At 66.2% G+C, this 55,687-nt stretch carries 55 protein-coding genes, 1 tRNA gene and 1 pseudogene (1 of these 57 cut by a window edge); 15 read left to right on the forward strand and 42 right to left on the reverse strand.

What is annotated here, in order from left to right:
* Nucleotides 1-187: hypothetical protein (locus CFB41_RS38430; protein ID WP_218828671.1), on the forward strand; the 187-nt coding region annotated here is incomplete at its 5' end.
* 309 nt (nucleotides 188-496) lie between these two features.
* On the opposite strand, the gene CFB41_RS00075 is transcribed toward CFB41_RS38430, so the two are convergent.
* Nucleotides 497-1,027 (reverse strand): cytochrome b, encoded by a 531-nt coding sequence (locus CFB41_RS00075; RefSeq protein ID WP_179249934.1) that lies wholly within the window; start codon nucleotides 1,025-1,027, stop codon nucleotides 497-499.
* Nucleotides 1,027-2,121: a catalase family peroxidase gene (locus tag CFB41_RS00080; protein WP_089455298.1), complete on the reverse strand. Its 1,095-nt coding sequence runs from the start codon at nucleotides 2,119-2,121 to the stop codon at nucleotides 1,027-1,029. Before CFB41_RS00080 ends, CFB41_RS00075 begins: the two co-directional genes overlap by 1 nt.
* Nucleotides 2,122-2,277: 156 nt before the next feature.
* On the opposite strand from CFB41_RS00080, the gene CFB41_RS00085 reads away from it, so the two are divergent.
* Both CFB41_RS00085 and CFB41_RS00090 read left to right on the forward strand, forming a co-directional pair.
* The gene (locus tag CFB41_RS00085) at nucleotides 2,278-2,799 is read left to right on the forward strand and encodes a sigma-70 family RNA polymerase sigma factor (protein ID WP_089455299.1); all 522 of its coding nucleotides are present in this window, start codon (nucleotides 2,278-2,280) and stop codon (nucleotides 2,797-2,799) included.
* Nucleotides 2,796-3,554, forward strand: coding sequence for an anti-sigma factor (locus CFB41_RS00090; protein WP_089455300.1), 759 nt, complete (start codon nucleotides 2,796-2,798; stop codon nucleotides 3,552-3,554). Before CFB41_RS00085 ends, CFB41_RS00090 begins: the two co-directional genes overlap by 4 nt.
* Nucleotides 3,555-3,786: 232 nt before the next feature.
* Here CFB41_RS00090 and CFB41_RS00095 read toward each other — a convergent pair whose 3' ends face one another.
* The 7 genes from CFB41_RS00095 to CFB41_RS00125 form a co-directional block, all read right to left on the reverse strand.
* Nucleotides 3,787-4,347 carry a hypothetical protein gene (locus CFB41_RS00095; protein ID WP_256940824.1) on the reverse strand — a complete coding sequence of 187 codons (561 nt, stop codon included), beginning with the start codon at nucleotides 4,345-4,347 and terminating at the stop codon, nucleotides 3,787-3,789.
* An 804-nt stretch (nucleotides 4,348-5,151) separates the two neighbouring features.
* Nucleotides 5,152-5,475, reverse strand: a complete 324-nt coding sequence (locus CFB41_RS00100; RefSeq protein WP_089455302.1) for a hypothetical protein — start codon at nucleotides 5,473-5,475, stop codon at nucleotides 5,152-5,154.
* Between the two features lie 325 nt (nucleotides 5,476-5,800).
* Nucleotides 5,801-6,166: a hypothetical protein gene (locus CFB41_RS00105; RefSeq protein ID WP_306426900.1), complete on the reverse strand. Its 366-nt coding sequence runs from the start codon at nucleotides 6,164-6,166 to the stop codon at nucleotides 5,801-5,803.
* A complete protein-coding gene (locus CFB41_RS00110) occupies nucleotides 6,163-10,908 on the reverse strand; it encodes an RHS repeat-associated core domain-containing protein (protein ID WP_089455303.1) in 4,746 nt (1,581 codons plus the stop codon). The genes CFB41_RS00105 and CFB41_RS00110 overlap by 4 nt, the downstream gene beginning before the upstream one ends.
* 50 nt (nucleotides 10,909-10,958) lie before the next feature.
* On the reverse strand, nucleotides 10,959-14,114 hold the full coding sequence (tssI, locus tag CFB41_RS00115) for a type VI secretion system Vgr family protein (protein ID WP_089455304.1): 3,156 nt from the start codon (nucleotides 14,112-14,114) through the stop codon (nucleotides 10,959-10,961).
* A gap of 186 nt (nucleotides 14,115-14,300) precedes the next feature.
* Nucleotides 14,301-14,627 (reverse strand): hypothetical protein, encoded by a 327-nt coding sequence (locus tag CFB41_RS00120; protein ID WP_105771353.1) that lies wholly within the window; start codon nucleotides 14,625-14,627, stop codon nucleotides 14,301-14,303.
* Nucleotides 14,628-14,639: 12 nt separating this feature from the next.
* Nucleotides 14,640-14,972, reverse strand: coding sequence for a hypothetical protein (locus tag CFB41_RS00125; RefSeq protein ID WP_089455306.1), 333 nt, complete (start codon nucleotides 14,970-14,972; stop codon nucleotides 14,640-14,642).
* 746 nt (nucleotides 14,973-15,718) lie between these two features.
* Here CFB41_RS00125 and CFB41_RS00130 point away from each other — a divergent pair.
* Both CFB41_RS00130 and CFB41_RS00135 read left to right on the forward strand, forming a co-directional pair.
* Nucleotides 15,719-15,795, forward strand: a tRNA-Val gene (locus CFB41_RS00130).
* Nucleotides 15,796-16,103: 308 nt separating this feature from the next.
* On the forward strand, nucleotides 16,104-16,607 hold the full coding sequence (locus CFB41_RS00135; RefSeq protein ID WP_089455307.1) for a DUF2628 domain-containing protein: 504 nt from the start codon (nucleotides 16,104-16,106) through the stop codon (nucleotides 16,605-16,607).
* Between the two features lie 108 nt (nucleotides 16,608-16,715).
* On the opposite strand, the gene CFB41_RS00140 is transcribed toward CFB41_RS00135, so the two are convergent.
* Both CFB41_RS00140 and CFB41_RS00145 read right to left on the reverse strand, forming a co-directional pair.
* A complete protein-coding gene (locus CFB41_RS00140; protein WP_089455308.1) occupies nucleotides 16,716-17,597 on the reverse strand; it encodes a sigma-70 family RNA polymerase sigma factor in 882 nt (293 codons plus the stop codon).
* Nucleotides 17,597-18,073: a carboxymuconolactone decarboxylase family protein gene (locus CFB41_RS00145; protein ID WP_089430381.1), complete on the reverse strand. Its 477-nt coding sequence runs from the start codon at nucleotides 18,071-18,073 to the stop codon at nucleotides 17,597-17,599. Before CFB41_RS00145 ends, CFB41_RS00140 begins: the two co-directional genes overlap by 1 nt.
* Nucleotides 18,074-18,207: 134 nt before the next feature.
* On the opposite strand from CFB41_RS00145, the gene CFB41_RS38015 reads away from it, so the two are divergent.
* From CFB41_RS38015 to CFB41_RS00165, 5 genes are all read left to right on the forward strand, one after another.
* Nucleotides 18,208-18,645, forward strand: coding sequence for a hypothetical protein (locus CFB41_RS38015; RefSeq protein WP_179249936.1), 438 nt, complete (start codon nucleotides 18,208-18,210; stop codon nucleotides 18,643-18,645).
* Complete coding sequence (egtB, locus tag CFB41_RS00150; RefSeq protein ID WP_089455309.1) at nucleotides 18,642-19,865, forward strand: ergothioneine biosynthesis protein EgtB; 1,224 nt, start codon at nucleotides 18,642-18,644, stop codon at nucleotides 19,863-19,865. Before CFB41_RS38015 ends, egtB begins: the two co-directional genes overlap by 4 nt.
* On the forward strand, nucleotides 19,849-20,862 hold the full coding sequence (gene egtD / locus CFB41_RS00155; protein WP_089455310.1) for an L-histidine N(alpha)-methyltransferase: 1,014 nt from the start codon (nucleotides 19,849-19,851) through the stop codon (nucleotides 20,860-20,862). Before egtB ends, egtD begins: the two co-directional genes overlap by 17 nt.
* A gap of 296 nt (nucleotides 20,863-21,158) precedes the next feature.
* Nucleotides 21,159-21,461: a hypothetical protein gene (locus tag CFB41_RS00160; protein WP_089438874.1), complete on the forward strand. Its 303-nt coding sequence runs from the start codon at nucleotides 21,159-21,161 to the stop codon at nucleotides 21,459-21,461.
* Between the two features lie 43 nt (nucleotides 21,462-21,504).
* On the forward strand, nucleotides 21,505-21,759 hold the full coding sequence (locus tag CFB41_RS00165) for a hypothetical protein (protein ID WP_089438875.1): 255 nt from the start codon (nucleotides 21,505-21,507) through the stop codon (nucleotides 21,757-21,759).
* 99 nt (nucleotides 21,760-21,858) lie between these two features.
* Here the strand turns inward: CFB41_RS00165 and CFB41_RS00170 are convergent, their stop codons facing one another.
* The 17 genes from CFB41_RS00170 to CFB41_RS00250 all read right to left on the reverse strand — a co-directional run bounded on the left by CFB41_RS00170 (nucleotide 21,859) and on the right by CFB41_RS00250 (nucleotide 39,744).
* Complete coding sequence (locus CFB41_RS00170; RefSeq protein WP_089455311.1) at nucleotides 21,859-24,885, reverse strand: type III restriction-modification system endonuclease; 3,027 nt, start codon at nucleotides 24,883-24,885, stop codon at nucleotides 21,859-21,861.
* Nucleotides 24,885-26,903 carry a site-specific DNA-methyltransferase gene (locus CFB41_RS00175; RefSeq protein ID WP_089438877.1) on the reverse strand — a complete coding sequence of 673 codons (2,019 nt, stop codon included), beginning with the start codon at nucleotides 26,901-26,903 and terminating at the stop codon, nucleotides 24,885-24,887. Before CFB41_RS00175 ends, CFB41_RS00170 begins: the two co-directional genes overlap by 1 nt.
* Nucleotides 26,904-27,240: 337 nt before the next feature.
* Nucleotides 27,241-28,371, reverse strand: coding sequence for a porin (locus tag CFB41_RS00180; protein ID WP_089455312.1), 1,131 nt, complete (start codon nucleotides 28,369-28,371; stop codon nucleotides 27,241-27,243).
* 281 nt (nucleotides 28,372-28,652) lie between these two features.
* Nucleotides 28,653-29,330, reverse strand: a complete 678-nt coding sequence (locus CFB41_RS00185) for a response regulator (protein WP_069246727.1) — start codon at nucleotides 29,328-29,330, stop codon at nucleotides 28,653-28,655.
* 13 nt (nucleotides 29,331-29,343) lie between these two features.
* Complete coding sequence (locus CFB41_RS00190) at nucleotides 29,344-30,711, reverse strand: sensor histidine kinase (RefSeq protein WP_089455313.1); 1,368 nt, start codon at nucleotides 30,709-30,711, stop codon at nucleotides 29,344-29,346.
* A gap of 88 nt (nucleotides 30,712-30,799) precedes the next feature.
* Entirely contained in the window at nucleotides 30,800-31,657 is an 858-nt protein-coding gene (locus CFB41_RS00195) for an ABC transporter permease (protein ID WP_089438879.1), read from the reverse strand.
* Nucleotides 31,658-31,694: 37 nt separating this feature from the next.
* A complete protein-coding gene (locus CFB41_RS00200; RefSeq protein WP_039351969.1) occupies nucleotides 31,695-32,492 on the reverse strand; it encodes an ABC transporter ATP-binding protein in 798 nt (265 codons plus the stop codon).
* A 120-nt stretch (nucleotides 32,493-32,612) separates the two neighbouring features.
* Nucleotides 32,613-33,617, reverse strand: a complete 1,005-nt coding sequence (locus CFB41_RS00205; RefSeq protein WP_089455435.1) for an ABC transporter substrate-binding protein — start codon at nucleotides 33,615-33,617, stop codon at nucleotides 32,613-32,615.
* 166 nt (nucleotides 33,618-33,783) lie between these two features.
* A complete protein-coding gene (gene fliR / locus CFB41_RS00210; RefSeq protein ID WP_089455314.1) occupies nucleotides 33,784-34,566 on the reverse strand; it encodes a flagellar biosynthetic protein FliR in 783 nt (260 codons plus the stop codon).
* Nucleotides 34,567-34,589: 23 nt separating this feature from the next.
* Nucleotides 34,590-34,862, reverse strand: coding sequence for a flagellar biosynthesis protein FliQ (gene fliQ, locus CFB41_RS00215; RefSeq protein WP_039351961.1), 273 nt, complete (start codon nucleotides 34,860-34,862; stop codon nucleotides 34,590-34,592).
* A gap of 20 nt (nucleotides 34,863-34,882) precedes the next feature.
* On the reverse strand, nucleotides 34,883-35,644 hold the full coding sequence (gene fliP / locus CFB41_RS00220) for a flagellar type III secretion system pore protein FliP (RefSeq protein ID WP_089455315.1): 762 nt from the start codon (nucleotides 35,642-35,644) through the stop codon (nucleotides 34,883-34,885).
* A gap of 36 nt (nucleotides 35,645-35,680) precedes the next feature.
* The gene (gene fliO, locus CFB41_RS00225; protein WP_089438882.1) at nucleotides 35,681-36,244 is read right to left on the reverse strand and encodes a flagellar biosynthetic protein FliO; all 564 of its coding nucleotides are present in this window, start codon (nucleotides 36,242-36,244) and stop codon (nucleotides 35,681-35,683) included.
* Nucleotides 36,241-36,732: a flagellar motor switch protein FliN gene (gene fliN / locus CFB41_RS00230; RefSeq protein ID WP_069246732.1), complete on the reverse strand. Its 492-nt coding sequence runs from the start codon at nucleotides 36,730-36,732 to the stop codon at nucleotides 36,241-36,243. The genes fliO and fliN overlap by 4 nt, the downstream gene beginning before the upstream one ends.
* Nucleotides 36,725-37,723: a flagellar motor switch protein FliM gene (fliM, locus tag CFB41_RS00235; protein WP_089438883.1), complete on the reverse strand. Its 999-nt coding sequence runs from the start codon at nucleotides 37,721-37,723 to the stop codon at nucleotides 36,725-36,727. Before fliM ends, fliN begins: the two co-directional genes overlap by 8 nt.
* Nucleotides 37,724-37,745: 22 nt before the next feature.
* Nucleotides 37,746-38,282 carry a flagellar basal body-associated protein FliL gene (gene fliL, locus CFB41_RS00240; RefSeq protein ID WP_089424119.1) on the reverse strand — a complete coding sequence of 179 codons (537 nt, stop codon included), beginning with the start codon at nucleotides 38,280-38,282 and terminating at the stop codon, nucleotides 37,746-37,748.
* A gap of 249 nt (nucleotides 38,283-38,531) precedes the next feature.
* Nucleotides 38,532-39,254: an LrgB family protein gene (locus CFB41_RS00245; RefSeq protein ID WP_039351943.1), complete on the reverse strand. Its 723-nt coding sequence runs from the start codon at nucleotides 39,252-39,254 to the stop codon at nucleotides 38,532-38,534.
* Between the two features lie 13 nt (nucleotides 39,255-39,267).
* On the reverse strand, nucleotides 39,268-39,744 hold the full coding sequence (locus CFB41_RS00250; RefSeq protein WP_089455316.1) for a CidA/LrgA family protein: 477 nt from the start codon (nucleotides 39,742-39,744) through the stop codon (nucleotides 39,268-39,270).
* Between the two features lie 140 nt (nucleotides 39,745-39,884).
* Between CFB41_RS00250 and CFB41_RS00255 the strand changes: the two genes are divergently transcribed.
* The gene (locus CFB41_RS00255; RefSeq protein WP_089455317.1) at nucleotides 39,885-40,811 is read left to right on the forward strand and encodes a LysR family transcriptional regulator; all 927 of its coding nucleotides are present in this window, start codon (nucleotides 39,885-39,887) and stop codon (nucleotides 40,809-40,811) included.
* 23 nt (nucleotides 40,812-40,834) lie between these two features.
* Here CFB41_RS00255 and CFB41_RS00260 read toward each other — a convergent pair.
* The 3 genes and pseudogenes from CFB41_RS00260 to CFB41_RS00270 form a co-directional block, all read right to left on the reverse strand.
* Nucleotides 40,835-41,035 (reverse strand): annotated as a pseudogene (locus tag CFB41_RS00260) (type II toxin-antitoxin system VapC family toxin); the annotation flags it as partial.
* Between the two features lie 109 nt (nucleotides 41,036-41,144).
* A complete protein-coding gene (locus CFB41_RS00265; RefSeq protein WP_089438886.1) occupies nucleotides 41,145-42,704 on the reverse strand; it encodes a DHA2 family efflux MFS transporter permease subunit in 1,560 nt (519 codons plus the stop codon).
* A 177-nt stretch (nucleotides 42,705-42,881) separates the two neighbouring features.
* Nucleotides 42,882-43,373: a MarR family winged helix-turn-helix transcriptional regulator gene (locus tag CFB41_RS00270; RefSeq protein ID WP_089455318.1), complete on the reverse strand. Its 492-nt coding sequence runs from the start codon at nucleotides 43,371-43,373 to the stop codon at nucleotides 42,882-42,884.
* A 173-nt stretch (nucleotides 43,374-43,546) separates the two neighbouring features.
* On the opposite strand from CFB41_RS00270, the gene CFB41_RS00275 reads away from it, so the two are divergent.
* The 3 genes from CFB41_RS00275 to CFB41_RS38020 all read left to right on the forward strand — a co-directional run bounded on the left by CFB41_RS00275 (nucleotide 43,547) and on the right by CFB41_RS38020 (nucleotide 46,052).
* Complete coding sequence (locus CFB41_RS00275; RefSeq protein ID WP_089439027.1) at nucleotides 43,547-43,831, forward strand: multidrug ABC transporter ATPase; 285 nt, start codon at nucleotides 43,547-43,549, stop codon at nucleotides 43,829-43,831.
* A 276-nt stretch (nucleotides 43,832-44,107) separates the two neighbouring features.
* Nucleotides 44,108-45,655 (forward strand): efflux transporter outer membrane subunit, encoded by a 1,548-nt coding sequence (locus CFB41_RS00280; protein ID WP_089455319.1) that lies wholly within the window; start codon nucleotides 44,108-44,110, stop codon nucleotides 45,653-45,655.
* A 238-nt stretch (nucleotides 45,656-45,893) separates the two neighbouring features.
* Entirely contained in the window at nucleotides 45,894-46,052 is a 159-nt protein-coding gene (locus CFB41_RS38020; RefSeq protein WP_179249932.1) for a hypothetical protein, read from the forward strand.
* 159 nt (nucleotides 46,053-46,211) lie between these two features.
* On the opposite strand, the gene CFB41_RS00285 is transcribed toward CFB41_RS38020, so the two are convergent.
* The 8 genes from CFB41_RS00285 to gspG are packed head-to-tail and all read right to left on the reverse strand — an operon-like array spanning nucleotide 46,212 to nucleotide 52,185.
* The gene (locus CFB41_RS00285; RefSeq protein ID WP_089438889.1) at nucleotides 46,212-47,000 is read right to left on the reverse strand and encodes a type II secretion system protein N; all 789 of its coding nucleotides are present in this window, start codon (nucleotides 46,998-47,000) and stop codon (nucleotides 46,212-46,214) included.
* 32 nt (nucleotides 47,001-47,032) lie between these two features.
* Entirely contained in the window at nucleotides 47,033-47,539 is a 507-nt protein-coding gene (gspM, locus tag CFB41_RS00290; RefSeq protein WP_089455436.1) for a type II secretion system protein GspM, read from the reverse strand.
* Nucleotides 47,536-48,897 (reverse strand): type II secretion system protein GspL, encoded by a 1,362-nt coding sequence (gspL, locus tag CFB41_RS00295; protein ID WP_089455320.1) that lies wholly within the window; start codon nucleotides 48,895-48,897, stop codon nucleotides 47,536-47,538. The genes gspM and gspL overlap by 4 nt, the downstream gene beginning before the upstream one ends.
* Before the next feature lie 26 nt (nucleotides 48,898-48,923).
* The gene (gene gspK, locus CFB41_RS00300) at nucleotides 48,924-50,051 is read right to left on the reverse strand and encodes a type II secretion system minor pseudopilin GspK (protein WP_089455437.1); all 1,128 of its coding nucleotides are present in this window, start codon (nucleotides 50,049-50,051) and stop codon (nucleotides 48,924-48,926) included.
* Between the two features lie 2 nt (nucleotides 50,052-50,053).
* A complete protein-coding gene (locus tag CFB41_RS00305) occupies nucleotides 50,054-50,713 on the reverse strand; it encodes a type II secretion system protein J (RefSeq protein WP_039351910.1) in 660 nt (219 codons plus the stop codon).
* Nucleotides 50,714-50,720: 7 nt separating this feature from the next.
* Entirely contained in the window at nucleotides 50,721-51,128 is a 408-nt protein-coding gene (gene gspI / locus CFB41_RS00310; RefSeq protein ID WP_373558606.1) for a type II secretion system minor pseudopilin GspI, read from the reverse strand.
* Nucleotides 51,125-51,694, reverse strand: a complete 570-nt coding sequence (locus CFB41_RS00315; RefSeq protein ID WP_089455321.1) for a GspH/FimT family pseudopilin — start codon at nucleotides 51,692-51,694, stop codon at nucleotides 51,125-51,127. Before CFB41_RS00315 ends, gspI begins: the two co-directional genes overlap by 4 nt.
* A 38-nt stretch (nucleotides 51,695-51,732) precedes the next feature.
* Nucleotides 51,733-52,185, reverse strand: coding sequence for a type II secretion system major pseudopilin GspG (gene gspG, locus CFB41_RS00320; RefSeq protein ID WP_011350483.1), 453 nt, complete (start codon nucleotides 52,183-52,185; stop codon nucleotides 51,733-51,735).
* Nucleotides 52,186-52,360: 175 nt separating this feature from the next.
* Between gspG and CFB41_RS00325 the strand changes: the two genes are divergently transcribed.
* Nucleotides 52,361-52,771: a general secretion pathway protein GspC gene (locus CFB41_RS00325; RefSeq protein WP_089455322.1), complete on the forward strand. Its 411-nt coding sequence runs from the start codon at nucleotides 52,361-52,363 to the stop codon at nucleotides 52,769-52,771.
* Between the two features lie 35 nt (nucleotides 52,772-52,806).
* On the opposite strand, the gene gspF is transcribed toward CFB41_RS00325, so the two are convergent.
* The 3 genes in view from gspF to gspD are tightly spaced (at most 4 nt apart) and all read right to left on the reverse strand, a layout consistent with a single transcriptional unit that may run on beyond the window.
* Nucleotides 52,807-54,024 carry a type II secretion system inner membrane protein GspF gene (gene gspF, locus CFB41_RS00330; RefSeq protein ID WP_069246748.1) on the reverse strand — a complete coding sequence of 406 codons (1,218 nt, stop codon included), beginning with the start codon at nucleotides 54,022-54,024 and terminating at the stop codon, nucleotides 52,807-52,809.
* Nucleotides 54,025-54,028: 4 nt separating this feature from the next.
* Nucleotides 54,029-55,528, reverse strand: a complete 1,500-nt coding sequence (gene gspE / locus CFB41_RS00335) for a type II secretion system ATPase GspE (protein WP_089438895.1) — start codon at nucleotides 55,526-55,528, stop codon at nucleotides 54,029-54,031.
* A protein-coding gene (gene gspD, locus CFB41_RS00340) for a type II secretion system secretin GspD (protein WP_089455323.1) crosses the window boundary here: on the reverse strand, nucleotides 55,525-55,687 show its final stretch. Its footprint extends 2,150 nt past the window's final position; 163 of the gene's 2,313 nt are visible here — the last part of the coding sequence; its start codon lies beyond the right edge, outside the window — the gene reads right to left on this strand; it ends in the stop codon at nucleotides 55,525-55,527. The genes gspE and gspD overlap by 4 nt, the downstream gene beginning before the upstream one ends.

Raw genomic sequence — 55,687 nt, forward strand, 5'->3', positions numbered from 1 at the left:
CCTGACTTACTTTAGTGTGAGACTCTTGATACTTTCGCTATCTGATCCGAGGATCAGCTCGCTTCCATCAAGCGCCCACACTTATCGGCTGTTAATTTTTAAAGAGCATTCTGCGAGGAACTTCGTGTTTCCCGGCAGCGCTGCGTTTTCAGCAGCAGAGAAGCGAGATTATCAACCGTTTTTTTAAATCCGTCAACAACTTTTTTAACTACTTCGTTGCGACGACTGCGGTTTAATTTCGTGTGCACTGGAATCGATAAAACCGACTTCAACAGCACCGCTTCCCTTCTTTCCCCGCGCTGCGTTTCCGTTAGCGCGAAAGAGGCGTGATTCTAAGCACCTGCCCCAGTCTCCGCAACCCCTTTTGTGAAATTATTTTGACATGTGGTAGCGGGGGTCGCTGAACCTGTTCTCCAGTCATATATATGCGACACGACGGGAACAGCCCCGGTTGCCCGTGAACCGCCCCGCCGCATCGAGCGCAATCCTCCGCCGCTCACCGCCCCACCATCGCCCTCACCACACCGTCCCGTCGAATCAGCCCGTGATACAGCGCCGCGGCAAAGTGCGCGAGGAATGTCGCGAAGAACAGATACGCCAGCACCCGGTGCGCGACCCGGAGCCACGCGAACGTCACCGGATCAGCCGACACCAGCGCCGGCAGCTGCACACCGCCACCCAGCGTCACCGGATACCCGCCCGCCGACAGCATCACCCACCCGATCAGCGGCATCGCGAGCATCAGCGCATACAGCACGAGATGCGACCCGTGCGCGGCAACCTTCTGCCACCACGGCAGATCCTCGGGCAGCGCCGGCGGCTTCGACAGAACCCGCACCACGATCCGCACGAACACGAGCACCAGCACGGCAATGCCCAGCGGCTTGTGAATCGCCACCAGAAGCGCATGCCGCTCGGAAACGGACGCCACCATCCCCACCCCGATGAACAGCATCGCGATGATCATCGCGGCCATCACCCAGTGCAGCACCCGCGCCGGCAAGCCAAACGTCGTCGAAGCCTTCATCACCGTCCCTCCCCACTCAATCGCGCCACGCCCGCTACCCCGGCCTCTTCACTCGTCCTGCGCAGATACGAATCCGCGTAAGCCGCCGACCGCGCCGCCAGCAACGGATCCCCCGAAACCTGAATCCCCTGCGGCAGCACCGTCGGGTCGTAATTCACATCGCGGCACGGCCCGCTGTCCTGCGCCTCCACGCGGTCGAGCACGAGCGTGCCCGCATCGATCGTCGTGCGCTGCGCAGGCCAGACCTTCGTCGCGTCGTCCACCGGGTCGCCAGGCTCCGCCAGCGTGACCAGCAGCTTCCATTTCTGCGGGCCGGCCGCGATGCGCTGCGTCACGTCCTGCTGCAGCACGTTCGGGTCGGCCGCCGTTGCGACGTCTCCGGCGCCGGCCGTCTGCTCCGGCACGACGCGCCACCGCACCGCCTGGCGCTTGCCCGCCGCGTCGACGAAGTAGAACGCGTTCAATCCGTAATAGCTTTCGGTGACGTAGCTCGCGCTCGGCTTCGCACCCTTCACCCATTCGCGGAACGCGGCCGTCTCCGGGTGTGCACCGAAAAACGCCTTCACCTTCGCCGGATCGGGCTTGCCCGTCTTCGGATCGGCTCGCGTCGCCACCAATTGCGCGTAGAACGCCTGCGGCGTCGCGACCGGAAACACGGGCATCGCGTTCATCCCGGTGCGCCATTGCTCACCATCGGGCGCGGTGAGCTTCAGCGCGAGGCTGCGGATCGGCACGCTGCTGTCGGGCGCATACGGATTCCCGCCCGGCAACGCGAACCGCCCGACCACCGGCGTGCGCACCGCCCGGAAGAACGGCGCGACCGAATACGCGCTCGCGGCACCGTTGCCTTCGAAGTAGCCGGTCACGCACACGCCCTTCGCGTGATTGCGCCGGAAACCCGGGTGAATGCCGCCGCCGGCCGTCTGCAATGCATCGACGATCCGGTGCGGGGTCAGACGCGCCGGTGCGAACCAGCCGCCGACGTATCCGAACGCCACGGCCACGCCGGCCACCGCGCCGCCGATCGCGGCCCAGCGCCACCACCCGCGCCCGGGCTCGCGCTGCGGCGAAGAAGAGGAAGAAGATCGCTCCATATATAGGCTCCCGACCATCAGGTCATTGTCGAACCCGCGTAGGACGCCGCCCGCGCCGCTTTATTCCACGAAAAGTTTTTTCGTATGCTGGTGGAATAAGCGGCGCCGACCGGCGTCCTACGTGGCATCTCGACCCTTTCGGCAACCGGCCCGGCCATGCCCTCCACCGCCCTCGACGACGAAGCACTGCGCGAACTCATCCCCAGGCTGCGACGCTTCGCGCTCTGGCTCGCGCGCGACGTCCACGCGGCCGACGACCTCGTGCAGTCGACGCTCGAGCGCGCGCTGTCGCGCTGGACGAGCCGCCGCGACGACGCGTCGCTGCGCAACTGGCTCTTCACGATCCTGTACCGGCAGTTTCTCGACGGCAAACGCAGTGCGAAGCGCTATGCGTGGCTGCTTGGGCGCATCCGCGATGACGATGAAGCGCACTGGCCGTCCGCCGAACGCGAATTCGCGGCGCGCGCGACGCTCGAAGCATTCGGCCGGCTCTCCGACGAGCAGCGCAGCCTGCTGCTGCTCGTCGCGGTCGAAGGCTTCACCTATCAGGAAGTCGCCGACCTGCTCGACATTCCGATCGGCACCGTGATGTCGCGGCTCTCCCGCGCGCGCCAGGCGCTGCGTCAGCTCAGTGATGGCGAACTTCCCGCTCCTTCCTTGCGGTTGATGAAAAAATGAACACGCCTCCGAACGAACATGACCTTCAGGCCTATGTCGACGGCCAGCTCGACGACGATGCGCGCGCCGCGGTCGAGCGCTATCTCGCGCTGCATCCGGCGCGCGCCGAACAGGTGAAGCAATGGCAGCGGGACGCGCAGCGGTTGCGGGCCGCGCTCGAAAGCGTGCGGATGCCGGCGGACAACCCCGCGCTGGATCCAGCCGCGATTCGTGGCCGGCGGGCCGATCGCGCGCGGATGCGGTTCGCGATGGCGGCTTCGTTCGTGTTCTGCGTCGGGCTCGGGACGTTCGGCGGCTGGCAGGCGCGCGGGTGGAACGCGCCGCCGCCCATCGCGCCGATGAGCGATGCGGTCAAGGCTTACCAGATGATGGTGGTCGATCGGACGGCCAAGGTCGATTACCGGCCGACCGGTGCGGGCGATTTGCAGGGATGGCTCACCAAAGGCGTGGGCGCATCGGCGAAGCTGCCGGATTTGAGCGCGGCGGGGTTCAGGCCGGTCGGTGGGCGGTTGTTCACGACGGACAGCGGGGCGACTGCCGCGATGGTGCTCTATGAGGACGAGGCCGGACGGACGCTGAGCTTCTATCTCCGGCCGGCGGAATCGAAACATCGGCTGCTGCCGGCCGGGCAACGCGTGGACGGTGCGCTGCTCGCGCGGTATGGATCGGTGAACGGGCTCAACTACGCGGTGGTCGGGCCGACGGGGAGTCTTGGCGAGAAGGCAGTCGTGCAGGCGCTCGACCAGCAGACTTGAAGTGGCAGGATGCGCGCCCGGCTGGCGGTTAGTGGCAGCCGCCAGCGCCTTTAATGGGGCGGCCCGGCGGGCTTGAACGGGCGCCCGCACAGCGTTTCGACTGACTTTCCCCGGCTGTTATGCACATCGCGCCACGCCTGCGCCCTCACCTTTGGAATCACAGGGTTTCGAGTTGCTGCGGAACAGGATATCCACATCGATCACGGGTAAGCGATCCGGCTTCCAGGGACAGCTACGATCCTGTCCGTCCAGGTAGCGTCGTCACGGAGACCTGGCTGCCGGCAAGCATCTTGTTCGTCCGGCGCACGAACACCCAGTGCCAAACCCAAAGGAAAACCGCGACACCACCCGCGATGGAGCCAATGGCATTGGGTATCAACGAAAGAACCTGCGCGAGACACCACCCGATGCCGCTGATCCGGCCGAACGAGCGCAACCCCGACAGAGCCGGATTGATACGAGACTCCGCTTCCAGGGACTTCGCCACGTTGGAAATAATGAAGAAGTCCTCGATGAAGTTGTAGGGCAAGAGGAACATCAGCCAGACGCTGTTGGGTTCGGCCGCACGCGATCCTCGGTTGACCGATTTCAGGGTCGTCCTGAGGTCGCTCGCGTAGGCATAGACCAGCGCCAGGAAAACCGCGATGACGACGATGCTGCCGATTGTTCCAAGCACTGCTATTTCGCCGAGAACGCCCCCGCCTTCGGAGGGATGGACAAGAGGATAGGCAAGCCCAAAGGCAATGGGGATGCTCAGAATGGCTTTGAGAAGGGGCCGTGCAGTTACGCTCATGTGTATCGGAGGGAATCGGTGCGTTGTCACGGGCAGCATAGCGAACGGTCATCCTCGCGGGGCGACTTTGTCCTGGCATATGCCGCCTTCTCTCGCGACGCTCGCCGAGTCGGTGCCTGAAGCGCACTGCGAATCGTGGAGTCGAGTGGTATGAAAGTGCGATATCCACGACCCCTGAGATAACGCGAACATCCTCGCCGAATTCGCGTACCCTCACCCGTTGAATGCACAGGATTTCGAGTGCCTTGGTTGCTCGATATCCACAAGGCATTCCATCATGACGGATCGCGCGAGCACGCTCCACATCGCCTGCGCTATTCCGGAAAATCCCTGTCAGACAAGGCGTTCGGCCTGATTCGCATGGTCGAATGCATGGCGCTCACCTGTTCGACGCACAGCGATTCGACTGGTTGGGCGTGCGGGTTGTCCACATACGCGCTGTGGACAAGCGCACGAAACCCGATGCACGTTCCTCATACACCCCATTCTCAGGGCTTGCTTCTCTCCGTCCAGTCGCGTGCTCGAACATTCTGATCGGCTTGTCGAGGTCAACATTCGCCGAGATCCGCGCCCAGCTTGTGATCCGGGCAAACGCTCACCTTGTGTCAGCACAGCGTTTCGCATCGTTTTGTGCCGCAGTTATCCACACGTGAAGGCTGACGACCTTCACCACCTCCGAAGTCACTTGGTCAGATAAACCCTGAGAATCTCGCCAGTTTCCGGAGAAACGACGTACTGGATCGACGTTCCGAGCGGACTCGCGTTACCGAGCCCGCGCGAGCACATGTCGCGCGCTGGCATCACTTATCCCGTCTCGAGCAGCGCCCTAAATTCACGAAGGCAAGCGCCGCAGGTCGTTGTCAATAAACCGATCGCCGCCTCCATCGATTCGTCGTCGCTGAAGCGATAAACATCACCATCCTCGTACGTGCCGCCCAAATCGGCGATCGTCCCGCTCTCCGAATCGAGCATGAAACCCGGATATTCGATCTCGTCACGAACAAGCGTCAAAGGCACGACACCATCATCGTCCTTCCAGCTCTGACGATCATTGACGAGATGGCGCACGGCTTGCGTAACAAGCTCGCCGCCGCCGCATCCGTGAGACGTGCAATGCACTAACGGCATCGAGCCTCCGTTGTCCTGACACCTGATCTCGCGAATGCATCGCGTATCGATAGCGAAGAAAAGCCATGTTGAAGCACGCCCGCCCCTCTTTGTGTTGCTGGCCGACCTTCGCTCGACTCGACTCACGACCAGAACGTCGCACGCAATCGTCGATTCGGCAGGCAAGCTGATGACCCAGTGCGCTTCCGGCCGCTTCTGCAGCGGCAGCCGAATTGCTGGCCTTGTTCAGCTCTGCCGCCTGCGCATCCTTCAATGCGGCCCGCGAGAAAGACACTCCGCTCGTTCCCGCCACTCGTCGACCGTATAAAGCAGGTTGCGTGATCGACTACCTCGCCAGATAGATCGCAAGGATCTCTCCGTTCTCTGGCGAGATGACGTAGTTGATCGACTTCCCGAGCCGGTTTGCGTTACCAAGGCCCTTCATTCCCGGGATGAACTTTGCGGTAAACGATACGCCAATGACGTCTTTTCCATCGACACCTTCGCCGTTGGATGCCTTTCGTTCGTAGACGGACACTTCGAAATTATTGATGTCCTGCTCGCTCTTTTCGAAGTCGGCATAGGCCGAGCGCAGCCCGATGACTGTTGCGGTATTGAGGGTGACGCTATCGTTGTCCGCATCACCAAAAATTGTTTTACTCATGGCAAGTACAGGAATCGTCAATAGAAGAAGCGGGGCAATGTGCTTCATAGTGAATAGACCGTTTTCGTGGCGGCATGGTAGCCCTTGTGGCCATCGCTTGGCGTGCCGAGATAACCTCGATAGTCGGGGTCGTCACCCAGCCCCATTGCGGCCACATCCTTGTCCTGTTTCGAAAATTCATTGCTGTTGTAGGAGTCCCTGCTCCTTGTCGTTCTATTCCCACGCCGATCCGTGTGATCGCCGTGCGTGTGCCAGTAACCGACCTCTTGTGCGCAATTCGGAGGTTGGGGCGCGCGCGGATCCCACGGATTAACGACATCTCCTTCCCCCCTGATCGCCTTCGTATAGTCGAACCGACCATCCGGCGTCCGGTAGATGAGTCCACCGTATTCCAGGTTGTCACGAATCGACTTGTCGTTGTATCGGAGCAAGGCGGCCTTTGCCGCACCATCCGGCGTCGCAAACCGGCCGGACCTGAACTTCTTGCAGGTCGTACCCAACGGATCAATCCAGCCCGTGGGATTGGGGCCGTACCGATACGTATTCAGTCCGCCCTGCAAGCCGACAGGATCCTTCGAAATGAAACGTCCGCTCTCCGGAGCGTAGTAACGATGCCGGTTATAGGCAAGCCCGGTCTCGTCATCCATCTGCTGCCCCTGGAACCGGATCGGATTGCGCACCGTCAAGCCCGTGGCACGCGATACGCGCTCGATGACTTCTCGCGCGTCACCCCAAGCCTTGTAACTGGCCTCCCACACCACGTCCCCAAGCTCGTCGGTCAACAATTGCGGCGTGCCGATCTGATCGCAGTGGTAGTAGTACACCGCTGCCTTCGACTTCGGTTCCGGAATTCGCCGCAGTGGATCCTCCTCAGGCGTATGACGCATCGCGGCATCGTGGCTCGGCGTTTCCACACCCTCGACCGCCGCGCCGACATACTGGGCGAGCGGCACGAACGAATCAGCCTCGTACACGTAATGCGTACTGCTCGTGGCGCCGCTTTCGTATGCGAGCGCGTTGCCTTCCCAGCCATACGTCGTCACAACACCATCGACTTCCTTCGCGATTCGTCGCCCGAACGCATCGTAGAAGTAACGTGCCTCGCTGCGGCGTGCCTCGGTTTCAGTCAGGGCCCGTGCCAGTCGATTGAATCCGTCCCACTCGAAGCGCTGCAGGCTGCCCGCCGCTCGGGTTTCGACGAGGTTGCCCTGCGCGTCATACTCGAGTTGCTTGCCCGCATACGCACGAAGCAGGTTGCCGAGCACCTTCGATACCTGCGGTGGCAACGTGCTTTCAGGCCGAACCGGGTTCGCCGGCGTGCGCGCCTGAGGATGATCAGGACTCCGTGCGTCGATCACATTGCTCGCCGGATCGAACGCGAACCGCTCCGTGCCTCCGGGCCCGATCGACTCGATCAATCGTCCGATCGGATCGTATCGGTAGTCGCTCAATCCGCGCCGACTGTCTTCGACATGCGTCAGCTGACCCGCGAGATCGTAGCGGTAATGTCTGCCGCTCAGCGGCGCCGGCGCATGTTCGCGCCGGAGTGTCTGGCTGCGGATCAGGCCCGCCGGATCGTAATCCGTACTCTGGATCAGTTTGCTCGGCAGCACACGCCGGACCTCACGGTGCAGATCGTCCCGCTCGAACTGCATCCGTTCGTCGCCATCGAGCAGCATCCCATGGACATGCCCGGAACCGTAGGTCAACCAGTCGATCGCGTGGCCATCCGGTCGGATCGTCCGCTTGCGGTTGCCCAGCTCGTCATACGTGTGATGCCACACGTAGCTGCGCTTGACACCGAACAAGTCGTACGCGTGATGTTCGCGAACCAGATTGCCGACCGGATCGAAGAAATGCTGCACCCGGCTGAATGCATTTTGCGCGTCGGCCAGACGACCGAGCGCATCGTAAGCGAAGCGCTCGTCGGCATCGCCGCTTGTGCGGCGTGTCAGCCGGCCTGCACCATCGTATTCGACCCGTGTGACCTTTCCCGCAACGTCGATGGTCGACAGGCGATTCGTTTCGTCATCGAAGCCGTAACGCGTCACTATCCCGTCAAAATCGACCGTTTCGAGCAGCCGGCCGACAGGGTCATAGGTGAATCGATAGCTGGCCTGATTCGCATCGATCAGACTGACCAGCCGGCCAAGGCGATCGTGGCCGTAGTTCAGCGTGTGGCCGAGCGCGTCGCTGCGTGCGTGCAACCGACCCGCCGCATCGTAGCCGTAGCGCGTCGTGCGGTTCATTGGATCGGTGTAATTCAGCAGGCGCCCTTCCGCGTCGTATTGAAAGCGTTCGACGCCCGCTGGCGTACGCACCTCATTCAGCCAGCCGTTTGCGCCATAGCCGAACCCTGTCGCGATACCCATCGCATCCGTGGCTTCGACCAACCGACCTTGCGCATCGTATTTCCACTGCGTCGTCTTGCCCGAACAATCGGTATGCGCAGTTAGTCGTCCAGCCTCATCGTATGCCATAACCGTCGTGCCGCCCTTCGCATCGGTCACTTCACTCGGCAGCCCCTGCGCGTTGTAGCTGTATTTCGTCTCGTGGCCGAGCGGGTCCGTCTCCAGCACGACGTTCCCCGCTTCGTCATAGCCGCGTTTCCATGCATGCCCCTGCGGATCGACAATGCGGATCATCTGATCCTTCTCGTCATATTCCATCTCGATCACGCTGCCGTCGACACGCTGGTGGCGCACCATGTTGCCGCGGGCGTCGTACGTCATCTTCTCGTTGCCGCCATCCGGATACGTATGCTGCACGAGATTGTGGTGCACATCGCGATACATCCACTCCTCGCTGCCTTCCGCATAGACGATTCTGAACGGATAGCCGTAGCGGTCGTAGTAGTGTCGCGTGACGTTGCCGAGCGCATCGGTCACGCTCACCATCCGGAAGTCGGGGTGCCAAGCGAAGCGCGTCTCGTCGCTGCCACCATCCGCATATTCGCGAACACATTTTGCCTTCGGTCCGGTTCCGCTCCATTCAAGGTTGGTGCCACGACCGGTGCGGTCCGTATAGCGCGTGATCAGGTGGTGACGGTACGCATATTCACGACGGTTGCCGTTGCGATCCGTTGCCGCGACGAGATCGTTGTCCTCGCTGTATTCGTAACGCGCAAGCGTGCCGACCCGTGTTCCTTCGCTATCGTGATGCAACACCTCGGCGATGCGATGCTTGTCGTCGTATGCGAACGCAACAATCGCTTGTGGCGCGATGATCCGAGAAAGGCGTTGCTGCGCGTCGTAGTCGAGTGTCAGCTGATTGCCGGAGCGATCCTTGATGAATGCGAGACGAAACGCGTCGCCACGCTTCTCGTATGCTTCAAGCAATTCGTGGCCTCGCGTGACAGTGACCCACGACTCGTCCAGCCGCAACAAGGTCAATCCTTCGCCGCGATCATCGTGCGCGTCGCCCGGGGAAAGCAGCGGATAGTCGATGCTGCGACCGGTCGCATCGTGATATACGAGCTTCGATGCATGCATGTCGATGCGCGTCGTCAATGATGTGATCCATCGGGCGCCGAGCTCGCCATGCACGTCATTTGCGTCGAAGAAAGATCGATAGGTGCGGCTCCATATGATCGGCATCACGCCGGGAAGGACAAAATCCTGATGGGTCACCCTTTCGTCGCCCAGCGCAAACCCGACTGAACGTCTCGTCGCCGCCGCGGGCGTCGACGCCGGACATCCGAGCTTGCAGTCGTTCGGGCCGGGATGCTGCGCCTCTTCCGTATGCCGGACCGATTCCTTCTGGCCTTCACCCTCCTGGCGGTGCACTTTCGTGCTGCCTTGCTCCTTGATTCCGGTCTGGTGTTTGCGCTGACGATGCAAAAAGTCGCGCTTCTTGTCGATGGCGACCTGGATAAGATTGATCAGCCAACCGATCTTGCCCGCGTCTACACCGCCGAGCGCAAGGATTTTTTCCTTGATCACCGGCACCAAGGTGCGCAACGTCTTCGCCATGTTCAGCAGCGGCTCGCGATACTTTAGATCGAGTGCCTTCGCCACCTGCGTCCCTGTATTGATGAGCTCCTTCGCCTCGATCTTCACGAAGTCGACGATCAGATGACCGAGCCCCGCAAAAGTCTTGCGTGCATCATGCGCCGCGAAGCCAGACGCAACCTGGCCCGCATGCTGCCCAACCGCCCGCACATTGTGCGCGACGCTCAATTGCTTCTCGCCCGCCACCTCCTCGAACAGGCGCGCGAAGCCGATCATGAATTTCTCGATGTAATCGGCGCAAGTCTTGAGCAGGTTGTCCAGCTCTTTCTTCACGCCATCGACGAAACTCTGAATACGGCCGGCGAACTGCTCGCTCAGACTGTCGATGAGTGCCTGCAGCAGTGCGGTCTGCATGACTTGCAATGTCGCTTCACCGACTGCCTTGCCGCTTTCGACGACCTTTTGCCGCACGAGCTTCATCACCGGACGTACACCCATCCGGAATTCGGCAGTCCCGGGTGGAATCGGGATGATCCCGATCAAGTCGAGACCGAGGTTCAGATAGTCGAACACATCGGGATGCTTGCCGCTCTGTCCATGCTCGATCATGTCCTTGATATCGAGCACGAGATCGACGGCTGCCATGATGTTCGCCACCACCGGCAGCGCGTTGGCAACCATCTCGATCCGCTCGATGGTGATGAAGTCGTGGCTGATGGCACGCAACCACCGGTCACAAGCCTTGACGCCGGCCTTTACATCGATGGTCTCGATCTGCAGCAACGGCGCGACGTAGACCTCAGTCGGCTTGGGAAGAATGACGCCCGAAGAAGCGGTCATGGTTGTTCTTTATTCGAAAGTGATGGATCGCGCCTTGCGCGAGCGGATACTCAGAGAACCTTCAGCGCAGGCACGGCACTTCGCGCGGCTTGGGCGAGCGCACCGACCTGGTGGGCTGCGGCGCCGAGTTGGCTGGCCTGCGAAAGGGCCGCACCGGCACCAGACGGTAATGCGCTGGCAAGGGCACCTTTGGCGAGGCTCACCGCCTGACCAACACCTCCCTGGACAACCTGCCCCGCCATGCCGGCCAGTTGGGTCGCCCCCGACACCGCGCCCATCGCGCCTGACGGCAACGCGTTAGCAAGCGCCACCTGCGCGAGCCCCGTCACTTGTCCGCTCAACGCCTTCCCGATGCCGCCCTGGGCGGCCTGCCCCGCGACGGCTGCAACCTTCGTCGCACCCGGCAGCGCCCCAGGTGGCAACAGGCCGCTGAGTTGAGACATCGCCGTCGCAGCCGCATTCCCTTCCTGCATCGGCTTAGCTGGCCATTGCGCCGTCTTGAATACGCTCGACGGATCGTACTGATTGCGCGGATCTTCGCCGAACTGGACCTGCGCTGCGCCGGCCGGCAAGCCGCTCACGATCGTGTGTCCCTTTGCATCCAGCGCACCTTCTCTCAACACGCCACCGCTGGCGTCCAGCACCTTGAATTTGCCGCCCTTGAAACCCTCGCCATTCGCGTACTGGTGCAGCAATTCCAGTTGTCCCGGCTGATCCGGTCGCGGGCTCGGCAACAGATACCCCATGCTCGCCGGCCCCGCGAACGTATGCGACGCCCCCTTCACGTCGATCGTCCCGGGCGCATGGACCTCGACATTGCCATCCTTGATCCGGATGTATGCCCCGCCGCTCGTCAGCAGGATCCCCTGATCGGCCGCGATCTCGATCCGGTCCGTCGCCGACACCACCTTCACCGCCTTCTGCGCGGTCACCTCGATGTTGTCCGACTGCGCCTGGATCTCCACCTTGCCCTTGCCCGCGAACAGCTTCATCCCCGCGTTCTGTACGAACAGGCTCAGCTTCTGCCCGATGCTCCCGATCAGCGACTTGCCCGCCGCGACGTGCACACTCTGCCCGCTCGCCACGTTCACGTGATCGTTCGCGACCACATGTACCGACTGCTGCGTCGACATCCCGATCCCCGACGGGCTGCCGAACAGCATCACCGGCTCCTTGAACGCGTTCGCGTTACCGGTGCCGCCGCCTGCCGTACGCCCGCCCGACGCGCTACCCGATGCGCTGTCCTGCGTCGCATCCGTGAACGCGCGCATCGTGTCCTGCGCGTCCTTCAGGCTTTCCGCCTGATGCTGCTCGCTCACGCCCGACATCGCCTCGACGAGGCTCTCGCCCGTCACGAGCTGCTGCTGCGCTTCCTTCACGTCGAGCGGCTGGCTGTTCGCCGCCTTCGGGTGCGTCGTCACGTACAGGCCCTGGCTCGCCCGCACCGCGCCATACGCATCCGAGCGCAGGTCGAACCCGCTGCCGAGGTACGACCCGCGCGAATTGCCGTTCTGGTCGATGATGTAGCCCAGATGCAGCAGGCTGTTCGCGCTGCTGCTCATCAGCTGCACGCGGTTCTGCCCGGTCGCGTCGTCCATCACGAGCTGGTTGTAGCCGCCGCCCGAATACTCCTTCGACCGATACCCGGACAGGATCCCGTCGGTATGCCATTGCGGCTGGTTCGCACCGTTGTACACGCGCCCGACCGCGAGCGGCCGGTCGCAGTCGCCGCCCACATAATCGATCAGCACTTCCTCGCCGATGCGCGGCACATGCACGCCGCCGTAGCCGCCGCCCGTATCCGACTGCACGACGCGTACCCAGCACGACGCGTTCTCGTTGCCCGGATTCAACCGGTCCCACACGAACTGCACGCGGATCCGGTTCAACTCGTCGGTATAGACCTCCTCGCCCTGCGGCCCGACGACGATCGCCGTCTCGAGATGCATCTCCGGCTTGTGATGCTCGAACGGGCTGCGATACGGCACGCTCACACGCTGCGCTTCGACTTCGACGAGATAGAAGCCGACCGATCCGTCGTTATGCGAAACCTGAAGCCCTGGCGTGTTTTCGTATCGCACTCGCGTCCGGTCAATCGAACGTTTCAAGCTATGCGGGAAATCCGAGTCGCTAGCGGGTACGGGCAAGTTGTTCTCGATCCACCACGCCACCTCGATCGCGGCGAACTCCCGCTGGTCGGCCACGTCGCGATCATGCACCGGATGATCGGCCAGCGTGAAGCGCCGGCCGGCATCGATCGCGCGAACCCCGCCAGAACCATGGAAGCGCTTCGCCCGCGACTCCCACTCCTCCATCTTGACCTTCGTCAGATGGTCGCCGCGCGTCTGATCGAGATACGTGTAAGCGCCCGTGTACTCGTAGACTTCGAGTTGATCCGGCAACTCGCCCTGGCCGCCCATCGTCGGCAGCGACGTGCCTTTCGGGTTCGACGGCTGCGAAGGATTCTTGTAGTCGAACGTGCGCGTCGTGAGCGTCACGCTCTGCAGCGTCCGGGTCCCTGACCATTGCGTGAACGCGTCGGCTTCGCCTGCCGTGCCGCCGCGGTAGAAGCGCACGGTTTCCGGCGACAGCGGCACGAACGCCTGCAAGTTGTCGGTGATGACGAGCGTATGCGACTTGCCGTCGTCAGCTTGCTGCCATGCGCAGTAGAGCCCTTCGCTCTCCATCAATCGGTGCACGAGGTCCCAGTCCGTTTCGCTCTGCCGCGTGTACGAACGGTTCGCCAAAGGCTGCGACAACGCAAAGCGGAAACGCCCGCGTGCTTCCGGGTGCATTCCAAGCACGTCGGAAATGATTTCCTCGACGTTCTTGTCGATCCAGATCTTCTCGTCGCGGCGGAACCGGAGCACATGCATCCAGGCACGCAGCTCAAGCTGATAGGTCGTCAGGCCGCCGTTCGCGCCCAGCCGACGCGCGGTATAGAGATAGCCGCTGACAGGCCGGTACGCATTGTTCTCGAGCTGAATCCAGAGCGTCGCAGGCTGAGCGATCAGCTTCTTGAGTTCAAGACTGTCATTGTTCGATACGACATCGAGTGTGAATGAGTAGTCCCTGCCTATCCGCGATCGGCCGACCGCGCGCTGTACGGCAAGTGCGTTGGCGCCCAGGGGGGTGTCCAACTTGAGCAAACGATCCTGCTGAAGCAAGCCACCGCGAATCGCGGCGCCAATGTCCGGCATATCCATGATGCAGCCCTTTTTTTATTTCAGCACCCTCGGATGGTGTCTGTGACTTAGTCGGGCGAGATTTTACCGCTTAATCAATGCGTCAATGTTAATCGTCGGATCAGAAACAGAAACAGGGACATGGCACGAACACGCGCTGTGCGATCCGTCATGTGGATCACCCCAGCCGTCGTCGCTTCGTTCAGTTCAGGCTGGTGTGTCGTCGTCACCCAGGCCGCTGCGTTTCAACGTTTCGCGCAGGCAGTACCGGCACACGGGTTCGCCGGCATTCCACAACACCCGGAACGCTTCCTCGTCAGCGATTCTGAGCGCCGAATCCTCGACCCCGGCTCCCGGCCCAAGCACCTGATGCAGAAACGCTTCGCTGAACCAGTACTTCTGCTCATGCCTCGTTGTGCCATCGATCGCCTGCACGACACGACAATCGCGAATCCCGCCGGTCGACAGGATCGCTGCTTCGATATCAGGCGATGTCGGTACCGGCGAGATCAACCCGTGACGCTCGCATTGCACGAAACCCTCCGGCTATGTCGCATCGGCCGCGACGACGGATGTGTCGAATGCCTGCTGCAGCGACCTGGGCTCACGTGGTGTTTCACCAGACCGCACGAGCAACTCGTCAACACACGTCGAGCAGCCATAGGCCCGCAAACGCTCGAGCGCTGCAATTTTCGGGAACGCGGTGACATGAGCAACGTTCCCGACGAACGGCGCTTCGACCTCGAGTTCGTCGAACTCGGCACGCAGCACCCACATTTCACGGCTGTACTTCGGCCGGTCGAGCGAGACCTTGACCAGTTCCCCGGGCGCAAACTGGCCGCGCACCCGGACGCGTGCACGGACACGTTCCGAGGTCATTCCGACAACGTCGAACCCGTGTCGATGACAAACAATCGGTCCCATCACTGGCTCCCCTTGCGAGCATCGTCGTTGGTATCGCCCTGCTTTTTGCCAGGGTTCATCTCGTCGCGGAAAACATCGATAGCCGGGCCAACGAAGAATCACTCATCTGTCGTGAGCCTGTGCGCCACGCCTTCGGATCCTGAATGCCGGCGATTCTACAGATACAGCGGCTCGCGCATCGTCAGATGCCCTCACAGCTTGCCGCTTCGTTCATCCGATAACCACACAACCACACGCAGTGCATATCCTGCACGGATCACAGTCGACGGACTGTGCTTATCCAAAGGTGTTAACAGAGTTCGTATACATACGTAGTGATAGTTAACAAACCCTGTGCCTCACAGTGGATAACGTCCCTAACCCCATGAATTCTCGGCGGGAAGCAGAATGCATAACCCTGGGTGCGCGACGTGAACAGCTCCCGGCAGCACAGAACAACTTTTCGTCGATTCACAGCCGCGGCGACATATCCTCAATCGTTCCACTGTGAATCCAGAGGCTTGCCGGATGGTTATCCAGAGGGCAATGTGGATAACATCACAGCGCATCGACGCGTTTTGCTGTGATGCGAACAGGTGAAGCCAGCGTTCGCGGCATCGCCAGCCAACATCGATCGTTGGCCCTCACGCACGCCGATTCAAAAAATTTTCATGAAGGGGCTTGTGCTCCTCAAAAACCCTCTCTATAATTCGCGGCTTCTTAGGCTCGTAGCTCAGTTGGTTAGAGCACCACCTTGACATGGTGGGGGTCGTTGGTTCGAATCCAATCGAGCCTACCAACGAACAAATGAAGGGGTCTGGCAGCACAACTTGCCTACAGGCAACGCGGCTCGCCAACATACAAACGCCACGCGGCAACATCGCGTGGCGTTTTTCTTTTTCCGGCCGAAACAACGCATGTCGCCCCGATGCGTTGCGCGATCCACGGCATCGCATCCTTCCTCGTCGACACCTCGATCCGCCATACAACGGCCACTGCGCCGCGCGTAGAATCGTGGGCGCATCAAAGCGGCGGTTCCGATCGTCGCCCGATCTCCAATACATCAAAACAACGACGCGCGATCCGCGCGACTGAGAGCACACGACCATGTCCGACGTCACGACCGCCACCGCATCCGCGAGCAACGACGAGATCGCCGCTTACGTCGGCAAGAAAGCCGCCTGGTTCGAAAGGAAGTGGGAGATCGCCGCATCGCGAAAGAACCGGCAGTCGTGGAACTGGGCAGCCTGTTTCCTCGGCCCGGTATGGATGGCGTATCGCTGCATGTACTGGCAGGCGGCGGCCGTCCTTGGCGCGACGCTCGCGATCACGCTGATTGAACTGCTGTTCTTCCCGAAATACTTCGAATCGACCACGTTCGACCCGGTCACCGTCGGGATCGCGGTCGCGCTCGGCTGGTGCGGGAACAGCCTCTACAGGACGCACGTCGAACGCCAGATCGACAAACTGCGCCCGAGCGCGACGTCCCGCGAATCGTTGCTCGCGTTGCTGGAAGCGCAGGGCGGCACGAACTGGCTCGCAGCAGCCGGTTTCGCGATCGCGACGCCGTTGCTCGGCGTCTTGATCTACCTCGTGGCCGGAACGTATTGATCGCAGGAGCCGGCGGCCGGTAGCCGGTAAGGCAGGGCGGCAGGGCGAAGAAAAGGGCGCATCGCGGCCACGCATGCGCACGGCTTCCGACGCGTGATCCCGCCACCCTCAATGCAGATGCTTCAACTTGTCAGGATTCCGCACGACATAGATCGCGACGATTTTCCCGTCCTCGATCTCGAGCGCCGTGGTCTGCAGCTCGCCGTCCGCTTCCTGCGTAACGAAACCCGGCAGCCCGTTGATGAACCCCGCACGCACGAGCTTCGACGCATGGGTGGCGAACAGCCTGGCCAGGTACGCGTGCACCTTCATCACACGCTCGAAGCCGAGCACCGGGATGCCCGCGGCCGGACGCTTGCCGCCGCCATCCGCGTGCAGGCTCACGTCCTCGGCGAGCATCGCGCCGAGTGCGCGCATGTCGCCGCTGCGTGACGCCGCAAAAAACGCCTCCGCCAATTCGATCCCGCGCTGCTTCTCGACATGGAAGCGCGGCCGCGCCTCGCGCACATGCGTGCGGGCCCGCGCGGCGAGCTGCCGGCACGCGGCCGGGTCGCGCTGGATCGTCGTGGCCACTTCGTCGAACTCGAGGCCGAACACGTCGTGCAGCAGGAACGCCGCGCGTTCGAGCGGGGAGAGCCGTTCGAGCGCGAGCAGCAGCGGCAGCGTGACGTCTTCCTGTTCGTCTTCCTCGACGACCGGCTCGGGCAGCCACGGGCCGATATAGGTCTCGCGCTGGTGCCGCGCGGACTTCAGCTGGTCGAGGCACATGCGCATCACCATGCGGCGCAGGAACGCTTCAGGCACGCGCACCTCGGTGCGGTCGACATCCATCCAGCGGATGAACGCCTCCTGCACCATGTCCTCGGCATCCGCGACGGAACCGAGCATCCGGTACGCGACGCGGATCAGCGTGCGACGCAGCGGGTCGAAGCTCGTCGCCGCATCTGCCCGTGCGTCGGCGTTGCCGTTGGCCGGGTCGAGATTCGGCATCAGGCCACCATCTTCGCGGCGGCGGCCTTTGCGTCGGCTGGTTCGATCCACAGCCCGAAGCCGACCGCGAGCCGGTTCCAGCCGTTGATCACGTTGATCATCAGCGTGAGTTTCACCTGTTCCTCCTGGCTGAAGTGGTCGTTCAGCGCCGCGTAGGCCGCTTCGTGCGCCGCGTGGCCCTCCGACAGCCGCGTGAGCGCGTCGGTCCAGCCGAGCGCCGCGCGTTCGCGGTCGGTGTAGCAGGGCGCTTCGCGCCACGCGGACAGCAGGTAGATGCGCTGCTCGGTCTCGCCTTGCTCGCGCGCTTCGGCCGCGTGCATGTTAATGCAGTTCGCGCATGCGTTGATCTGCGATGCGCGGATCTTGACCAGCTCGATGAGCGTCGGCTCGAGGCTCTGCGCGGCGGCGACCGAGACGGTCATCCAGTGCTTCATCAGCGCGGGTGCGGCGGCAAACGGATTGAGTTTCGCAGTCATGGTCCTTCTCCTTTGGTGTGGGTTCCTGTGACATGACGAGCGAGCCCCCCGCGTGTGTGACATCGACGCGAAATTTTTTTCGAAGCCGGCGAGCAGGTCGGCGCGGAAGGCCGCAGGGCAAGGGCGGGGGCAGGGTGCTCGTCGAACGCGATAAACGCGGCGAGCATGCTTCGCGCGCGCCCGTGCTGGTCAGACGATTCCGCATTCACGCCACGGTGATGATCACGGCCGCGCGAACGTCCGCGGCATGCATCGATCACGACGGCAGACGCATGGCCCTCCGCATGCCCCTCAATGCGTGCCGTTGTCAGCAATTGGCAGGTGATCGATTACTTTCATTTACATTTATCTGCCGTTTCATCCGCATCTCGGTCAGCAACATTCACATTTCTGGCCCATACTGTTCTGCACGGGCAGATGAAGTGACGCCGCATCCGCGGCCCGGCGCGCGCGCCGGCTGCCCGACGACGCAGCAGCAGGTCGCACGTCAGCCGCGCGCATTACGCGCAAGGCTTTCCTTTTTCCGGCAACACGCAACGCAGCGAATCGCGACGTGGACGGTAAACCGATGAGCCTCCTTGCATCACAGCTTCAGCGCCGTTACCAGGACGTGCGCGCCCATAGCGTCGCGTCGACCGCGACGTTGTCCGCCGAGGATCAGGCCGTGCAGTCGATGCCCGACGCCAGCCCGACGAAATGGCACCTCGCGCATACGACCTGGTTCTTCGAAACCGTCGTGCTGATGCGACGCGTGCCCGGCTACGCGCCGTTCAACGCGGCCTTCCAGTTCCTCTTCAATTCCTATTACGAAGCGCTCGGCCCGCGCCATCCACGGCCGCAACGCGGGCTGCTCACGCGCCCGTCGCTCGACGAGGTGCATGCGTACCGGCAGCACGTCGACGACGCGATGCTGCGCGCGCTGGCCGGCGCCGACGCGGCGCTGCTCGAGACGATCGCGCCCGAGGTCGAACTCGGGCTGCATCACGAGCAGCAGCATCAGGAGCTGATTGTCACCGACATGCTGCATGCGTTCTCGTGCAACCCGCTGAAGCCGGCATTCCGGCCGCGCAACGGGACGGACGCGGGCGCGATGGCTGCAGGCGACGCCGGCGCGCAGCTTTGGCTGCATCAGCCGGGCGGGCTCGTCGAGATCGGCCACGATGGCGACGCGTTCTCGTTCGACAACGAACGGCCGCGCCATACGGCGCTCGTGCGGCCGTACGAGATCGCGAACCGCCTGGTGACGAATGCGGAATTCGCGGCGTTCGTCGCCGACGGCGGCTATACGCGCCCCGAGTTCTGGCTGTCGGACGGCTGGGCCACCGTGCAGCGGGAAGGGTGGCAAGGGCCCGCGTACTGGATGCCCGACGACGACGATGCGGCCGCCACGCGCGTGCGGCGCACGTTCGGCCTGCACGGCGTCGAGCCGCTCGCCCCCGACGCGCCGGTGTGCCACGTGAGCTTCTACGAAGCGGCCGCGTACGCGGAATGGGCCGGCGCGCGGCTGCCGACCGAATTCGAATGGGAAGCCGCGTTCCCTGCTGAAGGCATTCGGCAGATGCTCGGGCACGTGTGGCAATGGACGCGCTCGTCCTACGAGCCGTATCCGGGCTTTCGGCCGCTCGTCGGGGTGGCGGCCGAATACAACGGCAAGTTCATGGTCGGCCAGCAAGTCCTGCGCGGCAGCAGCATCGCGACGCCGCCCGGACACGAACGGCCGACGTACCGCAATTTCTTTCCGCCGGCCGCGCGCTGGCAGTTCACGGGGGTGCGACTTGCGCGAGACGTCTGACCGGACGGCCACGAGCGGTGGCCAGCAACCCGCCCGCGATTCGCGGCCGAGCGCGTTCGAGCGCGACCTGATCGACGGGCTGTCGCGTACGCCGCGCAGCATTCCGCCGAAATACTTCTACGATGCGGCCGGCTCCACGCTGTTCGATCGTATCTGCGAGTTGCCCGAGTATTACCCGACCCGCACCGAGCTCGGCATCCTGCGCGATCGCGCGGCCGAGATCGTGCGGCGTGTCGGCCCGCATGCGGAACTCGTCGAATTCGGCGCGGGCTCGCTCGAGAAGATCCGCGTGCTGCTCGACGCGTTCGCGGGCAACTATGCGAACGCGCCGGCGCGCTACGTGCCGGTCGATATCTCGGCCGACTACCTGCACGGCGCCGCCGCGCGGCTGCGTGCGGCCTACCCGTGGCTCGACGTCGCGCCGATCGCGGCCGACTACACGAAGGCCGAGCAACTGGCCGAGCTGACCGCGACACCGGCGCGGCGCATCGGCTTCTTTCCCGGTTCGACGATCGGCAACTTCACGCCGGAAGAAGCCGATGCGTTCCTGCGCGATGCCGCGCGGCTGCTGCGCGGCGGCGGCTTGCTGGTGGGCGCGGACCTCGTGAAGGACGCGCGCACGCTGCACGACGCGTATAACGATGCGCAGGGCGTGACCGCGCAGTTCAACCTCAACCTGCTGGTGCGCGCGAATACCGAGCTCGGTGCGGATTTCAACGTCGATGCGTTCTCGCATTGCGCGTTCTACGACCCCGTGCGACAGCGCATCGAGATGCATCTCGTCAGTGACGTCGCGCAGACCGTGCACGTGCGCGGCCACGTGTTCCGGTTCGACGCCGGCGAGCGCATCCACACGGAAAATTCGCACAAGTTCACGATCGACGGTTTCCATGCGAGCGCGCGCCGCGCCGGATTCGTGCCCGATACCGTGTGGACCGACACGGACAACCTGTTCAGCGTTCACTGGCTGCGCAGCGTCGACGATATCCGCGCGTGATGCGCGTGCTTGCGAACCGCTCGCGGATGGTGCGGGCGGTTCGCTTTCCGCGCCTTCGAATGCTCGCCTGCCCGTGCCGATCGCCCGGTTTCGGACCGGAAATCCCGTTTTTACCGACCCGATGCACCGCTGCAACGGTATTTGGAATGCCGCCTCTTCCTTGTCCCGCAAGGTTTTGCGGGCGCCTGTAAACGTCCGTTACCTGTCTCGCATACCCGTTTCACCTGTGTCTGTGTCCGGTGCCTAGACTCCGAACCGTATTCACATGACGCACGACACGTGCAGGGAGTTGCGAGATGAACAAGAAACTCATTCTCGGTGCAGTTCTCGGTGTAGCGGCGCTGGCAGCTTCGGGCGTCGCCTCGGCCCACGTCGACCTGTCGGTCGGCATCGGTGTACCCACCTATGTGGCGCCGGCGCCCGTCTACGTGGCGCCGCCTCCGCCCGTCATGTACGCGCCGGTCGGCTATCGCGATGACGGTTGGCGCGGCGACGGCTGGCGTGAGCGCGAATGGCGCGAACACGAGTGGCGCCGCCGTGAATGGCGCGAGCACGAGTGGCGCGATCGCGGCGGCTGGCGTGGCGGCCGCTGGGATTGAGCGAAGCGGCTCGACTTGATCTCCACATGAGGAGAATGAAAACATGATGCCCATTCGACACATCAGGCTGTGTGCCACCGCGGCCGTCGTTGCGCTGGCCACCATCGGCAGCGCGCACGCGGCGGGCTGCATGAAGGGCGCGGTGGTCGGCGGTGTGGCCGGCCACTATGCGGGGCACCACGCGGTCGTCGGTGCGGTGGGCGGCTGTATCGTCGGCCACCACATGGCGAAGAAGCAGGCGCAGGAGCAGGCCGCGCAACACAGGGCCGCTGCGCAGGGCATGCAGCCGGCGCAGTAAGCGTCATCGTTGTCGGGGCGGCGCTGCGGCCGCCTGCCTCGACCGGCGCGCCCGGTGCGTGCCTCATGAAAAAAGGGCGGCTCATCGCCGCCCTTCGTCTTATTGCCCGGCGCCCGCCCGCGGCGTCGCAGGTTCGAACAACGCGTCCGCCTGCCTCACGCGCACGAAGCGCGCCGCGCCATCGCCGTCCACCAGCGCCCGGAAATGCGCCTCGCCGCACGCGAGCTTCGCGCGCTCGTGCTCGCTCGGCACGTGGCCGTCCGCATTCGGCGTATCGACGACGAAGTACAGCCGTTCGCCGCCGTCCTGTTCCGCGAGCACCGCCCAGTCCGGGTGATAGCTGCCGAGCGGCGTCTGCACGCGGAACCACGCAGGCAGCTTTGCATACAGCTTCACGCCGTCGTGCGCCTCGAGCGCATCGGCAAACGCGCGCTCCGCGTCCGTCTCGCACACGACCGCCTCGTGGATCGACTTCTGCGCATCGGGCCGCAGGTTGCGCAGGTAGCCGGTCAGCGCCTCGCTCTCGAACGATTCGAGCGCATGCACATGACGCTCGCCGAGCTTGCGGTACGCGATGCCCGCGACGAGCGCCTGGCGCTTGCAGCGGTTGATCGCATCGGCCGCGACCGCGATGAACTGCTGCGGATTCACGCGGAAATCCTCGAGCCGGCCGCTGTCGGCGAGGATCGTCGCGAGCGAACGGCGCGTGAGCTGCGTGCGGTCCTGCAGCTCGGTGAGCAGGTCGGGCAGCGGCAGCTCGCCTTCGTCGAGCAGCACCGTGCCGGCGCCGGCCACCTCGATCGCCTCGATGCCGGCCTTGCCGATGTCGATCTCGGCCTTGCGCCACTGCAGCCGTGCGCGCGCGATGTCCGGCGCGTCGTGCAGCGCGGCCGCGCAGTCGCGCACGAGCTTCGCGTTGTCGAACTCGACGCGGTACACGGTGCGATGGCGGATGCGGTCCCACAACGCGCGGAAATCCTCGCCGAACACGACGGCCTTGCCCGACGCATCGCGCCGCAGCGCGATCGCACGGCGCTCGTCCGCGTTGCGCACGGCGAAACGGCCCGACAGCTTGCGCAGCGTCGCGACGATCGGCGCGCGCAGCATCTCGAATGCCTCCGGCAGCACCAGCGCGCTCTGGCGCAGCGCATCCTTCAGCCGGTCGAGCACCTTGCCTTGCGCGTCGACGTAGCCTTGTTCGTGCAGATGATTCCACAGCACGCGCGACAGCTCGACGCCGAGCGCATGCGCGGGCCCGTCGCCTTCCTGCACGGGCAGCGCCGCGAACTGGTGTTCCTCGACGATCCCGAACCGGATGCCCGTATCGGCCTCGATTTCCTTCTGCAGGTTCTCCGCGAACGACTCGTAGCGCTCGGTCGCGATCACGGTGAGTGTGTTCACGCCCGGGTCGCGCACGCGTTCGCCGTCCTGGTCGACGGCGAGGCGCAGCCCGCGGCCGAGGGTCTGGCGGCGCTCGCGTTCGGTCTGGATGTCGCGCAGCGTGCAGATCTGGAACACGTTCGGGTTGTCCCAGCCTTCCTTCAGCGCCGAGTGCGAGAAGATGAACTTCAGCGGCGTGTCGAACGACAGCAGCGCCTCCTTCTCGCGCATGATCAGGCCGTACGCACGCTCTGCGTTCTCGCGCGCCGCGGCGCTGCTTTCGCTCGTGTCGGTCCAGCCGCCCTTGCGGTCGATCGAGAAGTAGCCGTTGTGCGCGCGCCCGACTTCGAGCGCGACGTCGACGCCGTCGAACAGCGCACGGTAGGCCGGCACGCGTGCCGCACGCGCATATTCCTCTTCGAAGATCAGCGCGTAGTCACCCTTCGCGGGCATGCCGTTCTCGTCGTAGCGGCGATAGCGCTCGACCGAATCGACGAAGAACAGCGACAGCACCTTCACGCCGCGTTCGGCCAGGCGCAGTTCCTTGTCCAGATGCTCGCGGATCGTGCGGCGGATCATCTCGCGCTGCACGGCGAGCGTGTCGATGTCGCCGAACGCCTCGCCGAGCGACAGGAACGCCTCGCCTTCCGGATGGCGCAGCTCGACGTATTCGGCGCCCTTCACCGCATGGACTTCGCCGATCCGCAGCCCCGCGTACAGCGCGCGCTTGGTCAGGCGTTCGAGATCGTCGCCGTCGGTGGCCGACACGATCTGGCGCTTCACGCCGGCCGTCGTCGCGACGTCGAGCTCGATGCGCGCGCTGATCGCGCCGCGCCGGTTCGACACGCCGACGAGCCGCACGTACGGCTTGTTGTGCGCATCCTCGACGATCGCCGATGCGATCTCGATCTGCTTGACCAGCTTGCGCTCGTACGCGTCGACCGCGTCGAGCCGGTACACCATGTGGTGACGGTCGACGTGCGTGGCCGAATAGCGCAGCGTGCAGAGCGGCGCCATCGCGGCGAGCGCTTCGCGGCCGCGGCCTTCGAGCCCGCCGTCGACGCTTTGCGGCTCGTCGACGATCACGATCGGCCGCGTCGCGCGGATCAGGTCGATCGGCTTCTCGCCGCCGGTCTTCTCGCTGTCCTTGTAGAGGTTGTTGATTTCCTTCTTGTTGATCGCGGCCACCGTCATCACCATGATCTGGATCGCCGCGCTCGCCGCGAAGTGGCGCACCTGGCCGAGCTTCGCGGAGTCGTACAGGAAGTAGTCGTACGGCACGCCCGCATACAGCGCGCGGAAGTGATCCTCGGTGATCGAGAGCGTCTTGTGCACGCCTTCCTTGATCGCGATCGACGGCACGACGATCACGAACTTCGTGAAGCCGTAGCGGCGGTTCAGCTCGAAGATCGTGCGCAGGTACACGTAGGTCTTGCCGGTGCCGGTTTCCATCTCGACGGTGAAGTCGCGCGAGCCGGGCAGGCCGGACGGCGGCAGCCCGCCGCGCAGCTGCACGTCGGCGAGGTTACGCGCGAGCGCGTCGTCGGTCAGCGACAGCCGGTTGCCGACGCCTTGCTCCGACACCGCGAAGCCGAGCGAGCCTTGCGCGGCGGCCGTCGTGCCGGGCGCGGCGTTCGCGAGCACGCTGAAGTCGCCGCGATACGATTCCTGGCCGCGAAACAGGTCGCAGACGGCGTCGATCGCCTCGCGCTGGTAGTCGAGATCCGCTTCGAAATGCAGCCGCATCACAGGCTCCGCACGCGCTTCACGCCGTGCTGTTCGAGCAGCGCGGCGAGATTGAGCTTCGCGACGTCGTCGACGAAGCCGCTGTCGCGGAACAGGCACGTGACGTCGTGCGTCGTGCCGGTCGCATCGAGCAGGTCGACGATGCCGTCGGCGAGCGGCCCCGCGTCGTCGCGCGAAATGCGCGCATCGAAGCACGCGACGATCGCGCGGCCGATCAGGTGCACGGTCTTGCCCGCCACCTGGTGATGCTCGACCGGCGTGCACAGGTCGAGGCCGAGCTTCAGCGTCAGCTCGGCGAGCAGGTCGTCCTCGGTGCGGCCGGTCTTCACGTGCTCGACGGACGCGAAGAGCGCGTGGTCGAAGTCGTCGCGGCGCGGGTCCCACTCGATCACGTTGGTCGTGTCGAGCCGGTACACGCGAAAGCCGAGGTCGCCATAGCTTTCCGGATAGTCGCGCGCGACCTGCTGCGCGGCGCGGCGCAGGCGTTCCTTCGTGATTTCGGCGAGCGTCAGCGGCTTCTTCAGCTTCGCGCAGAAGTCGGCGGCCGCTGTCTGCGTCTTGTCGCGCCGGTCGAGCGCCTCGGGCAGCTGCACGAGGATGTAGCGGCGCGCGCCGCCGTCGGTCGCGTTCACCTGCATCACCGCGTGGCCGGTCGAGCCGGAGCCGGCGAAGCAGTCGAGCACGATGTCGTCGCCGCGCGTGCACCAGCCGATCACGGCCGCCGCGAAATCGACCGGCTTGGGCAGGTCGAACGGGATGCCGAGCGTCTTCAGCAGCGCATCGTCGGAGCCCGCGAACGGCAGCACCGACGGCACGTTCTCGTACATGTTCTCGTCGAGGTAGTAGATCCGCTGCGGCTGCGTGGTTTCATCCGGGCCGAATTCGATCTGGCCGCGCTCGAGCAGCGCCTGCATCGTCGCGGGCGGGTTGCGCCAGCCGCGCGCCGGCATCGCGCACGGCTTGCCGGTGACCGGGTGGATCAGCGGCGTGAAATATTCGTCCGGCGCCTTCTTCTTGTTCGGCCAGGCCATCGACACGAGGCGGTACACGCGGCCTTCCGGCGACAGCCGGTCGTACATCACCTCGCCGCCGGACAGGTTGGTCTGCGCCTTCATCCATGCGCGGTACGCCTTCTGCGCGTCCTTCGGGTTGCCGCTGCGGTACACGGCGTCGTGCGCGGCATCGAGCATGCGCTGCGCATTGCGCTTCGGGCGCTTGAGCGGCGCCTGTTCGAGCAGCGTCTCGGCATTGCGCGCGAACAGCACCAGCGATTCGTGCTGGTACGCGACGCCGCGCGCGTCGCCCTTCGGGTTGCGCTTGTCCCACACGGCCACGCCGAGCTCGTTCTCCTCGCCGAAGATCTCGCGCAGCATCAGCACGAGCGCATGCACTTCGTGCTCGTCGATGTGCACGGCGATCAGCCCTTCGTCGGACAGCAGCGCGTGCGCGAGCTTCAGGCGCGGATACATCATGTTCAGCCAGTCGGTGTGGAACCGGCCGTTCGCCTCGGTGTTGGTGCTGCGCTTCGCGCCGCCCTGGGTCTGCCCGGTCATCGCCAGGTAGTGGCGGATGCTGTCGCTGAAGTCGTCCGGATAGACGAAATCGCTGCCGGTGTTGTACGGCGGGTCGATGTAGACGAGCTTCACCTTGCCTGCGTAGCTCTTGTGCAGCAGCTTCATCACGTCGAGGTTGTCGCCCTCGATCACGAGATGGCGCGTGTCGTCCCACGCGACGCTGTCGTCGGGGCAGGGCCGCAGCGTGCCCGTCGACGGCGTGAGCGCGGCCTGGCGCGCGCTGCGCTTGCCGTGCCAGTGGAAGCCGTAGCGCTCGTCGGCGTCGCCGACCGTGCGGTCGCCGACCAGCGCCTTCAGCACGTCGACGTCGACCGACGCGCCGTCGGGGCCTTCGGTCACGAGTTCGGGGAACAGCGCCTTCAGGCGCGCGACGTTGTCGGCGGTGAAATCCGTCGACATCGCCTGCGGGCTGGCCGCATCGAGTTTCTGCATCGTCTTTTCCATCGGAGCCCGGCCGCGCGCGCCAGGACATCGGGCGCACTCACGGCAGCGGCGGCAACGGCCACCCGGGCAAACCCGAAACGCTATCGAGTCACCCGGCCGAGGTCAAGCGCCGATGTGAGGCGATCGTGCGGGCATCGGCCGCGATTGCCCGCCGGACGGGCCGCAAGCGGCTTCGGGCGGGTTGTCGCAAGGTCGGCCGGCGGCCGCCTGGAGGGCATCCGCCGGAGCCCGCCGGAAAGGACGAAAAAAAGGGCACGGTCGGCGCCCGGCGCCGGCGTGCCCGCATGGAGAATCCCGGACGGAGGGTGGGACGGGGCCCGTCGGGCCCCGTTTCGGGTCAGAAGCGCGTGCGGATGCCCGACGTCAGTTCGAGCTGGTTCTTCGCGCCGAACGTCGACGACACCGTGTAGCCGCCGTGCAGCTTCATGTAGTCGCCGGCCAGGTAGACCTCGGTGCGCTTGCTCAGGTGGTAGAACACCGACCCGTAGATCGTCTCCTTGAAGCCGTTGGCGACGCCGTTGGTCAGGCTGAACGCGCCGAGGTTGGCGTTCGGCGTGAAGCCGTCCGCGTTGTTCGCGGCGTTCTTGATGCGCATCTGCTGGTAGCCGAGCTCGTAGTCGAGCGCGCCCTTCGGCGCGATCTTCATCGACACCGTCCACGAATCGTCGTGACGCTGGCCGAGCGAGCCCTGGTCGCCGTTGTAGCGGAAGTAGCCGGCGTTCAGGCGCACGATGTCGAACGTGTAGTTGCCGCCGACCGAGAACGTCTGGTTCCGGTAACCGTCGTGGTTCACGTGGTTGTAGAAGCCCGACACGTTGAACGGCCCGCCGTTGTAGCCGAGCGCGACCTGGTACGCGGAGCCGGTCGCGAACGCGGTCGAGTTGCTGAACTGGTAGCCGGCGCTCGCGAAGATGCCGTTGCTGAACAGCTTCTTCCACGCGACGCCGTTGTTGTAGCGCGTGCCGGTCGGGCCGGCCGCGTAGAAGATCATCTGCTTGAAGTTGTTCGAGTTGGTCCAGCCGCCTTCCTCGGTCGACAGCTTCGAGGAACCGTACGCATCGCCGTAGATCGTGGACGCATCGCGGGCGATCGTGTTCTGGAAGCCGGCCGTCAGCTTGCCGAAGCGTTCGTCCTCGACGCCCACCCACGCGTCGCGGTCGAAGATCTGGCCTTCGTCTTCCATCTGGCCGTTCGCGACCACGAATTCGCTTTCGAGGCGGAAGATGATCTTCGTGCCGCCGCCGATGTCTTCAGCGCCCTTCAGGCCCCAGCGGCTGCCGCTGAACCACGGCTCGCCTGCGTTGCCCATCCCGATCACGTGATTGCCGTTCGCGTCGGCGTGGGTCCGGTAGGTCGGAAAGCTCAGGTCCATCAGGCCGTAGAGCTGCACGCTCGACTGCGCATGCGCCTGGGTGCCGGCGCACAGGCCAGCCGCCGCGATGGAAAGGGCAAGGGTTTTTCGTTTCAAGATCGTCTCCTCCGAGCTGCCGCATTGGAATCTGGTCGTTGGCAGTACGCAATGTATGCCGACTCTTGCCGGCCACAGCGAGAGGGCCGACGCGTAGCATCGTAGAGGGTGCAATCCTTCACGACGCTTTCCCGGACGCAAGAATCGGATCGGTGAAAACACCGAACGCGCAACAATCGCGGATCGGGCAGGCGGACGGAAGCAGGCAAGCCGGGGGCGCCGGCATGCATCGATGACGTTTCGTGCTACGAATCGGTATTCAGGGCGCGCAAAACGGCCCGTCAGTCCTGCGTGCTCTTCATGCGCAGGATGTAGCCGAGCCCGCGCAGCGTGATGATCTCGGCCGTGCTGCCCGCGAGATGCTTGCGCAGCCGGTGGATGTAGATGTCGATCGCGTCGGCGCTCGGCTCGTCGTCGAGCGCGAACACGCTGTCCATCAGGCGGGCCTTCGACACCGTCTTGTTCTGCTGCAGCATCAGCGTTTCGAGGATCGCGTGCTCGCGGCGGCGCAGCGCGAGCACCGTTTCGCCGCAGCGGAATTCGCGCGTGCCGAATGCATAGACGAGATCGCCGCACACGAGCTGCGTCGTGCCGACGCCGGCCTGCCGGCGGATCAGCGCGCGGATCCGCGCGACCAGTTCGCGCGATTCGAACGGCTTCACGACGTAGTCGTCGGCGCCCGCGCCGAAGCAGTCGACCTTGTCGTCGACCGAGCCGTGCGCGGTCAGCATCAGCACCGGCACGTTGTCGTTGCGGCGCCGCAGCCTCGCGAGCACTTCCTTGCCGCTGATGCCGGGCAGGCGCATGTCGAGCAGCACCGCGTCGTAGCGTTCGGTTTTCAGTACCGTATCGGCGCGCTCGCCGTCGCCGACGGCATCGACCGCGAAATCCTCGCCGCGCAGCAGGTTCACGATCCAGTGCGCGAGTTCGGCGTTGTCTTCGACCAGCAGAAGTTTCATGACGGCGTTCTCTTCAATCGTAGGCGGGCAGCCGTACGGTTACGACGATACCGCGATTGCCGGCGCCCGGCGCGAGCGACACGCTGCCACCGTGCGCCTGTGCGATCTCGCGGACGATCGCGAGCCCGAGGCCCGAGCCTTCGGTGTCGGCCGACACGCGGTAAAACCGCTTGAACACGTGCGGCCGCGCTTCGGCCGGGATGCCGGGGCCGTTGTCGACCACGTCGAGCACGATCGCGTCGCCGTCGCGGCGGGCGCAGACCGTCACGCAGCCGCCCGGCTGCGTATAGCGCACCGCGTTGTCGACGAGGTTCATCACCAGCGCGGTCAGCAGGCTGTCGCTGCCGGCGACGTCGAGCCGTTCACCGAGATCGGCGCCGAGATCGATATTGCGCTGCTGCGCGAGCACGATCGTTTCCTCCAGCACGCTCGACACCACGGCCGCGAGATCGACGCGATGGGTCAGCAGCGTCGACGGCGTCGCTTCCGCATGCGCGAGCAGCAGCAGCTTGTCGGTCACGTCGGCCATCTTGCGGCTGCTGCGCTGCATGCTGTCGAGCACCGACGCGAGTTCACGATCGTCGTTGCCGCGCTGCTGCGCGTACTGGATCTGCGTATCGAGCACCGCGATCGGCGTGCGCAACTGATGCGCGGCATCCGCGATGAAACGGCGCTGCGTGGCCGTGTGCGTGTTGAGCCGCGCGATGCACTGGTTGATCGCGTCGACGATCGGCCGCAACTCGTGCTGCAGCCGCTCGGGGCGGATCGGCTCCAGCTCCATCGGCCCGCGGTCGGCCACGTCGTCCTTCAGCTTCATCAGCGGGCGCAGCTCGAGCGTGAGGCCGAGATAGACGAGCACCACCGCGAGCACCAGCATCAGCGACAGGCGCACGAGCTGCGGCCGCCAGATCGTCGCGACCATCGCGCCGTAAGAACGCGTCGTCTTCGCGACGACCACCGTCACCGTCTCGATCTGCCCCTCGTCGTACAGCTGGCGGTCGTAGGCCACCGCGCGCAGCGGCACGCCGTCGAGCGACGTGTCGTACAGCGTCGGCTCGACGCCGTGCCGCGCCGGCAGGTCGAGCGCGGGATTGCCGGCGAGCAGGCCGTCATGGCCGTCGATCACCTTGTAGAACACCGAGTCGCGCGACGGCGATTCGAAGATCTCCAGCGCGGCGGGCGGCACGTCGGCCGCCGGCCGCCCGTCGCGCCATTCGACGTCCTCGCCGATCGTGCGCGCCGACGCGACGAGCGCGCTGTCCTGCACGAGCGCGGCCGTGGTCCGCGCGGTGTCGTACGACATCGCGCCGGCGATCAGCACGAACACCGCGAGCGGCAGCAGCAGCCACCACAGCAGCCGTCCGCGCAGGCTGTGCGCCATCCCGTTGCGCTCCTTCTCCGAAATGCCGAACCGCGCCGGGGTCGCCGGCGCGGTCGGGTGTGTCATGTCAGGCGTCCGTCTACGGCGTTCAGAACGCCGCGGGGCGCCACTTCAGCAGCCGCTTCTCGAGCCACGTCAGCAGGTAGTCGGCGGCCAGCGCAACCACCGCCAGCACGATCATCGCCGCGAACACGCCGCTCGCGTTGAACGCGCCCTGGGCGGTGGAGATTAGCAGGCCGATGCCCTGCTTGGAACCCAGGAATTCGCCGACGACCGCGCCGACCAGCGCGAAACCGAAGCTCACGTGCAGGCTGGCGAGAATCCAGCTCAGCGCGGACGGGATCACGACCGACGTGGTGATCTGCCGGCGCGACGCACCGAGGATCTGCGCATTCGCGATCAGGTAGCGGTCGGCTTCGCGCACGCCCTGGAACGCGTTGCCGAACACGACGAAGAACACCATCACGACGGCCAGCGCGATCTTCGACGCCATCCCGAGGCCCAGCGCGATCACGAAGATCGAGCCGAGCACGACGCGCGGAATCGAGTTCGCGATCTGGATGTACAGGCCGAACACGTCGGCCATCAGCTTGTTGCGGCCGAGCACGATCCCGCAGATCACGCCCGCCACCGAGCCGATCACGAAGCCGATGCCGGTTTCCTCGAGCGTGACCCACACCTGCGTGAGCAGCGGGCCCTGCGACGTGCCGTTGACGAACCAGTCCTGGATCTGCGCGAAGATCAGCGTCGGCTGCGAGAAGAAGAACGGATCGATCCACTTCAGCCGTGCGGCGAGTTCCCACCCGCCCAGCACGATCACGAGCACGGCGATCCGCAGGCCGATGATCAGTTGCCGGCGGCGGCGCAGGCGGGTTTGAGCGGCGCGCGACTCGTCCTCGAGCGACGTCGCCGGAATGGCGGTGGGGGGAAGCGTCATGTCGGTCATGCTCCTGTCCTTGCGGTCCTTGCCTTGAGCGTATGCGTCAGCCGATCTGCACTTCTTCGCGCAGGTCGTGCCAGATGTCCTTGGAAATTTCGATGAAGCGCGTGTCGTAGCGGATCTCCGACGTGACGCGCGGGCGCGGCAGGTCGATCTCGTACACGCGCTTGAGCGTGGCGGGCCGCGCGGTCAGCACGAACACGCGGTCGGCCAGCGCGATCGCCTCTTCCAGATCGTGCGTGACGAACACGACCGAGCCCTTGTTCGCGGACCAGAGCTGCAGCAGCTCGTCCTGCATCAGCGTGCGCGTCTGCATGTCGAGCGCGGAGAACGGCTCGTCCATCAGCAGGATTTCCGGCTGGTTGATGAAGGTCTGCGCGAGCGCGACGCGCTTCCTCATCCCGCCGGACAGCTGGTGCGGGTAGTGCTTCGTGAACTTGTCGAGGCCGACCTTGCGGATCCATTCCTCGGCCTGCGTGTACGCGACGTCCTTCGAGCGGCCGCGAAACAGCGGGCCGGCCGCGACGTTGTCGATCACGTTGCGCCACGGGAATACGGCGTCGGCCTGGAACACGAAGCCGATGCGCGGGTCGATCCCGTCGACGGGTCGGCCCATCACGCGCACTTCGCCCGTCGCGGGCTTGAGCAGCCCGGTGATCAGGTTCAGCGTGGTCGACTTGCCGCAGCCGGTCGGGCCGACGATCGCGATGAACTCGCCGCGCGCGACGCTCATGCTGAAGTCGCGCAGCGCGACGGTGGCCTTGCCTTCCGGCGAAATGAAGCGGCACGACACGTTGCGAAACTCGATCGCCGGTGTGCTTGGGGAAACTGCCTGGTTCATCGCATTGATCCTGCGGGTGAGGAGGACGTCGCATCGTGGCGACGCCGGGCCGGTCAACCGGGCCGGAACGGGGCACGCACGGCGGCGGGATCGCCGCCGCCGGCGCCGCTGCCGGTTCGCTTACTTCGCGTTCACGAAATCGTTCGTGTAGGTGCGCGCCAGGTCGATGTGCTTGCCTTTCACCGACGGGTTGAACGCCGACAGTACCTTCAGCACGGTCGCCGGGCCGTCGGCCGGCATCTTGCCGTCGGCCGTGTACATCGGCAGCGACGCCTTCAGCGCGCTCACGTACAGCGCCTTGTCCTTCTGGTAGTCGGCCGGCATCTTCGCGGCGATCTCCTCGGCGCTGTGCGTGTGGATGAACTGCATCGTCTTCGCGAACGCATGCGCGAGCTTGGTCGCCTGATCCTTGTGCGCATCGGCCCAGGCCGACTGCACGTACAGGCTCGCGGCCGGATAGGTGCCGCCGAGCGCGGCGCGCGTGCCTTCCAGCGTGCGCAGGTCGACCAGCACCTTCGCGTCGCCCATCTTCTCGAGCGCGGACACCGTCGGCTCGGTCGTCATCCCGGCATCGATGCGGCCCTGCTTGATCGCGGCGATGAAGCTCGCGTCGGCGCCGACCGGCAGCATCGTGTACTGGGTCGACTGCACGCCGTGCTGCAGCGCGAGGTATTGCGTGAGGAAGCTCGTCGACGAGCCGAGGCCCGTCACGCCGAGCGTCTTGCCCTTCGAGTCGGCCATCGACTTGAAGGTCGGCGCGGCCTTGGTCGACACCATCTCGACTTCGCCCGGCACCTGGCAGAGCACGGCGATCGCCTTCACGTCCTTACCCTTGCTCTGCAGGTCGACCGTGTGGTCGTAGAAGCCGACCACGCCCTGCACGGCGCCTGCCAGCAGTTCGTTCTCGGCGTCGACGCCGGCCGGCTGCGACAGCAGCTCGACGTCGAGCCCTTCGGCCTTGAAGTTGCCGAGTTCCTGCGTGAGCCGTGCGGGCAGGTAGATGAGCTTCGCGATCCCGCCGACCATGATCGTGATCTTGCCGCCGTCGTCGGCGAAAGCGGGTTGAGCGGCAAGCGCGCAGCTCAGGCTGGCTGCAACGGCGAGGGTGCGCAGGATGGGTCGCATCGGGTCGTCTCCGTTCGTTGTATTCATGTGGCGCGATGCTTGCTGCATCGTCACGACGAGTATAGGGAGGCGAAACCTTCTGCAACCTTTCGCGGGTTGGCGGTTCCTTTAGGGGTTTTCCAGCAACGCAGGGCCGGAACAGGCGGGAAACGGGGGCGGCAGGCGCTCAGCGCCACCCGGTCAGCACGCGGCCCATCGCGTCGAGCCCCATGTCGAACAGGTGCGCCACGAACGGCACGAGGTTCGGGATCATCAGTTGCACGAGCAACAGCCCGACGAGCATCGTCACGGGAAAGCCGACCTGGAACACGCCGATCTGCGGCGCCGCGCGGTTCAGGATGCCGAGCGCGAGGTTCGCGATCAGCAGCGCCGCGATCACCGGCAGCGCGAGCAGCAGCCCCATCTCGAACACCGTCGTGCCGAACGACGCGAGCGTGCGCCAGCCGGGCGCGTGCAGCAGGTCGGCCGACACCGGCAGCGACTGGAACGACGCGGCGAGCGCGGCGAACACCTGCAGGTGGCCGTCCACCGCGAGGAACGCGAGCATCGCGACCGCGTTCAGGAAGCGGCCCATCGCGGGCGTCGCGCCGCTCGTGTGCGGATCGAAGAAGGTGGCGAAGCCGAGCCCCATCGACAGCCCGATGAAGTCGCCGGCCGCCTGGACGGCCGCGAACACGATCTGCATCGTGAAGCCCATCGCGACGCCGATCAGGAACTGCATGACGACGATCCAGATGCCCTGCGCGGAGAACACGGTGACGCCCGGCATCGCGCCGAGCGTAGGCGCCACGACCAGCGACATGAACGCGGCGAGGCCGATCTTCACGCGGATGGGCACCGACGCATGGCCGACGACGGGCGCGGTCGCGACGAGCGCGAGCATCCGCACGAACGGCCACAGGAACGCCGTGAGCCAGCCGTTGAGCTGCGCGTAGGTAACCGAGAACATCGCCGCCGGGTGGTGCGCGCGGCTCAGCCGACGCCGAGCGTCGCGACGTGCAGCAGCGTCTGCCGCAGGTAGTCGAGCATCGTCGTCATCATCCACGGGCCGGCGATCACGAGCGTCGCGGCGACCGCGAGCAGCTTCGGGATGAACGACAGCGTCGCCTCGTTGATCTGCGTCGCGGCCTGGAACAGGCTCACGACCAGGCCGACCGCGAGCGCGACCAGCAGCAGCGGGGCCGCGAGCAGCAGGCCGACCATCATCGCGTGGTGCGCGAGCGTCATCACTTGTTCGGGCGTCATCGTGCGTGTTCCTCCGCGGCTTACGTAAAGCTCTGCGCGAGCGAGCCGATCAGCAGCTGCCAGCCGTCGACCAGCACGAACAGCATCAGCTTGAACGGCAGCGATACGGTGGACGGCGACACCATCATCATCCCCATCGACATCAGCACGCTCGCGACGACCATGTCGATGATCAGGAACGGGATGAACACCGTGAAGCCGATCTGGAAGCCGGTCTTCAGCTCGCTCGTGACGAACGCCGGCACCAGCAGCGACAGCGGCACGTCCTCGGGCCCCTGCATCGGCGCGGCCTTCGAGATCTTCGCGAACAGCGCGAGATCGGTCTCGCGGGTCTGCTTCAGCATGAAGGTCTTGAACGGCGCGACGCCGCGCTGCACCGCCTGCTCCATCGGCATCGAGCCGTCGGAGAACGGCTTGTAGCCGTCGTTGTACGCCCGGTCGAGCACCGGCGACATCACGAAGAAGGTGAGGAACATCGCGAGGCCGACGAGCACCTGGTTCGGCGGCGTCGTCGCGGTGCCGAGCGCCTGGCGCAGCAGCGACAGCACGATGATGATGCGCGTGAAGCTCGTCATCATCAGCAGCATCGCCGGCAGGAACGACAGCATCGTGAGCAGCAGCATCGTCTGCACGCTCAGCGAATACGTGGTGCCGCCGTGCGGGCCCGGGCTCGCGTTGAACGCGGGCAGGCCGTTCGCCTGCGCATACGCGAGCGCGGGAGCGAGGCAGAGGATCAGCACGGGCGCGAGGCGCGCCGCGCGATGCAGGAAGGCGTGTTTCATCGGAATGCGGGGTCGGAAAGAGGGCGCGGCGCCATGTCAGCGGTCCTTGCCGCGACCGAGGCGCTTCGCGGCTTCGCCCGCGAGCGCGTCGCGAAACCGCGAGCCGAACGTGCCGGGCAGGCCGCCTTCGGACGGGGCGGCGCCGGCGGGCGCGTCGGCGGAAACCGGGGCCGCCGCCGCACCGGCCGGCAGCGTGTGCAGCAATCGCACGTTGCCCGGCGCGACGCCAAGCACGAGCCAGGTATCGCCGATCTCGACGATCGTCGCGCTTTCCTTCGCGCCGACCGCGACGCTCGACACGACCTTCAGCGGGCCGCCGCGGCGTGCATGCTGGAAGCCGAAGCGACGCGCGAGCCACGCGCACGCGAACACGAGACCGATCACGACCGCGAGCCCGACCAGCGTCTGCAGCACTGCGCCGACGCCGAGCGACGGTGCGGCCGAGCCGACCATCACGCTCGATGCGATCGACCCGGGGTGGTTCACCGCGTTCATGTCGGCGGCGCCGGCCGGCGCGGTGGCGAGCGCCGCCGCAATGGCCGCGGCAGCCGCTGCCACGCTTGCGACGCGCACGCGGCGGCCGGGCTTTACTACGTTCATCGATTCAGCTTCCGGATGCGTTCGGCCGGCGTGATGATGTCGGTCAGGCGGATACCGAACTTGTCGTTGACCACCACGACCTCGCCCTGCGCGATCAGGCAACCGTTCACGAGCACGTCCATCGGCTCGCCGGCCATGCCGTCCAGCTCGACGACCGAACCCTGCGCGAGCTGCAGCAGGTTGCGGATCGCGATCTTCGTGCGGCCGAGCTCCACGGTCATCTTGACCGGGATGTCGAGGATCATCTCGATGTCGTTGTGCGTCGTGTTTGCCGCGGCTTTCGACAGCGGCTGGAACACGCCGGCGCCCGTCGCACCGGCCGGCACCGGCTGCTCGTTTTGCTCGGCGAGCGCGGCCGCCCAGTCGTCCATGCCCGGATCTTCTTCCGCCGCGGCCGGTGCCGCCTGCGCGGCGGCGGCCGAGGCCGCGAGGGCCGCGTCGGCCATCGCTTGTGCGTCGTCCTCGGGCGTCTGGTTCAGCTCACTCATATCCACCTTCCTTCATCGAATCGCCCGCGCTGATCATCTTCTGCACGCGCAACGCATATTGACCATTGAAAATTCCGTAGCCGCATTCCATCACCGGCACGCCGTCGACCTTCGCGGTGATCGTGTCCTCGATCTCCAGCGGCAGCACGTCGCCCGCGCGCAGGTTCAGGATCTTCTCGAAGTTCGACGAGATCTCGGCGAGGTTCGCGGTCAGCTCGACTTCGGCGGCCTGCACCTGCTGCGACAGCACGCGCACCCAGCGGCGGTCGACTTCGAGCGCCTCGCCCTGGATCGGCGACGCGAGCACGTCGCGGATCGGCTCGACCATCGAGTACGGCATGCAGATGTGCAGCGTGCCGCCCGTCGGCCCGAACTCGATCGAGAACTGCGTGACGATGACGATCTCGTTCGGCGTCGCGACGTTCGCGAACTGCGTGTGCATTTCCGAGCGCACGAATTCGAACTGCAGCGGCCGCACGCTCTTCCATGCGGTCGTGTAGTGCTCGAACACGAGGTTCAGCAGCTTGCCGATGATCCGCTGCTCGGTGGCCGTGAAGTCGCGGCCCTCGACGCGCGTGTGAAAGCGCCCGTCGCCGCCGAACAGGTTGTCGACGACGAAGAACACGAGGTTCGGGTCGAACACGAACAGCGACGTGCCGCGCAGCGGCTTCACGTGCACCAGGTTCAGGTTCGTCGGGATCGGCAGGTTGCGGGTGAACTCGCTGTACTTCTGCACCTTCACCTGGCTGACGGAGATTTCCGCCGTGCGCCGCATGAAGTTGAAGATGCCGATCCGCAGCAGGCGCGCGAAGCGGTCGTTGATGATCTCGAGGCCGGGCATCCGGCCGCGGACGATCCGCTCCTGCGTCGCAATGTTGTAGGGGCGGACGCCCGATGTGTCGCGCTGTTCGTCGACTGAATCGGCTTCGCCCGTGACGCCCTTGAGGAGGGCATCGACCTCCTCCTGGGACATGAACTCCTGGTGACCCATACGCGCTCCTTTCGCGGCCGCGTTACTGGACGACGAACTCGGTGAACAACACGTCGTCGACCTTCGCGCGCTGGTTGCCCGGCTGCGTCGGCTGCTCGATCAGCTCCCGCAGTTCCTTCGCGAGCGAACGTTTGCCGTCCGGGGTCGCGAGCTCCTCGGGATGCTTGTTCGACAGCGCGAGCAGGATCCGGCTGCGGATCTCCGGCATCCGCGCGGTCAGTTGCTCCTGGGCCTTCGAGTCGGTGAGCTTCAGCGACAGGCCGACGCGCAGGTAGTGCTGCGCGCCGTCGTCGGACTGCAGGTTCACGGTCAGCGGGTCGAGCGGGAAGAACACCGGCGCGGCCAGCGGCGCCGGCTCGGCGGGCTTGCTCGCATGGCCGACGCCTTCCTTGCTCAGGAACACGTACATGCCGCCGGCTGCGGCGGCTGCCGCGCCCAGCGCGATGACGGCGATCAGCGCGATGCGCTTGAACTTGCCGGAGGAAGCCGGCTTGTCGGCGGTCGGGTTTGCGGTCGTGGAGGCCATGTGAATGCGTGCGTGATGTCTCGTAGCATGCATTGTTCGGCATCCGGGCCGTGGCCGATGGGCGGAAAAGAGGGGGGATTTGCGGCTATCTCAGCCGATTGTCGGCCGGGTGTCGGCTCGATGCAGGGTAAATGGGGGCGGAAAGGGCCGCCGGGGCGGGCGGTTGAGGCGGGCGTGGCCGGGAGAGGGCGTCGTTTTTGCCTCGCGGAGCCTGCCGCGCCGATGGCGGCAGGCACGATCACGCCAGGCCAGGCCGGCGTTTGGCGGGCCGCCGCCGCCCGGTCAGATCGGCAGCAGCGTCAGGAGCGGCGCGATCAGCACCATCGCGACGCCCGCGATCATCATCGTCAGGCTCGACACGACGCCTTCCTCGCTGCCGATCTCGCGCGCCTTCGCGGTGCCCACGCCGTGGGCGGCCGCGCCGAACAGCGCGCCGCGCGCGAGCCGCGTGCGCATCGGCACCAGCGCGAGCACCAGCTCGCCGAGCAGCATCCCGCAGATGCCGGTCGCGATCACGAACAGCGCGGTGAGATCCTTCGGCGCGTGGATCTTGTCCGACACGGCGAGCGCGAACGGCGTCGACACCGAGCGCGTCATCAGCGAGCGTTGCAGCTCGGGCGACAGGTGCAGCAGCTTCGCGAGCAGCAGCGACCCGCACACGCCCGCACAGATCCCGACCGCGACGCCGACCGACAGCGACAGCCAGTGGCGGCGGATCAGGTCGCGATAGTCGTAGATCGGCACCGCGAACGCGATCGTCGCCGGGCCGAGCAGCCACATCAGCCAGCGCGTGTCGTGGAAGTAGACCGAATACGGGATGCCGGTCAGCAGGACGAGCAGCACCAGCACGCCCGGCACGAACACGAGCGGCGAGAACAGCAGCGTCTTCTTGTATGCGTAGAGCCGCTTCGACGCGAAATACAGCACGACCGTCAGCACGAAGCAGCCGAACGAGATCGCGGTGTTCGCCTGGTCGGCGGACAGGTTCGACAATGCGGCAAGCATGGCAGGCTCCGGCTCAGTGGGCGGACGCGGCGGTGAGACGCGTGCGGCGGCGTTCGGCGAACACGCGCTGCACGGCGAGCCGGCGCTCGAGCTTCGCGGCGAGGTCGACCGCGACGGCCACCGCAACCATCACGAACGCGGTGCCGGCGAGCATCACCAGCGCGATGCGCCAGCCGTCCTCGCGGAACAGCCCGCCGTACTGCACGGCCGCGACGGCGGCCGGCACGAAGAACAGCAGCATGTCGGACAGCAGCCAGTTCGCGCCGTCCTTCACCCAGGCGGGCGCGACGCGGCCCGAGAACAGCAGCACCAGGAGCACCGCGAGGCCGATCACGCCGGACGGAATCGGCAGCCCGATCTTGCGCACGGCCCAGTCGACCGCCATCCACAGCACGCCGAGCGCGGCGGCCTGCAGCGCGATCCGGCCCGTGCGGGCCAGGCTGCCCGAAGCGGCGGGGCGGTCGACGAGTGCGGCGGTCGGCTTGGTCATGGCGGGCTCCCTACAGATATTCCGTTGATGGTGGGAGTATAGGGTTTCCCCTAACCATAAATAAAATGACTTGTCTCTATCCTTGTCATTCCAATTCGGAATTCGCTTTCTGATCGCCGCACCACTTTGGGGAGTCATCGATGGAATTGCGCGCGTTGCGGTACTTCGTCGAGGTGGTTCGCCAGCAGAGCTTCACGGCGGCCGCCGACAAGCTGTTCGTGACCCAGCCGACCATCAGCAAGATGGTGAAGGCGCTCGAGGACGAGATCGGCTCGCCGCTGCTGCTGCGCGACGGCCGGCAGATGGTGCTGACCGATGCGGGGCGGATCGTGTTCCAGCGCGGCCAGGACGTGCTCGCCGCGCAGGCGCAGCTGCAGTCGGAGCTGAACGATCTCGGCACGCTCGGGCGCGGCGAGCTGACGATCGGCATCCCGCCGCTCGGCGGCTCGCTGTTCACGCCGATCATCGCCGCATACAAGCAGCGCTATCCGAACATCGAGCTGAAGCTGTTCGAGCAGGGCGCGCGGATGATCGAGGCCGCGCTGACGTCGGGCGAGCTGGAGCTCGGCGGGCTGCTGGAGCCGGTCGATCCCGGCACCTTCGAGCGGCTGCCGATGGTGCGCGCGCCGCTGTGGCTCGTCGGGCCGCGCGAGTCGCGCTGGGAGGATCACGCAGCCGTGCCGCTCGCGGATCTCGCGCGCGAGTCGTTCGTGTTCTACGCGGAAAGCCTCGCGCTGCACGATGCGGTGCTGGACGCATGCCGAAAGGCGGGCTTCACGCCGTCGATCGTGAGCCGCAGCGGCCACTGGGATTTCATGGCCGCGCTCGTGCATGCGGGAGTCGGCATCGCGCTGCTGCCCGAGCCGTATTGCCGGCGGCTCGACGCGGGCCAGTTCACGTGCCGGCCGATCGTCGAGCCGGAGATCACGTGGGCGATCGCGCTTGGGTGGCTGAAGAAGGGGTATCTGTCGCACGCGGCGCGTGCGTGGCTCGACGTGGCGCGGGCGACGCTGCCGATCGCGCCGGGTGACGATCTGGCGTTCGGCGGGTTGCGGGCGAGGGAGTGAGGCCAGGCCGATGCCCGGCGCAATCAGACGTGCTTGATCGGACCCGGATAGCGGGCGACGGTATGGTCGTGCGTGAGTAGCGTGATGCCTTCCGAGATCGCCTGGGCGACCAGGAAACGGTCAAACGGATCGCGGTGGATCGACGGCAATTGTTCGACCGCAAGTGCGTGTGCGCTCGTGATCGGCAGTTCCACGTAGCCGACATCAAGGAGATTGCGACGGAGCGCCCTCCAGTTGAACTAAGTTCAAATATTTTGTTAGCTTAGTTCAATCTGGAAGCGTCAGCAGGGTTCGCCTCTCCGCCGAGAGCGCCAGCCGGCAGTCATGTCGATTTCAATGCCCCATCGCCGGCCCCGCGCCCTTCCTCGGCTTCGTGACCCACACGAGCGCCGCGAGCGCGCCGAACATGAACGCCGACAGCAGGAAGAAGTCGTTGGTCGCCATCATGAAGCCCTGCTGCGTGACGAGCTGGTTGAGCTGCGCATTGGCCGTCTGGCCGACGATGCCGAGCTGCGACAGCGCGCCCTGGTAGTCGGTCGTGCTCTGCGCATACACGCTCACCGATTCCGACAGCCGCGCGTGGTGGTAGATCGCGTCGTTCTCCCAGAACGTCGAGCTGGCCGCCGTGCCGATCGCGCCGGACAGCGTGCGCAGGAAGTTCGACAGCCCCGACGCGCTCGCGAGCCGGTCGTCGGAGATGCTCGACAGCGTGATCGTCGTCATCGGCACGAAGAAGCACGCGACGCCGATCCCCTGCACGAGCCGCGGCAGGATCACGTGGTTGAACGGCACGTCGAGGGTAAACGTCGAATTCCAGATCGACACGCCGGCGAACACGATGAACGCGAAGCTCGCGACCATCCGCAGGTCGAGCCGGTGCATGTTGCGGCCGATCAGCGGCGACAGCACGAGCGCGAGTAGCCCGACCGGCGCGGTCGCGAGGCCGGCCTTGCCCGCCGTGTAGCCCATCACCGTCTGCAGCCACAGCGGGAAGATCACGACCGAGCCGAAGAACGCCATGAAGCCGAACGAGATGATCATCGCGCCGAGCGCGAAGTTGCGGTCTTTGAACAGCGACAGGTCGACCACCGGCTCCTTCTCGGTCGCCTCCCACACGAGCATGAACGCGAGCGACACGACCGCGATCAGCGCGAGCGCGACGATGAACGTCGAGTTGAACCAGTCGCGGTCCTTGCCGAGGTCGAGCATCATCTGCAGGCACGACACGCCGATCACGAGCAGCGCGAGGCCGATCGCGTCGATCCGCTGCTTCGACGTCTTCGTCTCGCGCCCGCGCAGCAGGAAATACGCGCAGGTCGCCGAGAAGATGCCGATCGGCAGGTTGATGTAGAAGATCCACGGCCATGTGTAGTTGTCGCTGATCCAGCCGCCCAGCAACGGGCCGAAGATCGGTGCGACGATCACCGTCATCGCCCATAGCCCGAGCGCGAGCCCGCGCTTCGCGGGCGGGTAGCTGCGCATCAGGATCGTCTGCGACAGCGGCACCATCGGCCCCGACACGAGGCCCTGCAGCAGCCGGAACGCGATCAGCGTCTCGAAGTTGGTCGCGAGGCCGCACAGCGCCGATGCGATCGTGAACGCGAGCACCGACAGCGTGAACAGCCGCACCTCGCCGACCCGCCGCGCGAGCCAGCCGGTGAGCGGCACCGCGATCGCGGACGCCACCGAGTACGACGAGATCACCCAGGTGCCTTCGCTCGTCGCGACGCCGAGGCTGCCGGAAATGGTCGGCACCGCGACGTTCGCGATCGACGTGTCGAGCACTTCCATGAAGGTGCCGAGCGCAAGCCCGACGGTGAGCAGCGCGAGCGCACCGCCGGACAACGGCGCGGGTTCGGCGGCGGGGGCGGCGGATGCCGTGGTGGCGGACATCGGAATCTCCTAGACGCGGCGCGCGCGACGCGCCGGCACAACGCACGGGCGTGCGCCGCAGCGCAACCCGGCCGGGTGGAACGGATAAAGGGAAAAGGGGAGCGCGTGCCCTGTCATCTTCTGCCCAGACAGAGAAATAAGCGAGTGCTTAACCTAGACATGGGGCCTCCGCGCACATCAGCCGTCCGCTTCTTCGTCGGGTTTCGGGCAACCGGTCGAACCGGGCCCGTTGGCGATGAAGCGTTGCAGCAGGCCGGTGAGCGTCACGAGCTCGTCGGCCGAGAAACCGTCGAGTTGCGCGTTGAGCGCGTTCGCGATCAGCGACGGCAGCGCCCGCGCGGCGTCGGCGCCGCGCTCGGTCAGCGTCAGCTCGATCATCCGGCGGTCCTGCTCGCTGCGCGAGCGGGCGACCAGCCCCTTGCGTTCGAGGCGGTCGAGCATCCGCGTCATCGACCCGCTGTCGTACGACATCTTGCGGGACAGCTCGAACGGCGTGCGCGCATAGCCGCGCGACAGTAGCAGGATCACGCCGATCTGCTGCGCGGTGAGGTCGTGCGGCTCGAGCGCACGGTCCATCCGCTCGACGAGCGCCTGCTTCGCCTTCGACAGGTAGTAGCCGAGGCTCGTTTCCAGCGCGATGTTCTCGGGATCGTAAAGGCCGCCGGTCATGCGATTGCGCGCGCAGCAATAGTGCGTTTCAGATTTGGACGCGCCCAGTATCTTGAAAATTGATTGCATAGTCAATATTATTTGAGGCAACCAGTTACGACGTGCATGTTGCACTGCCGGAGACTATGTTCTGACCGATGCGCCCGCGCTGCGGGCACCCGAGGATGTTCGCGATGCTGTTCCTGAAAAATGCCGCCGGCGCGCTGCGCCGCAACCTGACCGATACCGCTCATCATGCGTTTTCCGGGCCGCACCGCGGCTGGAAGATCGCGCTGTACGTGACGATGCTGGTGGTCCCGGGCGGCTCGCTCGCGGCGCTCGGGTTCGCCTGGTTCGATCATCGCCGGCAGCGCAACGCGAAAGACGGCGCTCGCCGCGCGGGCCAGCCGGCGGCGACGGAGCCGTCGACATGGCGGTCCGCCGCCGAACCGCTGCCGCTGCCCGCGCGCTGCCACTGACCGCTGACCGCGCGCGTCTCCCGCCTTCCTGGCTGCTCCGACTGAGCGCCGGCCGCGCCCCGCACGGCCGGCGTCGCATCCCCGCCGTCCCGTCAGCTGGCCGTAATGGCCGGTAAACCGGCCGCTCGCGCCGGTAACACATTCCTGTCGCCGCGCGCCGTACCCTTGGGGCTGCGCAGCTTTCCCGCCGTCAGTTACCATTTGTCCGCCAGCGGCACGACGACCGCATCGCGCGACGCCGCTCGCCGGACGTCGCGCCCAGACAGGAAAACCACCATGCCGTACGCCTCCCTCCCGCGCGCCCTTCGCCCGCTGAGCGCCGCCGTCGCCGTCGCGACGGCCGTGCTGCTCGCCGGCTGCGCCGTCGGGCCCGACTATCACCGGCCCGACACGTCGATCCCCGCCGCCTACAAGGAAGCGCCGGCCGGCTGGAAGGTCGCGCAGCCCGCCGACCGCACCGACCGCGGCGCGTGGTGGACGGTCTACAACGATCCGCAGCTCGATGCGCTGATCGGCAGGCTCAACGCGTCGAACCAGACCATCGCGCAATCGGCGGCCGCGTACCGGCAGGCGCGCGCGCTCGTCACCGAGGCGCGTGCCGCGTATTTCCCGACCGTCGGGCTGACCGCGTCGGGCGCGCGCGCCCGCACGCCGCGCACGTCGGTGTCGTCGGGTTCGTCGAGCTTCGGCAGCGGTTCGTCCGGTTCGATCAACAACAGCTACAGCGTCGGCCTCGACGCGAGCTGGGAACCGGACCTGTGGGGCAAGGTGAGTCGCACCGTCAGCGCGCAGCGCGCCGGCGAAGCGGCCGCCGCGGCCGATCTCGCGAACGCGCGGCTGTCGCAGCAGGCGCTGCTCGCGCAAACCTATTTCCAGCTGCGCACGTCCGATGCGCTGCAGAAGCTGCTCGACGACACCGTGAAGTCGTACGAACAGTCGCTGAAACTCACGCAGAACCAGTACGCGCAAGGCGTCGCCGCGCGCGCGGACGTGATCCAGGCGCAAACCCAGCTGCAGAGCGCGCAGGCCGCGTCGATCGACAACGGCGTGGCCCGCGCGCAGTACGAGCATGCGATCGCGACGCTGATCGGCGAACCGGCGTCCACCTTCTCGCTGCCGCCGAATCCGCTCACGGCCGAGCCGCCGGTCACGCCGGTCGACGTGCCGTCCGCGATCCTCGAGCGCCGGCCCGACGTCGCCGCGGCTGAGCGCCGTGCGGCGGCGGCGAACGAGCAGATCGGCGTCGCGATCGCCGCGTTCTTCCCGACGCTCACGCTGTCGGCCACCGGCGGCTTCCAGAGCTCGGTGTGGTCGCAGCTGTTCACGCTGCCGGCGCGCTTCTGGACGGTCGGCCCGCAGCTCGCGGCCACGCTGTTCGACGCCGGGCTGCGCGCCGCGCAGACCGACGCCGCGCGCGCGACCTACGACCAGGACGTCGCCGCGTACCGCCTCGCGGTGCTCACCGCGTTCCAGGACGTCGAGGACAACCTCGCGTCGCAGCGCATCCTCGCGCAGGAAATCGACGTGCAGCGGCAGGCGGTCGACAGCGCCCAGCATTCGCTCGCGATCGTCACGAACCAGTACAAGGCCGGCACGGTCGCCTACCTGAACGTGCTGACCGCGCAGACCACCGCGTTCACCGCGCAGCAGAAGCTCGCGACGATCGCCGGGCAGCGGATGACGTCGTCGGTCGGGCTCGTGAAGGCGCTCGGCGGCGGCTGGAACGTGGCTGAGATGACGCGCGAGAACGGCGACATGGCTGCGCCTGCGCCTTTGCCGGCGTCCGCGAGCAACGCGGTGGCTACGCCGGTCGCACAGAAGTGAAAATCGTGCTCGGTCGAACGACTAGCAAATCGTTTAGCGAAAAAATGGCCGAAATGCCATCTTTCGTTCAAGTCCTAAAAACTGATAATAAAATTCGACAAATAATGGATAAAACCTGATTTTTGTCCATCTCCAATTATCTCAAAATAAAATCGTTGAACTTATTAAGGGCACAGCTTACGAATTCACTGCATCAACACCATGATGCGAATTCACCCTTAATAAGGAAATGACTAAAATGATTGCAAATATCGGAGAAAAATGCCCGCATGGCGGCACGTGGCATCCTGTTGGAAATCCGAATGACACACGCTCCATCGGTATCGGTAATATCATGCCGCCCACGCCCAACGGCGAACGGCACTGGGTTCTGAAAACGCCGACGGGCGACAAGTAAGTTGCGTGGGCCGGCTTTGCCGGCCCTTCGTTTCATTATCCGGCGCCTTATTCGAATCGATGTCGGCGCCGGCGTATTGCAATCCCACAGACGGCGATTTCAGAAAAGATCATTCCAGCCGATCACACATTCGTGGGCGTTTGAGCGCCCTGCGCGCAATCAGCGCTGCGCGTCGCCGAAGATCAGCGACACCTCGTTGTTCCCGATCGGGTGGCCGAGCAGGTTCAGCAGCCCCGCGAGGTTCGCCTGCTGCTCGGGCGCCGAGTGCGCGGTGCCGCGGAACGAGCCCTGGCCCGGGCCGAAGGTGCCGTGGCCGTCGAGGAACAGCGGGCCTTGCGTCGTCGACAGGTCGAGATCGGCGCCGGCCCCCTTCGCCTGCAGCACCGCGCGGTACGAACCGAGCGGCTTCACGCGCGAGACGCGCGAACTCATCGAGTCGATCGTCACCGTCAGTTGCCCGAACGCGTTGTTGCCGATCAGACGCCAGTCGCTCCAGCCGAGCCGCACGTCGCCCTGCAGGTCGAGCGTGTTGAACGGCGTGCCGAGCCCGGCGAGCAGCGACGCGGGCACGGCCATCGTGCCCGCCGACAGCACCGCGCCGCGCCACGTCGCATCGAGCGTGACCGCGTCGGGCATCGCCTCGGTCTGCCGCATGCGCATCTGCACGCGCCCGGTCAGCAGCGGCCAGAAGCGCGTGGTCCATTCGACCCGGCCGGGCAGCAGCGTCGCCGCGCTCTGGTCGGCCCCCGGCGCGAGCATCAGCGTGCCCGAGCCGTGCCACAGCGACCCGTCGGGATCGACGAGATTCACGTGCCCGCCGGTCGCACGCGCGAACTGCGGCGCGATCCACGCGGCCGGCGCAAGTGCGACGAGCGTCAACGCCGTCGCCAGGCCGCCCGCCAGTACCCACGGCAATGCGGTGGCGAGCCGCCTCAATCCCGGCCTCATCGGCCGACCGCCACTTGCGTCGTCCAACTGCGTCATTTCTGCGTAGACGGTTGCATCACGGCCGTCAGGTCGACCTGGCCATCGTCCTTCAGCGCAGTGGCATGCGCCTCGCCGACCTGCACCTTGAACTGCCGGCGCGCATCGTCGAGCCACTGCGTCCACGCCGGGAACGACACGTTCTTCATCTGGATCTGCACGCCGTTGCCGACGATCTGCACCTGCGCGCCCTGCAGCCCGTGATCGGCCAGCGACGCGGTCAGCGCGTCCTTCAGCGCGAGGCCGGTCGGTGCCACGCCCTGTGCGGCGGCCGTCAGCGACTTCGCCTCGTTCGCCTGCGCGGTCATCTGCGCCAGCTCGCGGCGCATCGTCGGCAGCTCGCGCTGGATCCGCGCACGCCCTTCCTGCGCGGGCGACCACAGCACCGAATACGCGATCGCGACCGCCAGCACGGCGCCGCCCCAGCCGAGCAGCATCTTTTCGCGCTGGGAGCGCTCGCCCCAGAACTGGGCCAGCGTCTGGTTCAGTTGTTCCGTCTTCATGAGCGGCTCCGGATCGTCCATTTGCCCGTATTGCTGTCGACTTCGCCGGACAGTCCGTTACGCGCGAGGCGCTGCGTGAAATCGGGATCGACCTTGACCTCGGGTTTGAAGCCGACGTCGAGCCGCCGGTCGTGATAGTCGAGCGACGCGATGCCGTTCAGCGGCAGCGCGCCCATCGAACGCGACAGCCCGCTCGCCAGCGCGAGGAAATCGTTCGGCGACAGCTCGCCGGCCGCGAGACGCAACTGGTCGAGCTGGCGCTGCATCTGCGCGGGCGGATCGAGCACCGTCGTCGTCTTCGGGAATGCGGACAACAGCGTCTCGGTGATCTGCGCGGACAGCGCATCGCGCTCGCGCGACAGCTTCCACCAGTGCAGGTTCATCCCGATCACCGCCACGCCGAGCGTCGCCGCGGCGAGCGCGAGCGGCACGCGCAGGCGTTTCACCGTTGCGCGGTCGAAGCGCCACGGCTGCGATTCGAATTCGAACTGGCACAGGTCGAACTTCTCGGTCAGCGCGCGCCGCGCGAACGCGTCGAACGACAGCGGCGCCGCGCCCGGCAGCAGCGTGCCGCCGTCGGTGCGGCCGACCGAGGCCAGGCGAGGCTCCGCGCCCGGTTCGCCAAGTTCGTACAGTTCGACGTCGCCGCCGCCCGCCAGCGCGGCCAGCGTGCCGGCCGCGCGCGACGCGGGCGCCGCGAAGCCTTCGCCGAGCGCACCACGCGCGACCGCGAGTTCGAGGCGTGGCGCACCGGCCGCAGCCGGCAGCGCGCCGGCTTCGACGAGCACCGGTTCGACCGATGCCGCAAGCCCGAGCACCGCGGCCACCGTCGCCGGACGGACGGGCGGCGCCTCGACGGCGTCCGCAACCACCGCGGCGGCAGCGACTTCGCTGTCGGCCGGCGCGGCGGTGACGTGCGGCGCCGGCAGGCAGCGGGTCGCGGGCACCGCGCTCAGGTGCCGATGGCCGGCCGCCGTGAACGCATCGCAGATGGTGCGGAACCACGCGCGATCGACGACCGCCAGCACGCGGCGCCCGTCGGGCAGCGGGTCCGGATCGAGCGCGATATGGCAGCCGAGCGGATCCTGGATCAGCTGATCCTCGACGATGTTGGGCAGGGCCTGGCGCAGCTTCGGTCCCTTCAGCGGCGGCACGGTCGCGGCCAGCAGCAGCACGTCGCGCGCGGCGACGATCAGCACGGTCGCATTCGCGCGCGGCAGCAGCGCGAGCGCGGCGCGGCCGGCGCGCTGCACGTGGCCGGCCTTGTCGACGAGCGTGAACGGCAGCTCGGGCCACTGCCATTCCTGCAACGGCACGGCAGGCTCGCGCGGCGGCAAAGAAACAATCAACGTGCTCACAAGAGCTCCTCTCCCGATTGGCGTCGTTATAGCTGGTCGCGAATGCGCACGACCCGTGTCGAGTGCGTGGTCGGATCACGATACACGAGCGAGGTGCGATCGACCTCCGCGCGTTCATGCTGGATCCGGCCATGCACGATGAAATAGCTCGAATTGACGTCGATGACGCTCGAGTCGAGCGTCACGTTCGGCGCACCGGCGCCGCGCAGCGCGAGCTGCACGTCGCCGACGTTGCGGAAAAACACGGTCTCGCGGCGCGACACGAGCGCCTGCGCGGACGACACGCTCATCCCCGGCATCAGCGCCGCGATCACCTCGGCCGGCGCCGTGTTCATGTTCACGGGCGTCGTGGTCGGCAGCACGGTGACGAACGGACGCAGCCGCGCGACCATCTCGGGCGTCACGCCGTCGACGTCGAGCAGGCTGTCGACGCCCGTCATCATCAGCGGCGCGGGCCCGCGATCGCCGCCCGTCATGCCGGGGTCGTCGGTGAAGCCGCCGCCTTGCTGATCGGTCGTCACCGGCGCGGTGACCGGCGGCGCCGTGCCGCCGCCCGGCAGCGTCGGCATCTGGAAACGCGTCGCCGAATTCAGCAGGCTCGCGCGCACCTGCAGCGCGATGCGCTTCGCGAACGCGCCGTCGTAGCCGAGCGTCGTCAGCAGGCGCTGGAACGCCTGGACCTGCGTGACGTTCAACTGCAGCACGCCGGGCGCCGGCGACGCCACGAGGTTGCGCAGGTTGAACTTCGCCTGCGCGTCCTCGATCGAGCCGGACAGATAGGTGTCTTCGCCGCCGGTCTCGTTGGGCGCACCGATCCGGCCGAGGAAGTCCGACAGTTTCGTCTTCGCGATCGGCACGCCCCAGATGCCGCCGAGATACGTGATGCCGGGCGCCGTATCGCCTTCGGAACGCAGGATCATCCGCGTCCAGTCGAGCGCGCCGCGCGCGACCCACTGCGCCTGCGCGATCACGCGCTGGTTCTCGATCCGGCGGATCTGCACCTGCTGGCGCCACAGCATCCCCGAGACGAGGATCGCCGACAGCGCGACGACCAGCAGCGCGGTGATGATCGCCGCGCCGCGCTGGCGGCCGGGTGCCCGTGCGCGACCGGCGGCACGGGCAACCAATAATGAGCGGTGAGGGCGCGCGCGCATCGTCATTCCCCGACGAGGAAGATGCGCGTGACCGGCACGCGCAGCGACGTCGCGCCGATGCTGACCTGCAGCCCCGTCACCGCGCGTGCGGGCGGCGCGTTGCCGATCTGCGGCACCTTGAGCGCATCGTTGTTCTGCGCGAGCGCGTCGTTGGCCGTCTGCAGGTTGGTGGTCCAGCCCACGCGCGGCACGTACAGCTTCGCGTCGATCGCGCCGACGCCGCCCATCAGCGCGACCCAGCTCCAGCCTTCGACGCTGCTGTCCTTCAGCATGTTGCGCAGCCGGTTCGCGTCGTCGATCGGCGGCGATGCATAGCGCACGACGCGCCCGCCGGCGATCCGGTAGCGCACCACCTGCAGCCGCGGCGCCACGCCCGGCACCTCGAGTTCGCGGACGATCTGCAGCGTATTGCCGGCCACGCCGATCGCCGGCTGGCCGGCCTCGTCGTCGGTCGCGGCGAGCCGCGCGTCGATGCGCATCTGGTCGAACATCTGCGCGAACACGCGCTCGTCTTCCATCGCGGCCGCGACCTTGTCGCGACCGCGCATGATCTGGTCGAGCCCGCGCCATGCGAGGATCGCGACCACCGCGAGGATCGCGATCGCGATCATCAGCTCGATCAGCGTGAAGCCGCGGGCGGGGCGCGCGAGCGGGCGTCGCATCGGCGCGTCAGAGCGGACGGCTGGTTTCATTCGCGACCACCGTCACCATTTGCGCGAGCACGCCGGTTTGCCCGGGCATGCTCACCGAAATCCGCACGCGCCGGAACACCGGGTTGGGCGTGGTGCTCACGCGCTGCGTGCAGACGAGCTGCACGTTGCCTTGCGAGCAGTCGAAGCTCTGTTCGCCGATCTCCGGCCACGCGTGCGTGAGCCGCATCTGCGCGAGCGCGTTGTCGGCGCTCCAGCCGGCGAGCAGGCGGCGATGAAGATCGGACGCGTTGTTCGCCATCGTGCCGACCGCGCGGATCGACGCGGCGAGCGCGACCGCGATGATCGCGAGTGCGACCAGCACCTCGATCATCGTGAAACCGCGCGATGAGGAAACGGAAGAGGGCAGGCGACGACGCATCGTCATTGCACCTCGTAGCGGCCGTTGCCGGTGCTAACGATCGTCGCGCTGCCGACCGCCGAATGCAGCGTCACGCGTACCGGCGTGTCGATGCTCTCGGTACCGAACACGACGCGATTCGCATGCGTGTCCGACCCCGGATAGTCGATGTCGGCGCCCGTGACGCCGCCGTCCCAGTCGCGCGGGCGCAGCAGGTCGTCGCGCAGCGTGCGCCAGCCGTCGGGCGAGCTCACGTCGAAACGGAAGCCGTGCGCGGTCGGCTGCCACGCGATCGGCCGGGCACGCACCTGCGCTTCGTCGCCGGCCGTCTCGAACAGCAGCGCGATGCGCTGCGCTTCCTCGCGCAGGTCGGTGCGCGGATTGCGCGTGAGCGACAGCGACGCCAGCGACACGAGCAGCCCCGCGATCACGAGCACGACCAGCATTTCGAGCAGCGTGAAGCCGCGCGCGCGATGACGCCGCGCGCCGTGCTGCGCTTGCCCGCCGTCGGCACGCACCGGCGCGGACGAAGCCGCGCCGCGACGCACACGGCAATCGCGGCCGCAGCGGAAGGTCGTGCGAGTGGCGAGCATGAAGAAGGGAACGAAGCGTCGGGCCGGTCAGCGAGCGCTTATTGCCACGAACCGATGTCGGTGTCGTTGCCTTCGCCGCCTTCCTTGCCGTCGGCGCCGTAGCTGAACACGTCGATCTCGCCGTGCACGCCCGGGTTCAGGTACTTGTAGCCGTTACCCCACGGATCGTTCGGCAGGCGCTCGAGATAGCCGCCGTCCTTCCAGTTGTTCGGGATCGGATCGGTGGACGGCTTCTGGATCAGCGCGTTCAGGCCCTGATCCTGAGTCGGGTAGCGGCCGTTGTCGAGACGGTACAGCTTGAGCGCCTGCATGATCGTGCCGATGTCCTGCTTCGCGGCGATGCGGCGTGCCTCGTCCGGGCGGCTCATGATCTTCGGCACGATCAGCGCCGCCAGGATCCCGAGGATCGCGACCACCACCATGATCTCGATCAGCGTGAAACCGCGCTGACGACGCACGGCCGCGTTGCGGCGAGTGATCCACGTTTGCATGACTGACTACCTCTTTCCAAAAAATGTCGTGGGTTGAGTGACGCGCCCGGCGCACCGGACGATTGCCTGACGGCAACCTTCCGAACCCGCGGGCGCGGAGCACGCATTGTAAGGCGCGCATTGCCGAGGGCTTTCACCCAACGCAAATTTCATATACATCCGTACAATAGCGCGCATGAACGCGCTCTCGATCCGGATCCTCTCCCTAGCCCTCTTCGCGGGTTTGTGCGCGACGGCCACCTACTGGGTCGTCACGCTGTCCGCCCGTGAAGCGCCGCTGCCCGCCGCCGCCGCGCGGCTGCCGATCCGCACCGAGGACGCCGCGGCGCTCTTCGGCGGTCAGCTCGACAAGAATGCCGTGCAGGACATCCACCTGTTCGGCATCCTCGCGCTCGACCATGGCGGCGCCGCGATCGTCGGTGTCGGTGGCGAACCGCCGCGCGCCGTGTCGCTCGGCGCGGACGTCACGTCCGGCGCGAAGCTCGCCGAAGTCCGCCCCCGCTCGATCATCGTCGAGCGCAACGGCGCCCGCACCGAAGTCCAGCTGCCCGCCAACACGCCGTCCCCGGCGATCTACATGCGCTGAAGCCGATGGCGACGGCCCGACCAACGGTCAGGCCGTCACTGCACCATGTTGTTCAGCTCGATGATCGGCAGCATCACGGCCAGCACGATCACGAGCACGATGCCCCCCATCGCCAGGATCAGCAGCGGCTCGAGCAGGCTCGTCAGGAACATCGTGCGACGCTCGAGCTCGCGCGCTTCGCCTTCGGCCGCGCGATCCAGCATCGTCGTCACGTCACCCGTCGCTTCACCGGAACGGATCAGGTGCACGAGCACCGGCGGAAACGTCTTCACGTTGTTCAGCGCGCGCGACAGCGCGGAGCCTTCGCGCACGCGCACGATCGCGTCGTCGATGTTCGCGCGCATCGCACGGTTCGACAGCGTCTCGCCGGCCGCCTGCAACGCGCGCAGGATGGGCACGCCCGCCGCGGTGAGGATGCCGAGCGTGCTCGCGAAGCGCACCGTGTTGTAGCCGCGCACGAGCTTGCCCGCGAGCGGTGCGGTGAGCACCCAGCGGTCGAACGCGAGGCGCGGCCCGTCGCGCGACAGCGTCGCCTTCACGAACCACACGACGAGCACGACGGCGATCAGGATCGCCCACCACCAGTGCCGCACGAAATCCGACAGCGCCATCATCACGATCGTCAGCACGGGCAGCTGCTGCTTCGTGCTCGCGAACACGTTGACGACCTGCGGCACGACGTAGCTCAGCAGGAACGTGACGATGCCGAAGGCGATCAGCGTGACGATCCCCGGATACGTGAACGCGAGCAGGATCTTCTGCTTCAGCGCGTTGCTCTGCTCGATGTAGTCGGCCAGGCGCGACAGCACGATGCCGAGCTTGCCGGTGTGCTCGCCCGCGGCAACGAGTGCACGATAGATTTCCGGGAAGTCGCGCGGATGCTGGCCCAGCGCATTCGCGAGCGAATGGCCGCCGAGCACCTCGGCGCGGATCGCGGCCATCAGTTCGCGGATGTAGTCGCGCTCGGCCTGCTCGGTCAGCACGCCGAGCGCCTCGTCGAGCGGCAGCCCGGCGATCAAGAGGCTCGCGAGCTGGCGCGTGAGGATCGCCTGTTCGCGCTGCGACAGCTTGCGGCCGAACGCGAGCCGCTGCGATCGCGCCCCGCGCGTCGCGCTGGCGGCCGGCTCGACGACGAGCGGCGTGAGCCCCTGCGTACGCAGCTGGCCGCGCGCGGCGCGTGCGCTGTCGGCGTCGATGACGCCTTTCTGCGCGCGTCCCGCCGAATCGATTGCTTCGAAACGGAATGCCGGCATCGCGCTATGCGCCTCCCGTCACGCGCAGCACTTCCTCGAGCGACGTCGCGCCCGACGCGAGCCAGCGCTCGGCGTCGTCGCGCAGCGTGCGCATCCCTTCCGCCCGACCGGCGGCGAGAATCTCCGCATCGGCCGCGTTGCGGTGGATCAGCGAGCGGATCGACTCGTCGACCAGCAGCAGTTCGTATACGCCGCGCCGGCCCGAATACCCCGAATGCCCGCACTTGTCGCAGCCGACCGGATGCCACACGGTGCGGCCTTCTTCCTGGCGTTCTTCCTTGCAGACCGGGCAGAGCTGCCGCACCAGCCGCTGCGCGAGCACGCCGAGCAGCGACGACGCGAGCAGATAGGGCTCGACGCCCATGTCGGTCAGGCGCGTGACGGCCGAGGCCGCATCGTTCGTGTGCAGCGTCGCGAGCACGAGGTGGCCCGTCAGCGATGCCTGCACCGCGATCTGCGCGGTTTCGAGGTCGCGGATTTCGCCGATCATGATCACGTCCGGATCCTGGCGCAGGATCGAGCGCAGCGCACGGGCAAAGGTCATCCCGATCCGCTCGTTCACCTGCGTCTGGCCGATGCCGCCGAGGTCGTATTCGATCGGGTCCTCGACGGTCATGATGTTCGTCGTCGCGGTTTCGAGCCGCGACATCGACGCATACAGCGTGGTCGTCTTGCCCGAACCCGTCGGGCCCGTGACGAGCACGATGCCGTGTGGGCGCGCGATCAGCTTGTCGAACTGCACGAGCGTGTCGCGGCCCATCCCGAGCGCCTCGAGGTTCAGGCGCTGCGCATCCTTTTCCAGCAGACGCAGCACCGCGCGCTCGCCGTGCCCGGTCGGCAGCGTCGACACCCGCACGTCGACCGGCCGGCCGCCGACGCGCAGCGTGATGCGGCCGTCCTGCGGCAGGCGCTTCTCGGCGATGTCGAGCTGCGCCATGATCTTGATCCGCGAGATCAGCGCGCCGTGCAGGGCCTTCTTCGGCCGCACGACGTCGCGCAGCGTGCCGTCGACGCGAAAGCGCACGACCGACGCGTTCTCGAACGGCTCGATGTGGATGTCCGACGCCTGTTCGCGTGCCGCTTGCGTGAGCAGCGCGTTGATCATCCGGATGATCGGCGCGTCGTCTTCCGATTCGAGCAGATCCTCGACTTCGGGGATGTCCTGCATCAGCCGCGACAGGTCGACTTCGCCCTCGACTTCGCCGACCACCTGCGCGGCGCTGCCGTCCTGGCGTGCGTACGCATGGTTGATCGCCTGCGCGAGCTCGTCGGCCGGCACGCGATGCACGGCGATCGAGCCGAAGTTGCGCGCGATTTCCGCGAGCGCGGCGTCACTCGTGCGTTCGCTGATCCACACCTCGAGCGTGTCGTCGAGCTGGTGCGCGATCAGCACCTGGCCGCTCTTCGCGAAGCCGTACGGCAACAGTCGCGCGGCGAGCGGCGACGGCGGCTGCCGTTCGCCCGGCGCGCCGTCGTGGGTGGAAGAGGCGTGCACGTCGCTCACTGCGACGCTCCCGGCGTGGCCGTCAGCGGCTGTTGCGGCACGGCCTGCTGCGGCACGCTCTGCGGCTGCGCGGGCGTCGCTTCCGGCAACGGCTGGGCCGGCACCGGCGCGACCTGGCGCTGCAGTTGCTGGCGACGCATCTTGTCGAGATCGAACAGG

This window comes from Burkholderia sp. AU33803 (assembly GCF_002223095.1).
Classification (GTDB): Bacteria; Pseudomonadota; Gammaproteobacteria; order Burkholderiales; family Burkholderiaceae; genus Burkholderia.

Excerpts from the sequence above, each read along its gene's own strand:
- CFB41_RS00190 (WP_089455313.1), bottom strand. The coding sequence starts at position 30,711 with ATGGCGCACAGCCTGCGCGGACGGCTGCTGTGGTGGCTGCTGCTGCCG.
- egtB (WP_089455309.1), top strand. The coding sequence starts at position 18,642 with ATGAGCCTCCTTGCATCACAGCTTCAGCGCCGTTACCAGGACGTGCGC.
- CFB41_RS00265 (WP_089438886.1), bottom strand. The coding sequence starts at position 42,704 with ATGTCCGCCACCACGGCATCCGCCGCCCCCGCCGCCGAACCCGCGCCG.
- CFB41_RS00090 (WP_089455300.1), top strand. The coding sequence starts at position 2,796 with ATGAACACGCCTCCGAACGAACATGACCTTCAGGCCTATGTCGACGGC.
- CFB41_RS00105 (WP_306426900.1), bottom strand. The coding sequence starts at position 6,166 with ATGAAGCACATTGCCCCGCTTCTTCTATTGACGATTCCTGTACTTGCC.
- CFB41_RS00165 (WP_089438875.1), top strand. The coding sequence starts at position 21,505 with ATGATGCCCATTCGACACATCAGGCTGTGTGCCACCGCGGCCGTCGTT.
- gspG (WP_011350483.1), bottom strand. The coding sequence starts at position 52,185 with ATGCAAACGTGGATCACTCGCCGCAACGCGGCCGTGCGTCGTCAGCGC.
- CFB41_RS00125 (WP_089455306.1), bottom strand. The coding sequence starts at position 14,972 with ATGACCTCGGAACGTGTCCGTGCACGCGTCCGGGTGCGCGGCCAGTTT.
- gspK (WP_089455437.1), bottom strand. The coding sequence starts at position 50,051 with ATGCGCGCGCGCCCTCACCGCTCATTATTGGTTGCCCGTGCCGCCGGT.
- CFB41_RS00245 (WP_039351943.1), bottom strand. The coding sequence starts at position 39,254 with ATGCTTGCCGCATTGTCGAACCTGTCCGCCGACCAGGCGAACACCGCG.
- CFB41_RS00275 (WP_089439027.1), top strand. The coding sequence starts at position 43,547 with ATGCTGTTCCTGAAAAATGCCGCCGGCGCGCTGCGCCGCAACCTGACC.
- fliP (WP_089455315.1), bottom strand. The coding sequence starts at position 35,644 with ATGAAACACGCCTTCCTGCATCGCGCGGCGCGCCTCGCGCCCGTGCTG.
- CFB41_RS00100 (WP_089455302.1), bottom strand. The coding sequence starts at position 5,475 with ATGCCGTTAGTGCATTGCACGTCTCACGGATGCGGCGGCGGCGAGCTT.
- CFB41_RS00325 (WP_089455322.1), top strand. The coding sequence starts at position 52,361 with ATGAACGCGCTCTCGATCCGGATCCTCTCCCTAGCCCTCTTCGCGGGT.
- CFB41_RS00250 (WP_089455316.1), bottom strand. The coding sequence starts at position 39,744 with ATGACCAAGCCGACCGCCGCACTCGTCGACCGCCCCGCCGCTTCGGGC.
- gspM (WP_089455436.1), bottom strand. The coding sequence starts at position 47,539 with ATGAAGACGGAACAACTGAACCAGACGCTGGCCCAGTTCTGGGGCGAG.
- fliQ (WP_039351961.1), bottom strand. The coding sequence starts at position 34,862 with ATGACGCCCGAACAAGTGATGACGCTCGCGCACCACGCGATGATGGTC.
- CFB41_RS00305 (WP_039351910.1), bottom strand. The coding sequence starts at position 50,713 with ATGCGACGCCCGCTCGCGCGCCCCGCCCGCGGCTTCACGCTGATCGAG.
- CFB41_RS00110 (WP_089455303.1), bottom strand. The coding sequence starts at position 10,908 with ATGACCGCTTCTTCGGGCGTCATTCTTCCCAAGCCGACTGAGGTCTAC.
- fliL (WP_089424119.1), bottom strand. The coding sequence starts at position 38,282 with ATGCATGCTACGAGACATCACGCACGCATTCACATGGCCTCCACGACC.
- CFB41_RS00080 (WP_089455298.1), bottom strand. The coding sequence starts at position 2,121 with ATGGAGCGATCTTCTTCCTCTTCTTCGCCGCAGCGCGAGCCCGGGCGC.
- CFB41_RS00285 (WP_089438889.1), bottom strand. The coding sequence starts at position 47,000 with ATGAGGCCGGGATTGAGGCGGCTCGCCACCGCATTGCCGTGGGTACTG.
- CFB41_RS00205 (WP_089455435.1), bottom strand. The coding sequence starts at position 33,617 with ATGCGACCCATCCTGCGCACCCTCGCCGTTGCAGCCAGCCTGAGCTGC.
- gspF (WP_069246748.1), bottom strand. The coding sequence starts at position 54,024 with ATGCCGGCATTCCGTTTCGAAGCAATCGATTCGGCGGGACGCGCGCAG.
- CFB41_RS00160 (WP_089438874.1), top strand. The coding sequence starts at position 21,159 with ATGAACAAGAAACTCATTCTCGGTGCAGTTCTCGGTGTAGCGGCGCTG.
- CFB41_RS00075 (WP_179249934.1), bottom strand. The coding sequence starts at position 1,027 with ATGAAGGCTTCGACGACGTTTGGCTTGCCGGCGCGGGTGCTGCACTGG.
- CFB41_RS00175 (WP_089438877.1), bottom strand. The coding sequence starts at position 26,903 with ATGGAAAAGACGATGCAGAAACTCGATGCGGCCAGCCCGCAGGCGATG.
- CFB41_RS00140 (WP_089455308.1), bottom strand. The coding sequence starts at position 17,597 with ATGCCGAATCTCGACCCGGCCAACGGCAACGCCGACGCACGGGCAGAT.
- CFB41_RS00085 (WP_089455299.1), top strand. The coding sequence starts at position 2,278 with ATGCCCTCCACCGCCCTCGACGACGAAGCACTGCGCGAACTCATCCCC.
- fliN (WP_069246732.1), bottom strand. The coding sequence starts at position 36,732 with ATGAGTGAGCTGAACCAGACGCCCGAGGACGACGCACAAGCGATGGCC.
- fliM (WP_089438883.1), bottom strand. The coding sequence starts at position 37,723 with ATGGGTCACCAGGAGTTCATGTCCCAGGAGGAGGTCGATGCCCTCCTC.
- tssI (WP_089455304.1), bottom strand. The coding sequence starts at position 14,114 with ATGGATATGCCGGACATTGGCGCCGCGATTCGCGGTGGCTTGCTTCAG.
- CFB41_RS00185 (WP_069246727.1), bottom strand. The coding sequence starts at position 29,330 with ATGAAACTTCTGCTGGTCGAAGACAACGCCGAACTCGCGCACTGGATC.
- CFB41_RS00255 (WP_089455317.1), top strand. The coding sequence starts at position 39,885 with ATGGAATTGCGCGCGTTGCGGTACTTCGTCGAGGTGGTTCGCCAGCAG.
- CFB41_RS00195 (WP_089438879.1), bottom strand. The coding sequence starts at position 31,657 with ATGACCGACATGACGCTTCCCCCCACCGCCATTCCGGCGACGTCGCTC.
- CFB41_RS00270 (WP_089455318.1), bottom strand. The coding sequence starts at position 43,373 with ATGACCGGCGGCCTTTACGATCCCGAGAACATCGCGCTGGAAACGAGC.
- CFB41_RS00095 (WP_256940824.1), bottom strand. The coding sequence starts at position 4,347 with ATGAGCGTAACTGCACGGCCCCTTCTCAAAGCCATTCTGAGCATCCCC.
- CFB41_RS00200 (WP_039351969.1), bottom strand. The coding sequence starts at position 32,492 with ATGAACCAGGCAGTTTCCCCAAGCACACCGGCGATCGAGTTTCGCAAC.
- CFB41_RS00145 (WP_089430381.1), bottom strand. The coding sequence starts at position 18,073 with ATGACTGCGAAACTCAATCCGTTTGCCGCCGCACCCGCGCTGATGAAG.
- CFB41_RS38020 (WP_179249932.1), top strand. The coding sequence starts at position 45,894 with ATGATTGCAAATATCGGAGAAAAATGCCCGCATGGCGGCACGTGGCAT.
- fliO (WP_089438882.1), bottom strand. The coding sequence starts at position 36,244 with ATGAACGTAGTAAAGCCCGGCCGCCGCGTGCGCGTCGCAAGCGTGGCA.
- gspI (WP_373558606.1), bottom strand. The coding sequence starts at position 51,128 with ATGACGATGCGTCGTCGCCTGCCCTCTTCCGTTTCCTCATCGCGCGGT.
- CFB41_RS00135 (WP_089455307.1), top strand. The coding sequence starts at position 16,104 with ATGTCCGACGTCACGACCGCCACCGCATCCGCGAGCAACGACGAGATC.
- CFB41_RS00280 (WP_089455319.1), top strand. The coding sequence starts at position 44,108 with ATGCCGTACGCCTCCCTCCCGCGCGCCCTTCGCCCGCTGAGCGCCGCC.
- CFB41_RS00315 (WP_089455321.1), bottom strand. The coding sequence starts at position 51,694 with ATGCTCGCCACTCGCACGACCTTCCGCTGCGGCCGCGATTGCCGTGTG.
- CFB41_RS00170 (WP_089455311.1), bottom strand. The coding sequence starts at position 24,885 with ATGCGGCTGCATTTCGAAGCGGATCTCGACTACCAGCGCGAGGCGATC.
- fliR (WP_089455314.1), bottom strand. The coding sequence starts at position 34,566 with ATGTTCTCGGTTACCTACGCGCAGCTCAACGGCTGGCTCACGGCGTTC.